This window comes from Streptomyces sp. NPDC008086 (genome assembly GCF_042957325.1).
Classification (GTDB): Bacteria; Actinomycetota; Actinomycetes; order Streptomycetales; family Streptomycetaceae; genus Streptomyces.
The window spans coordinates 63616-121286 of the sequence record NZ_JBIBIA010000012.1 but is presented as its reverse complement, the minus strand read 5'-3'; the positions used below and the strand labels follow the sequence as shown (position 1 = coordinate 121286).

The following is a 57671-nucleotide window of genomic DNA, read 5'->3' as shown; positions in this document are numbered from 1 at the left end:
TGCGGCAGTACGGCATGCTGATCGCCCTCGGTCTGATCGTGGCGCTGTTCGCCGTGTGGACCGAAGGTGACCTGCTGCTGCCGCGCAACGTCTCCAACCTGGTGCTGCAGAACAGCTACATCCTGATCCTCGCGATCGGCATGATGCTGGTCATCATCGCGGGCCACATCGACCTGTCGGTCGGCTCCTTGACGGCGTTCATCGGCTCGATGGCCGCGGTGTTCATGGTCAAGAACGATCTGCCATGGCCGGTCGCCGTCATCCTCTGCCTGGCCATGGGCGCCGTCGCGGGTGCCGCACAAGGGTTCTTCATCGCCTACGGCGGCATACCATCCTTCATCGTGACCCTCGCGGGCATGCTGATCTTCCGCGGTCTCACCGAGATCTTCCTGGAGGGCCAGACCCTCGGCCCGTTCCCGGAGGGTCTGCAGAAGGTCGCCAACGGGTTCCTGCCCGAGGTCGGCCCGAACACCAACTATCACAACCTCACACTGCTGCTCGGCTTCGGAATGATCGCGTTCGTGGTCTTCCAGGAGTTCCGCGACCGCCGCCGGCAGCAGGAGTTCAACCTCGACGTTCCGCCCTTCAACCTGTTCCTGCTGAAGCTGGTCGCGCTCGGCGCCGCCATCCTCACGCTGACGATGCTGCTGGCCAGCTACAAGGGCGCCCCGATCGTGCTGCTCATCCTGGGCGTGCTGCTCGTCGGCTTCGGCTATGTGATGCGCAACGCGATCATCGGCCGCCACATCTACGCGATCGGCGGCAACCTGCCCGCGGCCAAGCTGTCGGGTGTGAAGGACAAGAAGGTCACCTTCCTGATCTTCGTGAACATGGGCATGCTCGCGGCCCTGGCGGGCCTGGTCTTCGCCGCCCGCTTCAACGCGGCCTCTCCCAAGGCCGGCCTCAACTTCGAGCTGGAGGCCATCGCCGCCTCGTTCATCGGCGGCGCGTCGATGAGCGGCGGCGTCGGCACGGTCCTCGGCGCGATCATCGGTGGCCTGGTCCTGGGCGTGCTGAACAACGGCATGAACCTCGTCGGCATCGGCACCGACTGGCAGCAGGTCATCAAGGGCCTGGTGCTTCTGGCGGCGGTCGGCTTCGACGTGTGGAACAAGCGCAAGGTCGGTAGCTGACAGGACCGGAAAGGGGGCCTCGCCGAAGGGCGGGGCCCCCTTCCTGCGAGAAGGGCGGGGAGCCACCCGTGAAGGAACTCTTCGGCAGGCTCGCCGACGGCACGGAGGTCCACAGCTGGTCGCTGGCCAACGGCGGCACGCGAATGACGGTCCTCTCCTACGGCGGCGTCGTTCAGTCCCTGGAGGTCCCGGACCGCCACGGCCGGCTCGCCAACGTCTCCCTGGGCTTCGACAACATCGAGGACTACGTCGCGGGGAGCCCGTACTTCGGTGCCCTGATCGGCCGGTACGGCAACCGCATCGGTAAGGGCCGGTTCACCCTCGACGGCAAGGCCCACCAGGTCGACGTCAACGACGGCGCGAACAGCCTGCACGGCGGCGCCAAGGGCTTCGACAAGCACGTGTGGGACGTCGAGCCGTTCACCAAGGGCACCGACGTCGGCCTGCACCTGCACCACACCTCCGTAGACGGCGAGATGGGCTACCCGGGCACGCTCAAGGTGAAGGTGACGTACACCCTCACCAAGCACGGCGACTGGCGCATCGACTACGCGGCCACCACCGACAAGGCCACCGTCGTCAACCTCACCAGCCACGTGTACTGGAACCTCGCCGGCGAGGGCAGCGGCACGATCGAGAACCACGAGCTGAAGATCGCCGCGTCCCGCTACACCCCCGTCGACCCGGGCCTCATCCCCACCGGTCAGCCGGCCCCCGTCGCGGGCACCCCCTTCGACTTCCGCCGCACCAAGCGCATAGGCGAGGGCCTCCGCGAAGCCCACGAGCAGTTGCGGTACTGCAAGGGCATCGACCACAACTGGGTGCTCGACAAGGGCATCTCGCCGCGCCCCGAGTGGATCGCGACCCTGAAGGACCCGTCGTCCGGCCGCACCCTGCGCATGGCGACCACCGAGCCGGGTCTGCAGTTCTACTCCGGCAACTTCCTCGACGGCACGCTCGTCGGTTCGGGCGGCAACGTCTACCGGCAGGGCGACGCGCTCTGCCTGGAGACGCAGCACTTCCCGGACTCGCCGAACAAGCCCGCGTTCCCGTCGACGGTGCTGCGTCCGGGGCAGACGTACCGCTCGACGACGGTGCACTCGTTCAGCTGCTGAAGCCCGTCGAGCCGTCCCCTCTGACGGTTCTTCACAGGTGGCACACAAGTTCTCACCGATTTCTCAGTGGTTGAACAGCGCCACCCCAGCCTCCGTATGTATGGGCGGCCCGTGCTCCCCCGCGCGGGCCACCCAGACACGGAGGTTCCATGGCCGACAACGTCACCTCGCTGTTCCGCAGCACCGCGGCACACAGCCCGTCGATGGCGGCGCTGACGCGTGAGGGCGGCGAGGGAGCCGGTCCGGTCGACTTCTGTATTCCCTGCAACCCGTACTTCCCGACGCCGGAGATGTTCCAGGACATGGGGGCCCGGCTGCGGGACATCATCACGTACTACCCGAGCAGCGCGGACACGATCACGGCCGAACTGTGCAGCCTGCTCCAGCTCCCGCCGCAGTGCGTGGCCATGGGCAACGGCTCCACCGAGCTGATCACCTGGATCGACCACCTCCTGGTCCGTGAGTCCCTCGCCGTCCCCGTCCCCACGTTCGGCCGCTGGACCGACCAGCCCATGGAGACCGGCAAGCGGGTCGACATGTTCCCGCTCCAGGAGTCCAGCGGATTCGCCCTGGACCTCGCCCAGTACGCCGAGTTCATCCGGGCCAGGGGGACCCGGGTGGCGGTCATCTGCAACCCGAACAACCCCGACGGCGGCTACCTCCACAAGCACGCGCTCGTGCAGTTCATGGACGCGATGGCCGACCTCGACCTGGTCATCGTCGACGAGTCGTTCCTGGAGTTCGCGGACGCCGAGCAGGAGCCCTCGGTGGTCCAGGAGGCGATGCTGCGCCCGAACGTCATCGTCCTGCGCTCCCTCGGCAAGAACTTCGGCCTGCACGGCATCCGCTTCGGCTACCTCGTCGCCAACCCCGCGCTGGCCGGCATGGTCCGCTCGATGCTGCCGAAGTGGAACCTCAACGCGTTCGCCGAGCACGTGGTGTTCATGCTCAAGAACCACGGCGCCGAGTACGCGCAGAGCCTCCATCAGGTACGCCGGGACCGCCTGGACATGGCCAGCCAGCTGTCCGCGCTCCCCGGTCTGACGGTCTACCCGTCCCAGGGCAACTTCCTCTTCGTACGCCTTCCCGTGGGCGCGGAAGGCACCGTGGTCCGCGACCGGCTGCTCACCGAGCACCGGATCCTGGTCCGCGAGTGCGGCAACAAGATCGGTTCGTCCAGCCGCTTCCTGCGACTCGTGGTGCGCCCCCAGGTGGACGTGCGTCGCCTGGTGTCCGGCCTGGAACAGGTGCTCTACGGGACCAGGAGGGGAGCCGCCGTACCCGAGCTGGGTACAGGGACCAACTACAGCTCGGGTACGGCGGCCGTGGATCGGTTGGTGAGTTCGACCAACGGGGCGGGGGCGCCGCTGGCCGCGCAGGCCATAGGGGTCGGCGGGATGCCTGCGGCGGCTCAGCCGCAACCCGCTGCCGCGCAGATGCCGACACCGATGCCGATGCCGACGCCCATGCCGGCGCCCGCGCCTGTCGCTCCGACCCCGATGCCGGCGCCCGCGCCTGTCGCTCCGACGCCGATGCCGGCGCCCGCGGCCGCCGCTCCGACCCCGATGCCGATGCCCGCACCCGCCGCCCCCGCGCCGACGCCGTTCCCGTCGCCTGTGGCGCCTGCCGCGGCTGTGGTGCCGCCCGGGCTCACGCCGCCCGGAGTGCCGGCTCGGGGTGGGCTCACGGCCGCGCAGGTACGGGGTACTACGGGGCCGGCGCCCGGCCTGTCGCCCGCCCCGGCGACCGGGTGGCCCAACAGTCAGAGTTGGCCGAACGCGGCCGGGATGCAGACCGGGTAGCGCCTTTTCGCCGCAGGGGGCGGGTATTTGTGCGACTGATCGATCGTCGTGGCTTGTCGCGCCCGCGCGGCGAAGCCGCAAATCGACACAGCCCCGCGCCCCTGAGGTCAGCTGTCCTACGCCGGGTTCAGGCGCCACTGTTGGCAGTTGTTGCCCAGCCAGCTCCACTGGCGTACGTCCGCCCCGTCGGCCGTTCCGCAGTTGGCGACGTCGGCGACCTTGCCGGTTGCCTGGTTGGTGATGCGGACGTAACCACCGTCAGTGGCCACGAACCGGAACCGCTGGCAGGTGTTGTTCAGCCAGGACCACTGCCTCAGGTCGGCACCGTCCGCGGAGGAGCAGTTCTCGGTGTCGAGGACCTTGCCGGTGGCGACGTTCACGAGTCGGTGGGTGTCGTCGCCCTGGTCCTCGAGGCGCCATTTCTGGTTGTTGCCGCCGCCGCATGCCCACTGCTGGACGTTGGCGCCGTCGGCGGTCGAACTCGCGGCCACGTCGAGGCACTTGCCGCTGTTGCGGTTGGTGATCGTGTAGGTGGTGGAGACGGTGGACGGCTCTCCGGAGGGACCGGTCTGGGAGGCGCCGAGGCGGACGGGGGTGCCGAGGTCGGGGGTGCCGTCGGCGTTCCAGGTGAACTTCTGGGCGCGGGTCGTACGCCCGTTGTCGCAGCCCTCGCTCGCGCTGTCGTTGGCGTGGTAGACGATCCAGTTCTCGCGGCCGTCGGGCGAGGTGAAGAAGCCGTTGTGGCCGGGTCCGTAGACCCCGTTGGCGTCGTTGCGCTGGAAGACGGGCGTGGACTTCTTGGTCCAGGAGGCGGCGGCGAGCGGGTCGGAGCCGGTGAGTTCGAGTTGGCCGAGCTTGTAGTCCGGGGTCCAGCAGCCGCTCGCGGAGTAGATGAGGAAGGTCCGGCCGCCGCGCTGGAGTATCTCCGCGCCTTCGTTGACGGTGCCGCCCTGCCGTTCCCAGGCGTACGTCGGCGTGGAGATCGTCGAGTAGGAGCCGCTGACCGTGTACGGGTTGGACATCGGCGCGATGACGAGGTTCTGGGTGCCGTTGGTGATCGCGCTGCCGAGCATGTACAGCCGGCCGCCCACGTTCAGGACGCTCGGGTCCAGCATCCAGGCGGAGTTGAGCCGGCCCTTGTAGGTGTACGGCCCCATGGGGTCGGAGCCCGCGCTCTCCAGCACGTGGCTGCGCTGGGTGGGGTTGTAGTCGGCGATGTTCTGCCCGGCGACGTAGTACAGGTACCAGCGGCCGTTGAGGAAGTGCAGCTCGGGGGCCCAGATGTTGCAGCAGCGGGAGGCGGCGTCGCCCTGCCAGACCTGGACGCTGGGGGCGGTGGCCAGGCCGGCCAGGGTGGTGGACTTGCGGATGGTGATGACGTCGGTCCAACTCGTCGTCACCAGGTAGTAGTTGCCGTCGTGGTACGAGATCCAGGGGTCGGCGCCCTTGACCGACTTGACGGGGTTGGCGAACGAGGCGGCACTCGCGGAGGGCTGGCCGATCGAGAGGGCCAGCAGCAGGGCCGCCAGCAGGGTCAGTAGGCGACGGGCCATCCGGTGCTCCAGTTCAAGAGGTTGATGCCCAGCTTGGGCGTGCCGTTGTCGTTGCCGTCGTAGTAGTGGTAGACGATCAGGTCCCCGTCGGCGTCGTTCATGATCGACTGCCCGCCGGGGCCGATGACGCTGCCGTGCGACTCCAGGACCGGGGTGCCGCCGTTGCTCATCATCGAGACGCCGTTCTTGTCGGTGTACGGCCCGGTGATGCTGGTGGCGCGGCCGACCTTGACCTTGTAGGTCGAGCTGGTGCCGGCGCAGCAGGTGTCGTAGGAGGCGAAGAGGTAGTAGTAGCCGCCCCGCTTGACGATGAAGGGTGCCTCGACGGCCTTGGTCCCGGTGGGGCGGGAGGCGAGCGAGTAGCGGGTGGTGTTGGAGCTCAGCTGCTTCCCGGTGGACGGGTTGATCTGGATCATCTTGATCCCGGTCCACCAACTGCCGAAGGACAGCCACCACTTGCCGTCGTCGTTCACGAAGAGGTTCGGGTCGATGGCGTTGTAGTCGCTGGAGGAGCCGGACGTGTAGACCGTGCCCTGGTCGGTCCAGCTGCCCGGCTGGCCGGTGGTGGAGGTGGCGAGGCCGATGGCGGACGTGTTCGAGCCGAACTTCGAGACGGAGTAGTACATCAGGTACTTGCCGCCGTGGTACGAGATGTCCGGGGCCCAGGCCTCCGGCACGGAGGAGTAGTTCGACCACCAGCCCGGACGGCCGGAGAAGGCGTCGGCGCCGTTCCTGAAGGCCGTGCGGTCGGTGGAGGTCTTGTTGGCGATGCCTCCGCCGGTGGCGTAGAGCAGGTACTGCCCGGACGAGGTACGGATCATCGTCGGGTCGTGAGTGACGACGTCGCCGGTGACGCGGCCGGGGTTGGGGTACGCGGACGCCGTGGAGGGGATCAGGGCGAGCAGGGCGGCGGTGGGGAGGGCGATCAGGGCGGTTCGTTTGCGGAGGGTGCGGGGCGTGCGGGAGGCGCGGGAGGTGGGGCTCATGCGAATCCTCCTTGCGGTGGGGGTGACAGGTCGGCAGATATCTGGCTGCCACTGGCCGATATCTCGAACAGTGCTCGCAAGTTCGAACGGACCGTAGAATCGAACCTCTTGCGCGTCAATGGTCCGCGCAGCATCAGCCGTAAAGATCGACTTCGGCGCGCACGGTCTTACCGGGCGCCCCGTCCCGCTCCACCACCTCCCACCGGTCGGCCAGCGCCTCGACGAGGACGAGGCCGCGACCGTGTTCGTCGAGGGGGTGGGGAGGCGGCACGTCGCCGGGTTTCGGGGGGTGGGACTCCGTACGGGTGTCACTGACCTCGATACGGATGCTGCCTGCCGGGAGGGACACCCTCAGCTCGAAGTCCCGGCCGGGGACCCGGCCGTGGGTGACCGCGTTGGCGGCCAGCTCGGCGACGATCACGGCGACGGCGTCGGAGGCCGTACTGCCGTGCGGGATGCCCCAGGTGTGCAGCTGGTTCAGAGCGAGGTGCCGGGCGAGGCGGGCGCCGCGGGGAGTGGCACTGAGTCGCTGGGTGAGCGGTACTGGCATGCGCTCAATCTGGCGGCCCTGCCGGGCAGTTCACCAGGTCGGCGCCGCGTACGGTGCGGGAGCGTACGCGGTTACCCGCTGGACAGTACGCGTGACTGACCGTGACCATGTGCTGCGGGAGGTGACCTGCCTTGGTCGAGTGTGGTGAGCCGGAGTCGTCGGACAGTCTGCGGACGTTCGGGGCGGTTGTACAGGCCCTGCGGGAGCATGCGGGGTTGAGCAGGGAGGAGTTCGGGGACCGGGTGGGGTTGTCGAAGCACACGGTGGCTTCGCTCGAGTTGGGGCGGAGGATGCCGGATCCGACGTTCCCGGAGCGGTCGGAGCCGGTGCTGGGGAACACAGGGGCGCTGACGAAGGCGGCGCAGCATCTGGCTCGGCAGCCGGGGTTGGCGGCGTGGTTCAGGCAGTGGGCTCGACTGGAGAAGAGTGCGATCACTCTGTGCACGTACGAAAGCCGGATGATTCCAGGGCTATTGCAGACGAAGGCCTACGTGGATGCTCTGGCTGACGACCAGTTGCCTCCACTGGACGACACGCAGATCGAGGAACGGTGGGCCGCGCGGGCGGAGCGACAACAGCTGCTGCATGAACGGCCAAACACGGCGTTCAGCTTCATCCTCGAAGAGCACCTGTTTCTACGACGTACTGGCGGGGCGGAGGTGACACGCGGACTTGTCGATCACGTACTGGAGATCGCCGAACTGCGGAACGTCGAGCTCCAGGTCATGCCCCTAGTGCAGGAGTCGCATGCCGGGCTCCAGGGCCCCATGAGGCTTCTGGAGACTCCGGACAACAAGTGGTTCGCCTACTGCGAGGGGCAGGAGAGCGGGCAGTTGATCTCCGACCGGAAACTGGTCAGCGTGCTCCAAAGCCGGTATGCCAGGATGCGTTCACAGGCTCTCACCCCGAAGGACTCCAAGAGCCTGTTGCAGCGGATGCGAGGAGACCTATGAGCACCCCCAACCTGGCCTGGTTCAAGAGCAGCTACAGCAGCGCATCCGGCGACGACTGCATCGAAGTAGCCCTCGCCTGGCACAAGTCCAGCTACAGCAGCAGTGGCGACGGCGACTGCGTAGAGGTCGCCACCTGCCCCCACACCATCCACGTCCGGGACTCCAAGGCCCCGGACGAGCATCAGCTGGCGCTTTCGCCGGAAACCTGGGCGGCATTTGTCTCGCACTGCCGGAAGAACTAAAAACAATCGGGCCCCGGAATCAAATGATCCAGGGCCCGTCGCACATGTTTCGTCAGTGAGCGGCAGCGTGCGCGTGCACGCCCAGCGCGACGCCCTCCGGCGAGACCGCCGCGAAGACGTCGGCGCAGGCGACGGCGGACACGGTCTCGGAGAGACCGGCGACGCTGCCGGAGAGGGTGCCCGCGAGGCCGACGGCGGCGGCGCCGCCCGCCTGACCACCGGAGATGTTGTCCAGGACGGTGTCGGCGATCTCAGCCGTCTCAACCTGAGAGGTGAAGCTCATAGCCTGCGGTTCCCTTCGCGTGAACGTACTGCGATAACGGCGGTAGCTGCCCGATTCCCGTACCCGGAAATCCATTCCGGCGCCTCCGGCCATGCGCAGGATCAAAGCACCCTGAAGAGGAGACCGCCAGCCGCGCCGGGGCGACGCACGCCCCATTCCGGCGACCGGCTTCACCGCTATGACCGCAGGGTCACCGAATACGTCGACTTCTTCACGGGACCTGCCGCTTTACCGCGTACCTGGCTGTTGCTATCCGGTTTCCGAGGCGGACACTTCGGCGACAAGACGGCGCGCGGCGACCGGGGCCTGTGAACGACAGGCCCCCGCATGAACACCTGGTGCGCTGGTGTGGACGTTTGCCGGAGGTTCGGGCCGGTCACCCCGAACGCCGCACCGCAGGAGCCGCATCACCGTCCAGCAGCGACATCCCCAACGGCGTCACCGTATGCAGTACGGCCTTCCCCGCCTTGCAGGTACTGACCAGCCCCGCCCGCCGCAGAATGCCGACGTGATGGCTGGCCGTGGCCGGGGAGACCCCGGTGTCGTGGGCGAGTTCCGTGGTCGTCACCCCGTGCTCCGCGACCGTTTCGAGGATCCCGGCGCGGGTGCGGCCGAGGAGGGCGTTCAGGGAACGGAGCCCGGTCGCGCCGCCGCTCAGGACCGTCTCGTGGGTCATCGGGTAGACCACGACACACGGCAGGGCGGGATCCTTCAGCAGGGTCGGCTTGCGCCAGCAGAAGTAGGAGGGGAGGACCAGCAGGCCCCGGCCGTCGAGCCGGATGTCACGGTCCGTCGCGCCCAGCCCGGTCACCTCAAGGACCGGGCGGCGCCAGACGAGGCCGGGGTGGAGGGCGCCGAGCAGGGCGCCGAGGTCGCCGTCGGCCAAGTACCGACCGTGGACGGCCCGTTCGGCGTCGAAACGTGAACGGACTCGGCCCCACCAGGGCGCCAGCGCGGTCGCGAAGTACGCCCGGAACGCGCGCGCGAGATGGACGACGGCCGCCTTGTCACCGTCGGCGAGCGGCCTCGCCCAGGAGGGCAGTCGCCGTCCGGCGCGGGACAGTTCCACCAGGTCGCCCCGGAGCCGCTGCCTCGGCGTCGACAGCAGGGCACCGAGCCCGGCGTCCAGGCCGCCCGCGCCGGCGGCCGGAGTGAGGAAGTCCGCCGAGTAGCCGACGGGTGGGGCGAGACGGAGCAACGGCCTTACCGCCGTGGGTAGTTCGTGGCGCACTCTCCCCCGCCAGCCGCCGAAGACTGCGGAGCCGGTGTCCGTCTGCAGCATGTGCATGCTGAGCAGCGCCTCCCACATGGGGTCGGGAGCCTGCGCCAGCCTGATGCCCGCGAGATCGTCGTCGGTGAAGTGAATGCGTACCGCCATGTGAGCCATCCCCGTTCGGCACATCGTGCGTGCCCTCACATGGTCCGAGGATCTTCGGCTCTTGCCATCCTCAGATGTCATGGGGCTGTCCCCCTCCGGGCAGAGGGGGACAGCCCAAGTGGCCGTAGACCCGTCAGCAGGGCTCGACGGAACTCACCTGGTCACGCACCGGCGACGCCAGGTCCAGCGCCTGTCCGTCCAGGATCACCTGGATCTCGTTCTCGTAGTTGGCATCCCGGTACAGGCACCAGTCGTCGCCGGAGATGTTCTTCACCGACCACACGTGGTCGTTGAGGCCGCCCGGCAGCTGGCCCAGGTTGGACGCGCCGTCCGACAGCGAGTAGTGCGCGCCGCCGCCCTGGCCGTCGTGGTAGATGCAGAACTCGGACGGGTCGCAGGGCCAGGTGGCCGGGTCGCCGGCCGCCTGCGCGGACGTGGGGACCGCCAGCATGGCGACGCTGCCGACGAGGGCGGCCAGGCCGAGGGAGAGACGGTGCTTGCGGATGGAACGGATGGACATGAGGTCTTCCTTTCCCCGTGGTCTTGCGTACGACGTCCAGCCTGCGGTGCGGTGCCCGCCCCCGCACCCGCCTTCGATCTGGATCGAATCGAACCCGTACGGCGGACTTGCTGAAGACCGGCACCGACCGTCACCTGCAGGTGAGACGCCAGAGTGAGGTGACTCCCGCGGCGCGGGCGGCGTGGAGGGGGTCGGCGGTGTCCCTCGCTCGTGGGTGCCGCGGCCTGGTGTCGGTTCTGTCCACGACACGCAGGCCCGCCGCCTCGATGTCGGCCAGCAGTTCGCCGCGCGTCCTGAGTTCGAGATGCTCGGCCAGGTCCGACAGGACGAGCCATCCCTCACCTCCCGGTTCGAGATGGGCGGTGAGCCCGTCCAGGAAGCCGCGGAGCATGCCGCCGTCCGAGTCGTAGACGCCCTGCTCCACCGCGGAGGTGGGACGGGCCGGGATCCAGGGCGGGTTGCAGACGACGAGGTCCGCGCGCCCGGCCGGGAAGAGGCAGGGGCCCACGATGTCGATGCGCCCGGTGAGGTGCAGTCGGCGGACGTTGTCGCTCGCGCAGGCCAGGGCACGGGGGCTGATGTCAGTGGCCACGATGTGGTCGATCCCCCGGCGGGCCAGGACGGCTGCGAGCACTCCCGTCCCGGTTCCGAGGTCGAACGCGGTGCGGCGGCCCGCGTGCCGGCCTGCGGGCGTGGGCAGTGGTGCCCGTGCGACGAGGTCGACGTATTCGCCCCTGACCGGGGAGAACACGCCGTAGTGCGAGTGAAGGCGAGCGGCGAGGGCCGGTACCTCCACGCCCTTCATACGCCACTGGTGCGCTCCGGTCACACCGAGCAGTTCCGTGAGCGAGACCGCCATCGCCTGGGACGGCGGACCGTACGCCTCGCTGCACGCCTGGCGCACATCAGGGGCTCTGCGCAGGTTCAGGCGGTAGTCGTCCTCCAGCAGAACGAGAAGCCTGCCCAGCACGCGGGCCCGGTGGTTGCGGGACCGGCGATGCAGGCGGAAGGCCTCCGCCGGGCTGGCTGCCGGCCCGGCAGACTTCCGGTTCCGGTTCCGGGTCCGGTCGATCCGGCGGCCCATCGCCTGGAGGAGTTGACGTGCGTTGTGGAAGTCGCCCCGCCACAGCAAGGCGGTGCCTTCGCAGGCCAGTCGGTAGGCAGTGTCGGCCGGCATGCGGTCGTCGGCGTTGATGACCCGACGGGGCGGCTCCGTCGCGTTCTCGGAATGCCAGTGGGCGGAACGGGGGGTGTTCTTCTCGGTCCAGTGGATGGCGGACACTGGGGTACTCCTCGTGATCGAAGTGATCGAACGTGCGGGGCACGAAGAGCACTTCGACGAGGAGCAGGGCAAACGGCCCGTGCTGCGGCACGGGCACGTGTGTCAGGGCAGGTGGGGCTACCGCTCCCGCGTCGAAGCGCGCGAGGAGAAGTCGCCGAGAACCATGCCGCGGGTCATGACCAGCCTTTCAGACAGATGACGTCAACAGGGTTGCACAGCCGCGTACTTGTGGGTGCCGGTGCCGGTGCCGGTTTCAGCCGGACATACCCCCGGCGAACGGCATCGTCTGCCACTGGTCGACGGCCGGCTTGAGGTACTCCACCAGCTCGGGCAGCTGCGGCACCAACGTGAGGGAGGCGATGATCCGCAGCATCCCGACGGCGTTCACGAAGCTCAGGACGTCCTCGTTCAGCAGTCTCGTGCCGTTGCGCCGCGCGCCGCGGTTGTAGGCGGCTTCGTGGACGGGCCCGAGGGCGGCCAGGTCCCACTCGACGGGGCCCAGGGTGACCAGCTCGAAGTCGGCGTAGAGGTCCCCGTCCGTCCCGGAGAAGATGTTCGCCGGCGGGGAGTCGCCGTGGACGGGCTGGAGCTCGACCCCCGGGAAGGCTTCTTCGAACGCCGTGCGTGAGCGCACGAGAGGTTCCAGGAACCGCCACTCGCGGCGTGCGCGGTCCAACTCGGCTGCACCGATGAGGCCGGGGGACTTTTCGAGCAGTGCAAGGCTTTCCGCGATGAACCGCGGGTCGGCCGCGGACAGAAACGACAGACGGCCCGGGTACCCGCGCATCGCGGCGTGGAGGTCGGCGACGCTCTCGGAGTTCGCCACGTAGTCGGGTTCCCTGTCCCGGTCCTCGTCGACGAACTGCCAGAACGTCATCGAGAATCCGTCGGGCCGAACCGGTTCCCGTGGCACGAGAGGGCTTGGAGGGATCACGGGGGTCCCCTGGTCGGCGAGCCATCGTGTCACGTCGAGTTCCGCCCGCTGGCGGCGTCCGAGGGAATCGAGGTCTTCGTAGTGCGGCAGGACGGTAGGGATCCGGGCCACGACCGGTGCGGGCGCCAGATGGACCACGACCGAGAAGACATCATGGAGCACGGTGGCATCAGTCACGGTGAGTCCGAGATCGCGCCCTGCTCCGACGGCCGCGTCGACGGCGGCGGAGGTGCGGTGGGTGGCGGAAACCATGACCTCACCATGCAAGACGATGCGTATCGTCTCTACTCGCGTCCCTCAACCACCGTGACTCACAAGGAACTTGACGGATGCTCAGATGCTCACTTTGCCCAACTGACAGCTCATCAACAGCCTCCCTCCCTACGGTGCCGTGCCCATGACAGACACTTCGAGGGAAACCCCCACCCCGATCGGCCGCCGCACCGTGCTGATCGCCACCGGCGCGGCGGCCGCCTCCCTGGCCGTCACCGCCGCCGCACCCGAAGCCCCCACAGCCGAGGCGGCCGGCACGGCGCCCGTCGCCGCGGCCGTCTGCACCCTCACCAAGGAGATGACCGAAGGTCCCTACTACCTGGACGGACAGCTGGTCCGGGCCGACATCAGCGAGGACAAGACCGGCATCCCGCTGGAGCTCACCCTCACCGTCGTCGACGACGACACCTGCGCGCCCCTGAACAGCGCGCTGGTGGAGATCTGGCACTGCGACGCCCTCGGCGAGTACTCGGGCTTCGTCGGCAACAACGGCCACGACGAGCCCGACAACGGTACGTTCCTGCGCGGCGGCGTGCTCACCGGGTCGGACGGCGTCGCGCGCATCACGACGGTGTACCCGGGCTGGTACCGCGGCCGCTGCGTGCACATCCACGTCAAGGTGCACACCGACGTCACGCTCACCGACGACGGCTCCTTCACCGGCGGCCAGGAACTCCACACCGGCCAGCTCTTCTTCGACGAGACGATCACCACCAGAGTCGCCGCGCTCGCGACCTACGCCGCCAACACCGTCCCGCGCACCACCCTGACCCAGGACGGCATCTACGACGACGGAGGCGCCGCGTCCGGGCTTCTCACCCTGACCGCCCTGGGCAGCGGCCCCTGGGCCGGCTACGCGGGGACGCTCACCCTCGGAGTGGAGAGCTGACCCGACCCCGACGGGACAGGTGTCAGGCCGTGCCCGGACTCTGCAGCACGCTGCATGCCACCGGGCACGGCCTGACGTATCCGTAGGACTACTTCTCCGGGCACTGCTTCCATGCCAGGTAGTACACCGTGCTGATGTCACCGTCCGTCGAGTCCATGGTCATGAAGCTGACCTTGCTCGGCGAGGACGAGCCGAGGTTCACTCTCAGCTCGGTGTTGATGTTGAAGTTGCGCTGCACTCCACAGGGCGCCCAGACCAGCTGGGCCCAGTCGGTCTCGTCGGTGGCCTGCCAGTTGTCGTTGAGCGGGCCGCTGAACGGGTGGCTGCGGAACTGGGTGTTCGGCGAGCCCTGGAAGTAGTACGAGGCTCTCTGCATGGCACTGGCGCCGGGCTGGAGGGCGGCGAAGCCGCGGTAGTCGGCGCTGGCGATGGCGTAGGTGAAGCCACCGGGGACGTGCACGACCAGGTTGAGCTGGCAGTTCTTACGGAACGCCGTGGGGTCGGAGTTGCCGCCGACCTGGGCGAGGTAGTCGCTGTACGTCACCGTGAACGCGGTGTTGTCCTCGGAGACGGCGACGGCGGTGGTGCCCTGGGGGCAGCCGGAACCGTTCACCGTGGCGACCTTGATGACGATCTTGTCCGGCGGCGGGTCTTCGAACGCCGGGGTCGCCTCCGCGGGCAGCGCCGCGGTGAGCAGAGCGGCGAGTGCGCCGCCGCTCAGCAGGAATCGCAGGAGTCCACGTGCCATGGAGCTCTCCTTGGGAATGGGGGGTGGCTGTGCCCCAGGCCCGCGCCCACCTGTTGAATCTTTGAAGAATCAGTGGGGTTTCTGTGAAGGCCGGAGGCGTACGCATCGTAGGAGTTGCGCGAGCGGCCGACAGGGCCAACTCCAGCCATTCACCGCGCTGTTGAGCGACGCGCCCCCAGGTGGCCGATTCCTTTCGGTCAGGCGCCGACGGACTGGCGCTCCGCCAGCGGCTCGACCCCGGCCGACCGCGACTCCTTCAGATGGGCGCGGATCGAGTACGTCAGGGCGGCGGCCCACAGCCCGTACAGGGCGACGTACACCGCCACGGCCGTGATCCCGGAGACCGCGAGCCAGTCGCTGTTCAGCAGGGTGCGGACGTTGGTGACGAGGATGACGCCGCCCACCGCGGAGCCCAGGACGCGGGGTGGCAGGACGCGCACCAGCCAGGCGGCGATCGGCGCGGCGACCAGACCACCGGCGAGGAAGGCGGCGACCCAGACGAAGTCGATGCCCTGCGAGCCCAGCGAGAACAGGAAGCCGAGGCTCGCGGCGACCGCGACCAGGAACTCGCTGGTGTCGATCGAGCCGATGACCTTGCGCGGCTCCATCCGGCCGGAGGCCAGCAGGGCGGGAGTCCCGACCGGCCCCCAGCCCCCGCCGCCCGTCGCGTCCAGGAAGCCGGCGACCAGTCCGAGCGGGGTGAGGAAGCGGCGGCGCAGGGGCAGGCCCACGCGGTCCTTGGGCAGGCCGCGGAAGGTGAAGCGGGACATGACGTACACGCCGAGGCCGAGCAGGATCAGGGACATCAGCGGGGCGGCCACGTCGGTGGACAGCTTCGACAGGACGGTCGCGCCGAGGAAGGCACCGACCGCGCCCGGCACGCCGATCTTCCCGACGACCTTCCAGTCGACGTTCCCGAAGCGCCAGTGCGAGGCGCCCGACATCAGCGTCGTACCGATCTCGGCGAGGTGGACCGTGGCGGAGGCGGCGGCCGGGTTGGTGCCCAGGGCCAGCAGCAGCGTGGTCGAGGTGACCCCGTAGGCCATACCGAGGCTGCCGTCCACGAGTTGGGCGCCCAGGCCCGCGAGGGCGAGCAGTATCAGCGTGCGCATGCGGCCGGTCCCGTCTTTCCGAGGTTTCCTACCGGGTTGATAGGGATGGACGGGACCGGACCTTAGGGCATCAGGCTGGGGGTGAGCTGTGAGCGTCCGTGATGTGGGACGCAGGTCCAAGGGGTGGACCTGCGTCGCCTCAGGCCAGCCGGATCACGTTCCACGACAGCGGTTCCAGTACCGCGGTGAGGCGGCCGTCCTTCAGCACCGTGCCCTCGACCGGGTGCGGGGCGACCCGCTCGGGGTCGTCGAGGGTGTTGCGGGCGTCCGGGTCGGCGTCCGCGAGGGCGCTGTGCTCGACGACGCGCGTCAGGTCGAGGCCGTTCAGGGCGACATCGAGGGGCAGTTCCCCGGTGCGGCCGCGGTTCACCGCGAACACGGTGACCGTGCCGTCCTCGGCGCGCACCGCGGTGGCGTGCAGCAGGTCGGCCTCGCCGTACTTCTTCGTCTCGTACGTCGGTGAGTCGACCCGTACGTCCAGGACCTCGCCGCGGCCGTACTGCGAGGCCTGCGCGAAGGGGAAGAACGTCGTCTGCCGCCACGCCGGGCCGCCCGGCTCCGTCATGATCGGCGCGATCACGTTGACGAGCTGGGCGAGACAGGCGACGGTGACGCGGTCGGCGTGGCGCAGCAGCGCGATCAGGAGCGAGCCGAAGACGACCGCGTCCAGGACGCTGTAGTTGTCCTCCAGGAGCCGCGGGGCCTCCGCCCAGTCCCGCGCGCCGGAGTTCTCGATCTCGTGCCACTCCGAGATGTACCAGACGTTCCACTCGTCGAAGGAGAGGTTGATCTTCTTCTTCGACTTCAGCTTCGCGCCGATGTGGTCGGCGGTGGCGACCACGTTCTCGATGAAGGACTCCATGTCGACGGCGGAGGCCAGGAAGGAGTCGACGTCACCGTCCTCGGGCTGGTAGTAGGCGTGCAGGGAGATGTGGTCGACGAGGTCGTACGTCTCCTCCAGGACCGTCGCCTCCCAGGCGGCGAAGGTCGGCATGGACTGGCTGGAGGAGCCGCAGGCCACGAGTTCGACGCCCGGGTCGATCTGGCGCATCGCGCGGGCGGTCTCGGCGGCGAGGCGGCCGTACTCCTGGGCGGTCTTGTGGCCGGTCTGCCAGGGGCCGTCCATCTCGTTGCCCAGGCACCACAGCTTGATGCCGAAGGGGTCCTTGTCGCCGTGCGCGGCACGGAGGTCGGACAGGGCGGTGCCCTCCGGGTGGTTGGCGTACTCCTGGAGTTCGAGGGCCTCCGCGACGCCGCGGGTGCCGAGGTTGAGGGCCATCATGGGCTCGGCCTGGGGGCCGACCTTCTTCAGGAACGCGATGTACTCGGAGAGGCCGAAGCGGTTCGACTCCGTCGAGCGCCAAGCGAGGTCGAGACGGCGGGGGCGCTCCGCTGCGGGGCCGACGCTGTCCTCCCACTTGTAGCCCGATACGAAGTTGCCGCCGGGGTAGCGGATGGCGGTGACGCCGAGTTCCCGGACGAGATCCAGGACGTCCTGGCGGATGCCGTCCGCGTCCGCGGTGGGGTGCCCGGGTTCGAAGATGCCGGTGTAGACGCAGCGGCCGAGGTGTTCGACGAAGCTGCCGAAGATACGGGGGTTGACCTGGCCGACGGTGAAGGCGGGGTCGAGGGCGAAGCGGGCAGTGCTCATTTTTGCCTTCCGAAGAGGGTGGTTCTGTTTCGTTGGCGGCTGCGGGTGCATCGTGGCTGGTCGCGCAGTTCCCCGCGCCCCTAAAGGACTCTCGGCCAGCCGTTCTTCGTCCAGCTGAGCCTGTTGAGGCCCAGCTTTGGCGTGCCCTCGTCCTCCGCGTCGTAGTAGTGGTACGCCAGGACATCGCGGCCCCTGTCCTTGAACACCGACTCGCCTCCTGTGCCGACGAACCGGCCATGTCCTGCCAACACCAGGTCTCCGCCGCCCTCCAGCAGCGGCTTGCCCGTGCTGTCGACGTACGGGCCGGTCACCGACGTCGAGCGGCCCACCCTGATCTTGTACGTCGAGTTCACGCCCGAGCAGCACTGGTCGTACGACGCGAAGAGGTAGTAGAAGCGGCCGTGCTTCACGATGTACGGGCCCTCGACCGCGTACGGGGCGTCGGGGCGGGTGGCCAGATGGTGGACCGGTGCTCCCGTGACCGCCTTGCCGGTGCTGCGGTCGAGTTCCACCATGCGGATGCCCGTCCAGTACGAGCCGAAGGACATCCAGAGGCGGCCGTCGGCCTGGACGATCGCCGGGTCGATGGCGTTCCAGGTGTCGGTGGTCTCGGAGGTGAAGACCTTGCCGTGGTCGGTCCAGGTGCCGGGCAGGCCCGAGCGGGACGTCGCGACGCCGATCGCCGAGTGGTTGGTGCCCCAGCTGGACACCGCGTAGTACAGCCAGTACCTGCCCGCGCGGTACGAGATGTCCGGCGCCCACGGGTCACCCGTGTCGTTGTACTCGTACCACCAGCTCGGCGGCTCGGCGAAGGCGTTGCCCGAGTCGGTCCAGTTCCGCAGGTCCTTCGAGAGCCGGGCGCCGATCACCCCGCCGGTCGAGTACGCCACGTACTGGCCGGACTTCAACCTCAGGACCGTCGGGTCGTGGATGATCTGCTGGCCGGAAAGGGGCAGCGGGTCGGGGTAACTCTCCGCCGCCTGGGCGGCGTTGGGGAGGAAGGCGAGGAAGGCCGCCGCGACCACTGCCGTCACCGCTCTGCGCACTCTCACTGGCCGGCCAATCCCGTGTGGGCCACGCCCGCCACGATCTGTCGCTGGAAGAAGACGAAGACGACGATCAGGGGGAGGCCCGCCATGAGGCCGCCGGCCATGAGCTGGGCCCACTGGATGCCGTAGGAGTTCATGACGGTCGCGATGCCGTTGGGCATGGTCATCAGGTCGGGGTTGTTGGTCACCATGTAGGGCCACAGGAAGTTGTTCCAGGAGGCGATGAAGGTGAAGATGCCGACCGCCGCCAACGACGGCCGCGCGAGCGGGACGACGATCGTGAAGAAGACGCGCCAGCGGCCCGCGCCGTCGATGAAGGCCGCCTCCTCCAGTTCGCGTGGGATGCCCTGGAAGAACTTGTAGAGGATGTAGACCATCGCGGCGGGCGCGCACTGGGGCAGGATCATGCCCCAGTAGGTGTCGACCATGCCCATCTGCTGGACGGTGGTGAAGAGCGGGACGCCGAGGACCGCCGGGGAGATCATCAGGCCGCCCATGACGACGCCCATGAGGACGGTCTTGCCGCGGAACTCGGTGCGGGCGAAGCCGTATCCGGCGAGGGCGCTGACGGCCAGCACCACGGAGGTGACGCAGACCGAAACCACCAGGGAGTTGACGAACCAGTTGGTGATGTTGCCGGTCTGCCACAGCCCCTTCCACGCCTGGGCCGTCCAGTCCTCGGGCAGCCAGTGCGGCGGGATCGCGGCCGCCTCCGCCTCGGACTTGAACGAGGTGAGCAGGGCCGCGGCGATCGGAGCCACGAACACGGCGGAGACGGCGACGCCGAGGACGGTGAGGATGATCTGGCTGGGCGTCCAGGGCCTGCGGGAGTTCTTGCGGAGCTGTACGGCGGTGGTCATCGGCCGCTCTCCTCACGGTTGCGCAGCAGCCACATCCGGGCCAGGGCGACGACTGCGATGATCACGAAGAAGACGATGGACATCGCGGAGGCGTAGCCCACGCGGTAGCTGGTGAAGCCCTGTTCGAGGGTGTACTGGACGAAGGAGCGGGTGCTGAGCTCCGGTCCCGGCGAGAAGTCCATCATCACGACGGCCTGGTCGAAGAGCTGCAGCGAGGCGAGGATCTGGAGGGCGATCACCAGACCGGTGATGTTGCGCAGCATCGGCAGCGTGATGTGGATGACGCGGTGCCAGGCGTTCGCGCCGTCCAGTTTCGCGGCCTCGTAGAGGTGGTCGGGGATGCCCTGGAGGGCGGCGAGGTAGAGCAGGAAGCTGAAGCCGACCGTCCACCACAGGGTCTCGATGACGATGGCGAGCATGGCGTACGACTTGTCGGTCAGCCAGGGCGTGTCGAGCCCGAAGGTCTCGTTGATCAGGCCGATGCCCTGAGTGAACAGCCACTGGAACATGTTGGCGGCGACGGTCGAGGGCAGCAGGAACGGCACGAAGAAGCACAGCCGCCACAGCCATTTGCCGCGTTCGATGTGGTGGGCGAGCATCGCGAGGAGGAAGGCGAGGACCGTGATGCAGGGGACGACCAGCAGCGTGAAGTAGGCGCTGTGGCCGAGCGCGTCCCACATCGCCGAGTCGTTCAGGGCCTCGCGGTAGTTGTCGAGGCCGACGAAACTCGCGCCGTCGCCGGAGATGTTGGCGTCCGTGAAGCTGAGGTAGACGCCACGCAGCAGCGGCCAGATCACGAACAGCGCGAAGAGTGCCAGGAACGGCGCGACGAACCAGCCTCCGTGCTGGAAGCCCTGCCGTCGGCGGACGGTCGCGGTGGCGGTCGCGGTCCTGGCGCGTGCCGGTGCGAGGGCGGTCTGTGCTCCGGTCGTCATGTGCGCGCTGGTCGTCATGCGACCGCACCTCCCTGCGCGGCGGTTCTGCCGTCCATCGGGTTCTTCGAGGCGAGGAGCTTGGTGAGGTGGCTCTTCATGGTCCGGGCGACCTTGTCCGGCCGGGCGGAGCCCATCGTGGAGGAGACGACCACCGGGCCGAGGTCCTGGGCGAGGACGCCGGTGGAGCCCGCGAACCACACCTTCGGCTCGGTGGCCTGGTGGTCCATGGCGCTGACGTACTCGTTCTGCGGGGTGAGCTTCTTGTACGCGGCCGTGGAGAGCGTCGGTGTGTACGCGGGGATGTGGCCGCCGGCCGCCCACTGCAGGGCGTGTTTGACGACGTAGGCGGCGAGTTGGTGGGCGGCCTCGTTGGTGGCGCCGCCACGGTCCGACTGGTGCGGCAGGACGAAGGCGTGCGACTCGGCGTGCGTGGCCTGCCTGCCGAAGACGGGGGGCAGCGGGGCCGCGCCGTAGTCCAGCTTCGCGCCGGAGAAGACCGGCACGGACCAGTTGCCCTCCCAGGTGAAGGGGGCGCCGTTGACGAACTGTTCGCCGGTGGGGGCGCCGGGGATGACGTAGCCGTCGGTGACGTGCCTGCGGAGGAACTCCAGGACCTGGGTGGCCTTGTCGGTGTCGAAGAGGACCTCGGTGTTGCCGTCGTTGAACCACCGGCCGCCGAGCTGGGTGTAGAAGGCGACGAAGAACCACCACTGGAAGTTCTGGTCGTTGGTCCACAGCCCGATCGTCTGCAGGCCCTTCTTCTGGACGGCCTTGGCCCGCTTCAGGACGTCGAACCACTCGTCGGTGGAGGTGACCGGGATCATCCGGCCGTCGTCGCCGAGCAGGTCCGCCTTCTTCAGCACGTCCTTGCGGTAGAAGCAGAGCTGGACGTGGATGTCGAGCGGGAGGGCGTAGAGCTTGCCGTCGATGATGCCGCGCCGCCACAGGGCGGGGTTGTAGTCCTGCTCGCGCACGCCGTACTCGGCGAGCAGGTCGACGTCCCAGGGGTCCAGGAGGCGGCCGGGTGAGAAGCCGGTGACCCGGCCCATGTGCATGACGCCGAGGTCGGGTGCGCGGTTGCCCGCCGCGGCCATGGCGAGCTTGGTGTAGAAGGGGTTGCCCCACTGGAGGGTGGAGTCCTTCACGTCGATGTCCGGATCGGCCTTCCGGAAGGCGTCCAGCATCGCGATCATGTTGGCGCCGTCGCCGCCGCTGAAGAGGTTCCAGTACCGCACCCGCGTACGCGCGTCGGAGGCGAGCGCGTCGGCCCCGGTCCCGAGCGCCGCGAAGCCGAAGCTGCCGGCCACCGCGAGTCCTCCGGCGGCGGCCAGAAGCTGCCTGCGATTCAGGCCAGGTCGTCCCATTCCCTGCCCTAACTGTTCGATATCTCGAATTGTGAACGTAACTTCGAACGGGACCGTAGGCGGCAAGCGCTTTCTAGTCAATGGGTCGTGCACGAATTGCGCGCGGCGGGGTGGGTGGGGCGGGGGTCGGCCGCAGGCCTGCGCCGGCCACGGTCGTTCCCGCTTGAACTACGGCGTCGGATCGCATGACGCGGACACGCGGGGCCGCGTAGGCTCGAACGGCTCGCCGGGCGGCGGGGGAAACAGGGGGTGGTATGGACATCGCGGGCGCGCGCAACAGGGCGGCCCGGGTCGCTTCGGTGCTAGGGGGTGTTTTGAAACACCCCCTACGGCTGCGGCGCTCACGCTCCGCCTCCGGAATGCGCGACCTGGCCTCCGATCTGAGCGCCGCACTGCGTACCAGACCTCACCCCCCGGCCGACGTCCGCGAGTTGTGCCACGCGCTGTGCGCGGAGATGAGCGCACGGCGCGGCGGGCGGCCTGTCGAGCTGCGGTTCGAGCGGTTTCCCGACGAGATCGAAGTGACCGGGCTGTGGGTGGAGTTCCAGGACTTCGACCTGGTCATCGTCGAGGAGCGGGCCGAGGCGATGCAGCAACTGGTCATCCTCGGCCATGAGTTGTGGCATCTGCACGCCGGTCACGGCCACCATCACACGGACGGTACGGCCGCCGCCCACGCCCTCGCCGGCACGCCCGGCTGGAAGGACGTCGCCCTCACGGTCGCCGCGCGCAACGGTTCCCGGGAGCGGGACGAGTCCGAGGCCGACGACTTCGGGCACCGTCTGGCGGCCGCGTTCCGGCCGCTGCTGTCGGGGCGGGGCGCGGAGCCGCCGCTCGGGCCGGTGCAGCGGTCGATGGGGTATCGCGGAAGCGGCAGCGGGGCCGGCGGCGGGAACGGGAGGGTGGAGCGGTGACCTGGGCGACCGGGCCGGCGTCGGAGCCGGCCGCCGCGCTGGCGTCGACCTCGGCGAGGCTCTTCGGTGACGTGCAGATCTCCTTCTGGATCCCGACCGTCGCCCTCACCGCCGCCCTGGCGATCAAGCTGCCGAGCATCGTCCGGATGTGGCGGGACCCGCTGCTGCGTGCCGTCGGCGGTCTGCTGCTGTTCGCCTGCGCCGTGTTCGTCTTCGCCGCCCCGAGCACCATCGCCTGGACCAACCGCGTCACCGGCGTACCGAACATCTCGGCGCCCTGGGTGTACTCGCTGATCACCGCGCTGTGCGCCTCCTGGCTGCTGCTGATCATCGCCTGGCGCAACGGCCTGGCCAACCGTTCGGCCGCGACGCGCCGCGCGACCCGCTGGGTCGTCTCCGTCTACGCGGGCGTGGTCGTCGCCCTGTGGGTGCTCTTCGCCCTCGCCGACGCCCCCGTGGAACGGCTGCGGGACCTCGACACGTACTACGCCACGACGCCGTTCATGCGCGAGCAGATCCTGCTCTACCTGCTCGCCCACACCGTGGCCTGCACGATCACCGCCCGGCTGATCTGGAACTGGATCCGCACCGACGGTCTGGACGGCTGGCTGCGCTGGGGCCTCAGGTTCCTGGGCGTCGGCTACGCGACGAACCTGCTCTTCGACGCGTCCAAGCTCACCGCCGTCACCGCCCGCTGGACGGGCCACGACCTGGACTGGCTGAGCACCGACCTGGCGCCGGCGGCGGCCTGTGTCTCCGCGTCCCTGGTCGCGGTGGGCTTCATCCTGCCGCACACGGGCCAGTACCTGCACGAGCACTGGCGGATCCGGCTGCGCCACCGTCACCTGCGCACCCTCTCCGCGCTGATGCGGTCGGTCAGCGCCGCCCGCGAGCCCTTCACCCTGCGCGGCACCGCGGAACTGCGGCTGATCCGCCGGGAGACGTTCATCCGCGACGCGCTGCTCCAGGTGTCCCGGCACCTCGACGAGAACCTGCGCGCACGGTCGTACGACGCGGCCCTCGGCCTCGGCTTCGGGCCCGCGCGGGCGGAGGCCCTCGCCGCGGCCGTGATGCTGCTGGACGCCGTCGACACCCGGCGGCGCTCCCCTGAGGCCGACGCCGGCGTCTCCCCGTCCGGCCCCGACACCGCGTATCTGCTGCGGGAGATCCAGGCCGTGTCCCGAGCCCTGCGTCACCCCGACGACATCGAGGCGGTACGCGCCCGAGCGACCGCCCCGGCAGAGAGTGCCTCCGCATGAACGAACGCCCCGCCCCAGACGTCAGAACCGCCGTCGTCCTGGGGGGATCCCACACCGGCATGCTCGCCGCCCGCGCGCTCGCCGGTTTCGCCGACCGCGTGGTCGTCGTCGACCGGGACGCCCTGCCCGACGGCCCCGAGCCCCGCAAGGGGCTGCCGCAGGCGCGCCACGCGCACATGCTGTGGTCGGGCGGGGTCCGGGCCATGGAGGAACTGCTCCCGGGCGTCACCGAGGTGCTCCGGGCCGCCGGAGCGCAGCGGCTGCCCGTCACGACGGACGTGGTCGCCATGTCGGCACGGGGCTGGTTCCGCCGCTGGCCCGAGTCGCACCATGTGATCCTGGCCGGCCGGGACCTGCTGGACGCGACGATCCGCGCGCAGGTCCTCGCCGACGAGCGCATCGACCTGGTCGACCGGGCGGAGGCCGTCGGGCTGACCGGCACGGCCGCCGCCGTGACAGGCGTACGCGTCCGCACCCACGACGGCACCGAACGCGCCCTGCCCGCCTGCCTGGTCGTCGACGCCACCGGCCGCGGCTCCGGGACTCCGAAGTGGCTCACGGCACTGGGGCTTCCCGCACCCGAGCGCCGCGAGGTCGACTCCGGACTGGTGTACGCCAGCCGCCTCTACCTCGCCCCCGAGCACGCCCGGGACGGCTTCCCGGTCGTCAACGTGCAGCCCGACCCGCGCGACGGCGGGCCGGGCCGGGCGGGATTCCTGCTGCCGATCGAGGACGGCCGGTGGATCGTCACCCTCTCCGGCACCCGTGGCGGCGAACCCCCCGCCACGGCCGAGGACTTCGCCGGCTTCGCCCGCGAGAAGCTGCGCCATCCGCTGATCGGCGACCTCATCGAGAACGCCGAGCCGCTGTCCCCCGTCTCCTGCACCCGCACGACCGTCAACCGCCGCCACTTCTACGAGCGGATGCCGGCCTGGCCGGAGAACCTCGTCGTCCTCGGCGACGCCCTCGCGGCGTTCAACCCGGTCTACGGCCACGGCCTCTCGGTCGCCGCCCAGAGCGCCCTGATCCTGCGTGACATGACGCGCCGTCACCCGCCGACGTCCCCCGGCCTGGCCCGGCGCGTCCAGCGGGCGGTCACCCGCCCGGTCGCCGCCGCCTGGGACATGGCCATCGGCCAGGACGTCTTCTACCCCGGCGCGACCGAGAACGGCCCCACGCTCAGGGAACGCCTCGTCGCGGCCTACGTGGCCCGCCTCATGCACACCGCCACCGGCAACGGCCGCATCGCCCGCCGGGTGACGGACGTGACGTCCCTGGAACGCGGCGCCGAGGTCCTCCTGACCCCGTCCGTCCTCCTCGCCGCCGCGATCGGCCCGCTCAAGCCGACGCTGAGCGGGCCGCCGCTGACGGCGGAGGAGCGGAAGGCGGGCGGGCTGGTCTGAGAAGGACCAGCCGTCCGGCTGCGGCAGCCCGGGACCGGCTGTCCCGCCCCGACCGGGGCCGCGACGAAGCCAGATCGGCGCGCGACAGGGAGAGCCGGGGTGTGGGGCGGCCGTCAGGGGCTGGCGCCCGGGGGCTTTCGAGTGTCTGGCGTGCCCCCCCGGGCGTCGGGCGGGGTCAGCCCTCGAAGGCCGGTTGCGGCAGGCCCTTGCCGGCGCCCGGGACCACGAAGACCGACCCCGCCAGCGCGGGCGGCGACGCGAGGCCCACGCGGGCCGTCGTGATGTACAGGTCGGTCAGGTCGGGGCCGGCGAAGGCGCAGGCCGTGACCCGGGGCACCGGAAGCGGGACGACGCGGTCCAGTTCGCCGGCCGGCGTGTAGCGGCGTACGGACGCGCCCTCCCACAGGGCCACCCAGACACAGCCCTCGGCGTCGACGGTGAGTCCGTCGGGGAACCCGGCGCCGTCCTCGATCCCGACGAGCGGGCGACGGTTCACGGCGCGGCCGTCGTCGGTGAAGTCGAAGACGTCGACGCGGCGGGTGGGCGAGTCGACGTAGTACATCAGCCGCCCGTCCGGGCTCCAGCCCGTGCCGTTGCTCACGGCCACGTCGTCGAGGATCACCTCGGCCGCGCCGTCACCGGTGATCCGGGACAGCGTGCCGCCGCCCGGGGCCTCGTCGTAGCGCATGGTGCCGGCCCACAGGGAACCGTCCGGGGCGACGGCGGCGTCGTTGGCGCGGCGGCCGGGGACGGGCTCGTGGTGCAGCCAGCGGAAGGTGTCGTCCGGGTCGAGCAGCCCGACCCCGTCCCGCAGGTTCAGGACCAGGCCGCCACCGGCGCGAGGCTTTACGGCGCCGACGTGCTGCGGGGTCGTACGGACCGAGCGACGGCCCGAGACGGGGTCGTAGGTGTGGATCCGGGACCTGAGGATGTCGATCCAGATCAGCCGGCCGCTCACCGGGTCCCAGGTCGGCCCCTCACCGAGCTCCGCCTCCGCCCGTACCGCCACCTCGTACGCGGCCTTCGTCATGCCACGCTCCGGTGTCCGAGCCGCTCCGACAGTTCGGCGGCCCCCTTGGCGGCGAGCTGCTCCAGTTCGGCGCGCCGGTCCTCGCTCCAGCGGATCATCGGGACGGAGATGGAGAGCGCGGCGACGACCTGCCCGGTACGGTCCCGCACGGGCGCGGCGACGCAGGACACGTCCGGGTTGGACTCCTGGCGCTCGACGGCGAGCCCCCGCTGCCGGATCCCGGCGAGGGCCTCGCGCAGGGCGGCCGGGTCGGTGATGCTGTTCGGTGTCATGGCGATGAGCTCGGCGTCGTCCGCGATACGGGAGGAGAGCTCCGGCTCGGGAAGGGAGGCCAGCAGCATCTTGCCGACGGACGTGCAGTGGGCGGGCAGCCGCCGCCCGGCGGCGGACACCATGCGCACCGCGTGCGTCGAGTCCACCTTGGCGATGTAGATGACGTCGGTGCCCTCGAGGATGGCCACGTGCACCGTCTCGTCGCAGGTCTCCGCGACGGACCGGGCGACCTGCTGCCCCTCGGCCGCGAGGTCGAGCTGCTCGGCGTACCGGCTCCCGAGCTGGTACGGCCGCACACCCAGCCGGTACCGTCCCGGCTGACCCGGGACCTGGACGATGTACGACCGGGCTGCGAGCGTGGTGACCAGCTCGTGCACGGTGGTGCGCGGCAGCTGGAGCTTGCGCACGATGTCGGGGGCGGACAGAGTCCCGTCCCCGTCGAGGAAGAGCTCGAGAATGTCGAGAGCCCGGGTCACGGCTGGTACGAGGCGTCCCACGTCCGGCACCCTCCCTTGGATGTCAGGCTGCGTTCGAAATTTCAACAGCCGATCGGAATAACGAACACAGGCTACTCAAAGTGCGTTTCCCCCGGCAATGGCCTTGCGCGGACCAGCTCGAAAAGCCTTGCGGCGTCTGCGGGCTTCGTGGATGTCGAGGACGCGCTGGTACTGCCGGTGGGCCTCGTGGACCGAACCCGTTGCCAGGTGAGCGTGGGCCAAGCGGGTGCGGATGTCCATTTCCAGCCAGTCGTAGGCGGGCTCTGTGACACGGGACAGTGAATCGTGCAGGTCCAGCGCCAGTCGGTGCAGGGCCAGGGCTGCTCGCGGATCTCCCTCGCTCTGTTCCACCGTGCCCAGCCGGGTCAGGCTGCGCGCGCAGAAGAAGACGTCCCCGCACTGTTCGCCGAGGTGGACCGCCTGCCGCAGGAGGTGCCTCGCCTCGCCGTGCCGGCCGAGGCGGAGGTGGGCGTCGGCGGCGAGGCTCAGTACCCGGCCGAGCACATGCTGTCGGCCGCCCGCCTCGGCATGGGTGCACGCGGCGGCGAAGCAGGCCAACGCCTCCTCGTCCCGTCCCGCGATCTGGTGCGCGCGCCCCTGGACGAGGCGAGCCATGGCGGCGGCCCAGTCGTCGCCATGGCGCCGGGAGAGGGACACTCCCTCGGTGACATGGGAGATCGCCTCGTCGGCCTCGCCCACACTGAGGGCGACGGATCCCAGCCCGGTGAGAGCCCGGGCCTCATCGATCGGGCGGCCGTGCCGCCGACTCAGCCGCAGCCCCTCGGTGAACAGGGTGCGCGCCTCGTGGTAGCGGTGCTGGTAGACGCTGGTGTAGGCCAGGCAGCCCCGCAGCCCGGTGGTCATGTGCTCGTCGTCGGCCTCGTCGACGCGCGCGAGCGCGGTCTCCAGGGCCGTCTGGGACTCGTGGTAGCGGCCCTGCCGTACGAAGTAGTCGCACAGCGCGTGGGCGATCCAGCAGGCGTGGTCGATCTCTCCGAAGTCCACGGCATACGCGACGACGTCCGGCAGCTCACCGCCCGCCGCGTCCAGCCACGTCTCCGCGTCCCGCCAGCCGCCGAACCTCCCCGCCGTCGGCCGGGGCCCCGTCGGGAACGCCACCGGCCCCCAGTCACTGGCCATCCTCGCCGCGTCCAGGAACAGCCGCAGCGCTGCCCTCCGCGCGGCCACCGCCTCCTCCGGCTCGGCCTCCGCCACCCGTCGAGCGTGCACCCGCACCAGGTCGTGCAGCCGATACCGGCCCGGCCGTGGCTCCTGCAGCAGACTCGTGTCCACCAGGCTCTCCAGGAGCCGCTCGGTGTCACGCGCCGGACGCCCCAGCATCGCCGCCGGCGTCAGCACGTCGAACTCGACCGTCGGCGCGAGCCCCAGCACCCGGAACGCCCGCTGCTGCTCGGAGGTCAGCTGGTCGTACGACAGCCGGAAGGCGGCCTCCACGCTGCGGTCCCCGGCACGCAGTTCGCCGAGCCTCCCCTCGTCGTCCGCCAGCCGGCCGACCAGGTACTCCACCGTCCATGCCCGCCGGTTCTGCAGCCGGGACCCGGCGATGCGCAGGGCCAGCGGCAGCCCGTCGCACAACCCCGCCAGCCGTCGCGCGGCCTCCGGCTCCCGGCTCGCGCGCTCCTCGCCGATCAGGTGCGTGAGCAGCGTGACGGCGTCCCCGCTGGCCAGCGGCTCCAGGGTGACCCGTACGTCCGCGTCCAGCTCGGCCAGCCGACGTCGGCCCGCCACCAGGACCCTGCTGCCCGCCCCCGCGGGCAGCAGCGGCCGTATCTGATCGGCGTCCAGGGCGTCGTCCAGCACGAGCAGCAGCCGTAGCGAACTGGTCGCCGCCCGCCAGGCGGCGGTGAGTTCGTCGAGGTCGCTCGGCAACTCGCCCTTGGCCGCGCCGAGCGACCGCAGCAACCGTTGCAATGCCCGGGCCGGGGACTGGCGTTGGTGGGTGCTGTGAGCGCGCAGGTCGATGAAGAGGCAGCCATCGGCGTGGTCGGCGCTGAGCATACGGGCCGCGCGAACGACGAGCGCGCTCTTGCCGACCCCGGCCGGGCCGTCCACCGTCATGATCGACACTGAGCCGGAGCCGGGCGCGGCGGGCGCGGTCAGCAGCGCCAGCTCGACCTCCCGTCCTGTCAACTTACCTATATCGCCCGGGAGTTCATTGACGGCGCCGACTCGAAGCCGAGCCGGGGACGCCCCGAGGAGGGAGCCGTCGTCCTGCTTCAGCACCGCCTCGTGCACCCGGCGCAGCTCTTCGCCCGGGGTGACGCCGAGTTCGTCCCGCAGCCGGATCCGCATGTCCTCGTAGGCGTTCAGTGCCTCCGCCTGGCGTTCGCATCCGTACAGGGCCCGGATCCGCAGGGCCAGCAGCGACTCGTCGTACAGGTCGGGCCCGGACACGTCGGCCAGGTCGTCCAGCGCCTCCCGGAACCGGCCCAGCAGAACGAGGCATTCCAGCCATGCGCGTCTGATCGCTCGCCGCCGCTCGGTGAGGCGGTCCCGCTCAGCGCGGGCGAAGGGTCCCTCCAGACCCGCGAGGGGTTCACCCCGGAACAGTCCGAGCACGTCACCCAACCGCTTGACCGCCAGGTCGAGTTGGCCGGTGTCCTTGATACGCAGGGCCGCCTCGCCGCGCTCGGCCAGGTCGGCCGTGTCGAGGCGGACGCCGTCGAGGACGAAGTGGTACCAGCCCTTGCCACTGCGGATCACCGACTCGGTGTGCGGGGTGCCTTCCGGATCGAGCACCCTGCGCAAGGAGTTGACGTGCGTGGGCAGCACCTTGGAGGCGGGCGGCTCATCTCCCCAGACCCCGTCGAGCAACTGCTCGTGGCTGACCACGGCCCCCTGCCTCAGCAGCAGCGCGGCCAGCACGGCCTGCCGCTTCACCGGTCCCAGATCCAGGCGGGCCTCGCCCCGCCAGGCCTGTAACGGCCCGAGCACCTCGATCCGCAGCCGAGAAGTCCTGCCCACTCGAGCCTCCGCTCCGCGCTTCATCGGAAATTCATCAGCATTGCAGCACCTGTGGCCAGGCTGACGAGCGTGACATCGCACAATCCGCACAAGTGAAGGTGACCGAAGTGACCGATGTTGTTCCGCCGGGAGGCGGAGCGTCTGACGTGTACGCGATAACCCTTGATCCGACGGCCCGGGTCTCCCCGTCCTGGCGGGTCGGCACGACCATCGACGGTCGTTACCGGGTGGAGCAGGTGCACCATCAGGGCGGCATGGGCCTGGTGTATCGGGTGCGGCATCTGTTGTGGGACACCGACCTGGCGGTGAAGCGGCCCCGGCCGGAGTGGTTCAGGAATACCGCTCACCAACAGCGGTTCACCGCCGAGGCGGAGACCTGGGTGTCGCTGGGACTGCATCCGCACGTCTGCACCTGCCACTACGTGCGCGCGCTCGACGGTGTCCCCTGCGTGTTCGCCGAGTACGTGCCGGGAGGCAGCCTCGCGAACTGGATCGCGGACGGCAGGCTGTACGAGGGCGGACCCTCGACGGCACTGGAGCGCGTCCTGGACCTGGCGATCCAGACGGCCTGGGGTCTGGCACACGCGCACGGCCGGAACCTCGTGCACCAGGACGTCAAGCCGGACAACGTGCTCGTGACTCAGGACGGTACGGCCAAGGTCACGGACTTCGGGTTGGCCCGCGCCCGTGCCGCCGCGACCGCTGGTGCCGCCGCACCAGATCCGTCACTTCCGCCCGGCGTCACGGTTCTGGTCCCCAACGGCGGGATGACCCCGGCGTACGCCTCGCCGGAGCAGGCGGACGGTCGGCCGCTCGGCCGGCGCAGCGACATCTTCAGCTTCGCGGTGTCGGTCTTCGAGATGTTCACCGGCGGCGTGAGCTGGCGCGTGGGGCGCGGAGTGGGGATGGCCCTCGACGCGTACCTCAAAGCCGGCGGGACGGGCGAGCCGCATCTGCCGATCCTCCCCGCCGAGCTCGCCGGCCTCCTCGCCCACTGCCTCGCCAGGGAGCCGGCCGACCGGCCCCGCTCGATGGCCGAGGTCGCGGCCCGCCTCAAGGACATCCACGGCGAGGTGACCGGCCGGGCCTACCCGCACCCGGAACCGGTCGAAGCCGACCTGCGCGCCGACGAGTTGAACAACCGCGGCGTCTCCCTGCTCGACCTGGACCGCACGCCCGAGGCGGAGAAGGCGTTCACGCAGGCCCTCGCGGCGGACCCGCGGCATCTGGGAGCGACGTACAACAGCGGACTGCTGCGGTGGCGGCGCGGCGACCTCACCGACGAGGACGTGATCAGCCGGATCGAGGCGGTGCGTTCCGACGCCGAGGACCCAGGGCAGGTACAGCAGTTGCTGGCCCAGGTGGCGGTGGAGCGCGGAGATCTGGCGTCGGCCCGCGAACTCCTGGAGGAGGTGGCCCAGGACCGGTCCAGGGAGCCGGAGGTCCGGTCCGCGCTGCGAGCCATCCGCTCGGGGCGGGTCACCAGCACCCGGGAGGTACCGCGGCACGAGGCACACCAGAACATGAACCACTACCTGGTTCCTGTCCGGCTCACGCCCGACGGCCGCCTGGCTCTGACCGGTGGCTATGGCCGGATCGGACTGTGGGACCTGTCCGACGGCCGGTGCCTGCTGGCTCTCGACGGCCACGAAGGGGACGGTCCCCACGCGCATACGAACACCCTCGACCTCACGCCGGACGGCCGTTTCGCCGTCTCCGCGAGCGACAGGGGTGAGGACGAACACGTACGGTTCTGGGACCTGACCACCGGACGCTGTCTGCGCACGCTCGCCGCGTCGGCCCAGGAGATCCGCCTGACCCCTGACGGACGCCTCGCCCTGTGGGGATGGTCCCGTGACTCCATCCAGGTCTGGGACACCCGCAGCGGGCGGCTCCGGGAGCCGCTCGCCGGGCACACGTCCGGCGTGGAGCGCGTGGAGGTGAGCGCGGACGGTCGGCGGGTGCTGTCCAGCGGCTGGGACCAGCAGGGGCAGTCGGTCAGGCTGTGGCACCTCGCCGACGGCCGGTGCGAACAGGTCCTGGCAGGTCACAAGGCACCGGTGTTCGCCCTGGCCTTCCATCCTGACGGGCGCACGGCGGTCATCGCCTATCGGGACGACACGATCGGACTGTGGGATCTGCGGGACGGCCGGTGCCGCCGTGTACTGAGAGGCAGGCGGGCCAACCTCATGTCGTTCAGCGCCGACGGCCGCTTCCTGCTCGCCGGCGACGACACCAAGGGCACGGTGAGCTACTGGGACCTGGAGAGCGGCCAGTGTCTGCGCACCTACCAGGACCTGCGGATCAACGCCCTCCTGCTGGACGCCACCAGGCCGGGGATCGGACACGCCGTCTGTGCCGAGAACCGCGAGGGCGTACGGACCTGGCCGCTGGATCTGCCGGAGGGCCACCCCGCCCCGCCGCAGCTGAGCCGTCCCCTCCCGCTCGCGGAACTGCGTGAGTTGGAGAACCGGGCGAGCGCGAAGGTCGCCGAGGCCGAGCAGGCCATGGCCGCGGGCCGCTACGCCACGGCGCACGACCTGCTCCACCAGGCCCGCGAGGTCGCCGGCCACGAACGCGCTCCGCGCGTGATGTCCGCCTGGTGGGAGCTGGGCCGGCACGCGGTGCGGGCAGGGCTGCGCACGGCCTGGCCCGCCCGGACCCTGGACGCGTCGGACGAGCACGTGTACGCGGTCGACCTGACCGCCGACGCACGGCTGGCGGTGTCCGCCGGCGCCGACTGGACCGTACGGCTCTGGGACCTGCGCAACGGCACCTGTCTGCGCGAACTGGCGGGCCACCAGAGCCCGGTCAGGTCGGTCTGCCTGAGCGAGGACGGGCGCCGGGTCCTGTCCGGCGGCCAGGACGGCACCGTACGGCTGTGGGATGTCGGTACCGGAACGTGCCGGCGCCTCCTGCGGACGAACAGGTTCCGGCCCGCGCCGCCGGTACCCGTGCGGTTCACCACGGACGGTCGAGGGGCCGTCGTCGGCGGCGGTGACGGCGCGATCAGGCTCTGGGATGTGGAGACCGGCGACCTCACCGGGACGCTGACCGGCCACGAGGGGCCGGTCAACTGCCTCTGGGCCGGCGCGGACGGCCGCCTTCTCGCGTCGGGCGGGTCCGACGGGACCGTACGGCTGTGGGATCTGGAGCAGAGCCGGTGCGTCCATGTCCTCGAGGGGCACAAGAGCGGCGTGACGGCGCTGTGCGTCGCCGCCGACGGCACGTTCGTCCTGTCCGCCGCGAGCGGATACGACCGGACCGTCCGCGTGTGGGACGTCGCCACCGGGGCCGAGGTGCGGTCCTTCGACGAGGGTTCGGCCTCCGGCGGGCTTCGGGTCACCGCGGACGGCCGCTACGCGATGTCCGCCGGCGCGAGCGTGGCGGTCTGGGAGGTCTCCAGCGGCCGCTGTGTGCGCACGCTCGACGGGCTCGACAAGGCGCCGGCCTGCCTGGCGACGACACCCGACGGGCGGGCGGTGCTCTCGGCGGACGGCGACGGCGACCTCCGGTCCTGGGCGCTCGACTGGGAGTGGCACACCCGTGAACCGGCCGACTGGGACGACGGCGCGCTGCCGCACCTGGAGGTGTTCCGGCGCCGGTTCGGTGCCCGGTGGACACCGCACGACTTCGACGGCCTGCTGCGGCGGCTCCAGGACGCGGGCTACGGCTGGCTGCGGCCCGAGGGAGTGCGGGCACGGCTCACACCATGACCGACCACGAGCAACACGGACACGGGCAACCACTGGCAGCAAGGACACGGAGGAATGTTCATGGGGGAGTTCCTGAAGGATTTCCGGGTGGACGTCGGGCGGCCCGATGTGTGGGCCACGAGCAAGGACCCGGACGCGCCGATACCGACCGGACTCGGAGTCCGGGCGCGGGCCGAGGAGTTGGCGCTCCGCGTCGCCGTGGCTCTCATCCGCGTCGGACCGCCCGAGTGGGAGTACCTGAAAGCCGAGTTCGCACTCACGGTCGGGGCCGAGTTCGCGAAGGTCTCCGTGTTCGACCACACCTGGACGACGATCGAGCCGCCGCGCTCCGTTCTCGGGCTTGTGCGCAAGCAGCGCGAGATCTCGGCCGAGCTCGGCGCGGGCCCCTGGTGGCGGCTGACGCTGAACCTCGACGACACCGGTGAGCTCTCCGTCGGCTACGACTACGGCAGCGTCCCCTTCCCCGACGATCAGTTGTTCGAGCCCGAGGAGTACCGGATGGATCTCGACGCGTATCCGCGAAGCGACCTGCCGGTGTGGCTGGCGGCGCACGTCTCCCACGACGCCCGGCAGGAGCGCACCCCGCAACAGGCGGCCACCCAGGTCCGCGCCGACCGCAGGAACAAGGTGTGGCCGACCCTCAGCGAGAACGACTTCCCGTACTTCCCGCAGATGTGGGCGCGCTGGGCGGTGATCTCGGCGGCGTTCGTCGCCGCCCGATCCGACTGGGGGCCGAGGGTCCTGCCCGGCATGGGCTGGTTCGAGAGCTCCCGCCGCGGCGGCTCCACGCTGTACCGGCTGCCCGGTGGGCGCGCGGTGCTGTCGGGGGGAGTGTGGGACGACCCCAGGCTGGACGCCGCCTACAACGACGGCGACGACCTGCCGGACCTCTACGCGGGCGCGCCCGACTGGGTCGCCAACCAGGTGCTCAACCCGCGAGCCGCCACCGGCCTGCTCTCGTTCTGCTACTGGTGGGACGCCGGGCGCTGGTACCGGGGCGACTCACCGTCGGCGGAAGCGGTGAGCACCTCTGTGCCGGGTCTGTGGACGGCCGACACCGCCGCGGGCATCGTCGCGGGGCTGGCCACCGGCTCACGAACGTCGGACACGGAACGGCGGGCATCGGCGGCGGAGCTGGTGTCAGCCGCCGAGGAGGGACATGTGACCCGCGAGACGCTGGTGAGTGTCTTCGGCGACGACGGCCGCCACGACATCGACGGCGCCCTCTACCAGCTCTCGCTCGCCGGCCAGGTGGTCACGGTGCCGACGCAGATGCACGAGGAGGACGCCATCGCCCGGGTGCGGGAGTACATCCTGGCCGTCGCCGGGAACAACCCGGGCTACGCGGTCTCGGACCTGGTGGCCGACAGGTTCAGCATCGGATGGATGGTCTATGTGCCTGTGCCGAGCGGCCAGATGGCCATCGGTCGGGCGATCTTCTACATCGCCGACGACGGCTTCCTGGTGCACTCGTCCTCCTCGGTCGCGCCTTCGACGTTCGTCGCCGACTTCGAGAAGCAGTTCCAGGCACGCCAGCAGGCGCAGTACTGACGCGCCGCCCACCGACATCCCCGCGCAGGAGCCGTCATCCCATGTCCCTATCGCCCACTGTCACCCTCACCCTCGTCAGCGGCCACCTCGACCGCGGCGCCTACGTCTTCGAGGAGCGCGGCACCTCCGTGGTCGGCCGCTCCGGGGACTGTTCACCACGGCTGCCCAGTGACGAACACCACCGCAACGTCTCCCGCCACCACTGCCTGCTGGACGTCAACCCGCCCGCCATCCGCATCCGCGACCTCGGCAGCCTCAACGGCACCTACCTCAACGGCCGCAAGATCGGCCAGCGGGCGAAGGACGAGACCCCCGAGGAAGCCGCCGGCCAGACCTACCCCGAACACGACCTCACCGATGGTGACCGGATCAGGATCGGCGACACGGTCTTCCGCGTGGACATCCACGCCGAGGACACCGTCAGCCGGGCCCGGTGCACCAGGTGCGGCCGTGACGTCGGCGACGAAGCGGGCTTCCTGCCGGGGGACTACCTCTGCGCCGCCTGCCAGGCCAGACCGGGCGCGATCCTCAGGATGCTTCTCGATCTGGCGCACCCCGGGCACGGCGAACTCGGCGTCATCGCCGGATACGCCCTGCTCCAGGAACTCGGCCGTGGCGGCATGGGTGTCGTCCATCTGGCCCGCCACGAGCCGTCCGGAAGGGAGGTGGCCCTGAAGGTGATGCTGCCGAGGGTGGCGACGCGTCCCGAGGCGCGGGAGCGCTTCCTGCGCGAAGCAGCGCTCACCAGGGCGCTGCGGCATCCGAACATCGCCGCGCTGGAGGGCGCCGGATACTGCGAGGGTGTCTTCTTCTTCACCACCGAGTACTGCACCGCCGGCGGCCTGGACACCCTCTTGCGGCGCAGCGGGGGGCGGCTGCCCGTGGACGAGGCCGTCGGCTTCGCCGTTCAGGCGCTGCGGGGGCTGGAGGCCGCGCACGGCCAGGGCGTGGTCCACCGTGACCTCAGCCCGTCCAACATCCTGCTGCACAAGGCCCCGGACGGCTCCCTGACTGCGAAGATCAGCGACTTCGGTCTCGCCAAGGCCTTCGACCGGGCCGGCCTCAGCGGTCTGACCCGTACCGGGGACGCCATGGGCAAGCCAAGGTTCATGCCGGCCCGGCAGGTGACCAACTTCAAGGACGCCAAGCCCGCAGTGGATGTGTGGGCCCTCGCCGCCTGCCTGTACAACATGCTGACCGGGGTCTACCCCCGGGACTTCCCGCCCGGCGAGGATCCCTGGCGGATCGTCCTGGAATCCCCCGCGATACCGGTGCGCGAGCGTGACCCGGAGGTGCCGTGGGCCCTCGCCGACGTGATCGACCAAGCACTACGGGAGGAACCGGCGTTCGGCTTCCACACCGCGGCCGACCTGCGGCAGGCACTCCTTGAGGCGACCCACGGCTGACGTGCGGGAGCCCCGACGGGAGCGGCCGGAGCGCGGCCGGGTACGCCCTCGCGAGTACAGGGGGTTACTCCCCCGGTCAGACGTGCCCACCGCCCACCCCCGGCATCGTGTTGTCCATGTCTTCCACGAGCTCTCCCTCATCCGCCACGAAACTGAGCCGCCCCCTCCGCCGGGCCGCTCTCGTCGTGCATGTCATCGCCTCCGCCGGGTGGCTGGGGCTCACGGTCGGGCTGCTGGCGCTCGCGGTCGCCGCGGTCACCACCGGGTCCGCGGTGACGGTGGAGGCGTCCGTGCGGGCGATGAAGCTGTTCGCGGACTGGCTGTTGCTGCCGGTCGCGTTTCTCACGCTGGTCAGCGGGCTGGTGCTGGCCCTGGGGACGCAGTGGGGGCTGGCGCGGTACCGGTGGGTGTACGTGAAGTTCTGGCTGACCCTCGCCACGACCGCGGCCACGGCGTTCGCCCTGCGGCCAGGCCTGGGGGCCAACGTGGCCGCCGTCGCCGCGGGCGGGCCGCTGCCGGATGCCACCGGGCTCATGATGGGGCCGATCGTGTCGCTGTCCGCGTATGTGTTCATGACGGTGATCTCGGTTCTCAAGCCCTGGGGCCCGACCCGTCGCGGGCGCCGTCTGCGCGCCGGGGCCGCCCCCCGCTCCCGGGCCGCCCGCCCCGAGCCCAGCCGGCCCGCCCGGCAGGACGCCTGACGGCAGGAGGCGAGGCAACCCTCCACGCCCCGGCGGCGACCAAGCAGGTGAAGTCCCGTCCCCCACCAAGGGAGTTCACCATGCGCACCCGTCTCGCACGGCTCGGTGCCGTGATCGCCGCGATCGTCGCGCTGGTCGCGGCGCCCGCCGTCACCGCGGCCCCCGCACAGGCCGCCGACCAGTGGAATCCGCCCGCGAACCTCGTCCAGCCCCTGGGCGAGGTCTGGAACCACGTCGAGTCGACCTACCCCGACCTCTACGGCTTCCGGAACTACGGCTGGGACCAGGTCATGGCCAACCGGGGCAGCGTCAACTACTGCGTCCGCTGGGAGTCCGACGCCCCGGTGAGCGCCGCCCTGCGCGACCAGGTCCACGCCGCGCTGAAGAAGCAGTTCGGCAAGTGGATGGCCGCCATGGTGGAGAGCAACGGCGCCGGGCACAACGCCTGGCCCTACACCAGCGTCCCTGTGAACATCGTCGGCTGGGCCGTCAAGAACCGGTCCACCCTCCAGTGGAGCGACAACTCCGTCGACATCTACGCCGGCCAGCTGGACAGCGGGGGCGCCCCGCAGTGTGCGCCCGACTGCGGCCGGTTCTTCCACCAGGACGGTAACTACTCCAAGTGCCCGGGCGGCGCCGCCCGCCACTACGACCAGTCGCTGTGGCTGACCAAGGGCTTCCAGGGCGGGGCCGGCGGTGACTGGGGGCAGCGGGTCGGGCAGGAGTACTTCACCTCCGCGCTCGGCCAGGAGAACATCCACATCTATCTGCACGAGGTCGGCCACACCTTCGGCCTCGACGACTTCTACGACTGGTCCCCGACCGGCCAGTGCTGCTTCGTGATGAAGGCCGGATCGGCCGCGCAGATCACCGAGTTCGACAAGTGGATGTTCCGGGACTTCTGGCGTCATCTGAAGAGCCGTTACGGGCTGTGAGCCGGACAGAGGCACAGCACCGGGGACAACGCGGCTAGCGGGGGCTCTCTCCCAGCGCCCCTCTCAACCGCTGCGCCCGTAACACCAGTTCCAGCTCGAACCGCCGGTCCGGGTCGTCCATCTCGTCGCCCCACAGTTCCCGGATCTGCCGGAGCCGATAGCGGACCGTCTGGGGGTGGACCCCCAGGCGGGCCGCCACCTCGGGTGCCCCGCCCCTGGTCTCCAGCCAGGCCAGTAACGTCTCCGCGAGCCGCCGCCCGTGGGTGGGTCCGCAGTGCCGCAGCGGGGCCAGGCAGCGCACCGCGAGGTCGTCGATCAGTTCCTCCGGCTGGAGCAGCACCAGCGCCTCGGTGTGCTCGGTGCAGTACAGGACGTCTCCGGCGGGGAGCAGACGCCGTTCCATGAGGCGTACGGCCGCCTCGGCCCAGCGCATGGACTTCGCGGCGTCGGCCAGGGGGACGGGCGGGCCGATCGCGCCGGACCAGCCGGCCAGGGCCCGGTGGAGGAGTTCGGGGCGGCCGCCGGCGTCGGGTTCGGGGACGACCATACGCGGTTGCTCGTACTCCATGTCGAGCAGCACGCCCTGTCCTACGGCCGGTGCCATCGCCTCCCGCGCCGGGCGCAGGAGGACCCCCACGGCGACCTTCTCGGGCAGCGGCCAGCCGATGCGGGCCGCCCGCTCGGACAGGGCGTCCGCCGGGTCGCCCCGGTGGTGTTCGGCCAACAGCAGTTCCATCAGGCGGCGTTGGAGGCGTAAGCGTTCGCCGGCCTGGCGGGCGGCCGCCTCGGCGTAGCCGCGCACGGACTGGTCGACGAGGCCGTCCAGGTATTCGTAGCCCGCGTCCACCAGCTCGTACATCGCGGGCGGCGGTATGTCGACGCGCTGCCCGATCTCGGCGAAACGGCGCCAGGCCAGCCGTACGCCCATCCGGTAGATGGCCTGGAGGGAGTCCAGGGAGCGGCCGCCCCGGCCCTCGCCGCGGCCGAACTCCTGGAAGACGCCGGGCGGGACGGTCGGGCGGCCCTCCGAGGTCTCCAGGTGCTGGACGAACACCTCGATCGCGCGGCGGATGCCGACCAGGGCCATCGGTTCGCCCGACTCGTCGAGGACCAGCGGCAGATGCGGGTACTCGCGGCGGATCTCGCGCAGGATCTCCTCGGCGAGGGCCGGGGCGTCCGCCATCGCCAGCTCCGCGAACCGGCGGACCTGGAAGCGGGGTACGTCCCGCCAGGCCGAGCGGGTGGCGGCGGGAAAGGTCACCTCGGGGGTGACGGGGGTCGCGGCCACGGTCAACTCCCCTGGCCCGCTTGCTCGTAGGTGATCAATGGTGTGTTCGGCTGGTCGGGCGTCGCTTCCAGCAGCGCGACGACGCCGAGCGCGGCGCCCACCGCGAGTACGGCGGCGAGCGCGACGGTCAGCGCGGCGGCGAGCAGTCTGGACATCGCAGGGTCAGCCTCTCTGCATCCGGAGGTCGTCCCCACCCCGGTGGTGTCAGCCTGTTCCCGGCCCCTGCCTGTCGCCCTCAGTCTCGACAAGCCGGGTCAGGGCGTCAAGACATTGACACTCCGTCAAGGGGCGCCTACGGTTCCCGGCCCAAGAACGGCCAGGCAACGACCGTGCGTCAATCCCCAGGAGTGCCGGATGCGCCGTACAGCCTCACCTCTCTCCTTGATCCTGCTGGGCCTCGGCACGTTTCTGCTGGTACTGGCGCCGATGCTCGCCTGGTACGTGACCCCGCGTGCCGCCGTGAACCCCATCGACATCGACACCACCGCCGTGTACGAGGGCACCGGCAGCGTCTTCGACACGGACAGGATCGAGACCGTGCCGGACCAGAAAATCACCGTGACCCAGCGGGTGCGCGGCAATGTGGCGGAAAGCGAGCGCAGCGGCAACGCCGTCTGGGACGTGATCACCACCGTCGACACGGACAAGTCGCTGCCGGCCGCCGACCCGCACGACGCGCTGGACTTCACCCCGCACCGCTGGGTGATGGACCGGAGGACGACCCGGCCGGTGCACTGCTGCGAGGAGTCGCCGTACATCGAGGGCGAGGCCTATCTGAAGTTCCCGTTCGACGTGCAGAAGCGCTCCTACCAGTGGTGGGACAACACCGGCGGCACCACGATCACCATGCGCTACGACGGCACGGAGAAGGTCCAGGGGTACACGGGCTACCGGTTCACCGGCACGGTCGCGCCCCGCAAGGTCGGCACCCGGCTCGTCCCCGGCAGCCTCGTCGACGAGCCGGGCCGTCCGCAGGTGCTGGCCGAGGAGTGGTACTCCAACCACGGCTTCGAACTCGTGGTGGATCAGGCCACGGGCCGGGTCGTGTACGCGCAGACCGGTCCGCGCCGGACCCTGCGGGCGCCCGGCGGTGACAAGGACGCGGCGGTGCTGCTGGACAGCGAGAAGATCGCGTTCACGACGGCCACGCAGAAGGAGGCCGTGCGGCAGGCGAAGCGGGACAGCGGTCAGCTGCGCATGGTGGGTGAGACGCTGCCGATCGGGGCCGCTGGGGCGGGATTCGTGCTTGCGGCGGTGGGTGGCGTTTTGGTGGCACGCGGGCGGAAGCGGCCCGAATCCGCCGGTACGGTCGAGATGCCCCAGCCCACGCTCACGATGTGACGTGACGTCAGCTCTAATAAAGCCGGAAATTGTCACGTCGGTGAGTAGCCGTGGCGAACCGCTGGGCGAAAACTGTCCACCCCCACCCGGACACAGCCTGTCCACACCCCACGCACAACGACCGTAAGCAGTCCAGCACCTTCCGATCCCCCCACGGGAACACAAACCCTCCCCACCCCCACGCTGAGTTCCGCACCCTGAGACGAGTTGGAGCGCTCATGCCCCAGCACGTGCCCTCCCCTCCCCCACTCTCGAATTCGCTCGAGCGGGGGGACCCCCATCGCGCCACCCTCCCCTGGGCGTCGCAGCAGCGTTCTTCGGCGCTCCCCCCACATCCGCGCCGAATCGTTTTTCTCGCCCATCGAGACCTGGGCAACCGGTCCGCCGGCGGCTCCGAGCTGCTGGTCGACCGACTCGCCGACGGCCTCACGAGACTCGGCCACCAGGTCACCCTGCTGTGCGGGGGCCCGGCCGCCTACCGCGACTACCGGGTCGTGTCGGCCGGTGGCTCGTACGGCCACTACCTGCGCGCCAGATCCGCCTTCGCCCGTCAGGTCGGCGACTGCGACCTGCTGGTCGAGGTCTGCAACGGGATGCCGTACTTCGCGCCACTGTGGCATCGCGGGCCGACGTTGTGCCTGGTGAACCATGTGCACACCGATCTGTGGCCGATGCGGTTCGGTGGGGTCCTGGCCCCGGCCGCCCGTCTCGGGCGAAGACTGGAGCACTGGGCGCTGACGGGGGCGCGGCAGCGGGGTCTGATGGTCGCCGTCTCTCCGTCCACCGCGCAGGCCCTGCGCGGGATCGGGGTCGAGCGGGAACGGATCCGGGTCGTGCACAACGGGGTCGAGGAGCCGGGGCCGCTCGGTGACCGGTCTTCCGAGCCGTTGTTCGTGGCTGTCGGGCGGCTCGTCGAGTACAAGCGGATCGATCTGCTGCTGCGGCTCTGGGAACGGGTGCGGCCCGTGACCGGGGGGCGGCTCGTGATCGTCGGGGACGGGCCGGAGCGCGGACGATTGGAGCGGCTCGCCGGGCCCGGCGTCGAGTTCGCCGGGCATGTCTCCGAGGCGGAGAAGCATCGGCTGCTGTGTGCGGCGTGGTTGTTGCTTCATCCCTCGGCCGTGGAGGGGTGGGGGCTGGTCGTCACCGAGGCCGCGGCACGGGAGACGCCGACGGTTGCCTTTGATGTGCCTGGGCTTCGGGACTCTGTCGTGGACGGGGAGACCGGGGTGCTCGCCGCGGGTGAGTCCTCGTTCGCGGCTGCCTGGTGCACGTTGGCGTTGTCGGGGCATCGGCGGGAGCTGATGGGTACGGCGGCTCGGGATCGGGCGGCGCGGTATCGGTGGGATCGGACTGTGCGGCAGTTTCTCGCGGTTGCCTCGGAGGCCGTACGCCGTGACGCCTAAACGCCGTAGTGGTTCGGCCGGTTCGCGAGTGCCGGCTGTTCGTGGCTGGTCGCGCAGTTCCCCGCGCCCCTATCGGGGCGTGCCCGGACGCGACGCCTTCAAGGACCCCTCGTTTCGGCGTTCACTCGCCCTCTTTCGCGCGTTCATGCGGGAGCAGGACGATCCCGAAGGCTGCTACTCGCTGCTCGCTCGGGACTCCGTCGATCAGGTCGAGGCCTACTACGGGGACGTCGGTGGGCGGACCGTGGTGGATGTCGGCGGGGGGAGCGGGTACTTCACCGAGGAGTTCCGGCGGCGAGGGGCGCAGGCCTACCTCTTCGAGCCCGACCTGCGCGAACTCGGGACGAAGCCGCCTGAGGGGGCCGTGGTCGCCGACGGATATCTGTTGCCCCTCCAGAACGGGGTCGCGGATGTCACGTTCTCCTCGAACGTGCTGGAGCACGTGGCCGATCCGCAGACGTTTCTGAGTGAGCTGGCGCGCGTCACCCGGCCCGGTGGGCTGATCTACGTGTCGTTCACCAACTGGCTGTCCCCTTGGGGCGGGCACGAGTGGGCGCCGTGGCACTACCTCGGCGCAGAGCGGGCGCGGGCCCGCTATCGGCGGCGTACCGGGCGGGACGCCAAGCACACCCTCGGCGAGAACCTGTTCGCCGTGCACATCGGCGCCACCCTGCGGCAGGTGCGTGCGCGGGACGACGTGGAGGTCGTCTCGGCGCGCTCCCGCTACTGGCCGTTTCTCGCGGAGGGCGTCGTGAAGGCGCCGGGACTGCGCGAGTTCGCCACCTGGAACCTCCTCCTCATCCTCAGGCGGTGTCCACCATGACGACGACCACGGTCCAGGCTCCTCCCCCGGCAGCCGTGCCCACCTCCGCGCCCGCCTCCGGTCCGCCGGAGGGGCCGCGGTCGCGGCGCTGGCTGCTGGGGTTCTGGGCCGTGGTGTTCGTGCTGTTGCTGGCGGTGCGGCCGGGGCGGCAGACCTTCGACACCAAGCTGGGCGTGACCGTCGATCCGGGGCGGTTCCTCGCCGATCTCGGGCAGTTGTGGTCCGACCAGGGCAGCTTCGGCGGAATCCAGAACCAGTACTCGGGCTATCTGTGGCCGATGCTGCCGTTCTACTGGCTGGCCGATGTCGTACGGCTGCCGGTGTGGCTGGCGGAGCGGCTGTGGCTGTCGCTGATCGTGTCGGTCGCCTTCTGGGGTGCGCTGCGGCTGGCCGAACGGCTGCGGGTGGGGAGCGGGGGATCGCGGCTCCTCGGGGCCGTCGTCTATGCCTTGTGGCCCGTCTTCACGATCGTCGTCGGGTCCACGTCCGCCGCCGCGCTGCCGGGTGCGTTTCTGCCGTGGGTGCTGCTGCCGCTGACCGATGAGCGGTACGCGGCACGGGTCGCCGCCCTGCGCTCGGCCCTGATCATCCCGTTCATGGGCGGGGTCAACGCCGCCTCCACGCTGGCCTCGCTGCTGCCCGTCGGGCTGTATCTGCTGTCCAGGCCGCCGGGGCCCCGGCAGCGGAAGCTGATCGGGTGGTGGGTGCCGGGGGTCGTGCTGGCGACCGCCTGGTGGGTGATCCCGCTGTTGCTGCTCGGGACGTACGGGGAGAACTTCCTTCCCTACGTGGAGAGTTCGCAGACCACGACCGAGACGATGTCGGCGACGGAGGCGTTGCGCGGCGGTGGGAACTGGGTCGCCTATCTGCACTTCGGTGAGGCGTGGCTGCCGGCCGGGTGGACCGTCGCGGCGTCCGTCGTCGTGATCGTGTGCTCGGCGCTCGCGGCCGGGCTGGGGCTCGCGGGGCTGGCGCGGCGGGACATGCCGGAGCGGCGGTGGCTGGTGCTGACCGTGGTGACGGTCGCGCTGATCCTGCTCGCCGGGTACGGCGGGGCGTTCGGGGCGCCGTTCCACGGGGTCGTGCAGGACTGGCTGAACGGCGGGCTCGTGCCCTTCCGGAACATCTACAAGTTCCAGCCCGGGCTGGCACTGGCGCTGGTGCTGGGCCTCGCCCATCTGGTGGGCGTGGCGGCCCAGGCGCGCGGGGCGCGGCCGGTGCGGGGGCGGCGGTTCGCGCCGCTGGTCGCGGCCGTGCTGGTGCTGCCGGGGCTGATGTGGCCGTATCTCAACGGGTCGATCCTCAACCCCGGTTCCTTCAAGGAGATCCCCAAGTACTGGCAGGCCACGGCCGACTGGATGGAGAAGTACTCCCCCGACGCCCGCGCCCTCGTCGTGCCGGCCACCGCGCACGGCATCTACACCTGGGGCTCCACCATCGACCAGCCGCTGGACGTCCTCGCCGACTCCCGGTGGGCCCAGCGCGACTACGTCCCGTTCGGCACGCCCGGCAACCGGCGCGCGATGGACGCCGTCGAGCAGGCGCTGACCAGCGGGGGTCAGGTGCCGGGGCTGGCCGACTTCCTGAGCCGGGCCGGCGTCTACTACGTCGTCGTCCGCAACGATCTCGACCCCGACCAGATCGGTCAGGTGCCGACCACGACGGTGAAGCGGACCCTGGAGCAGTCCGGGTACGAGCGGGTGACGGGCCTCGGGCCGGTCATGACCGGCGGGACGATCGCGCCGGGCACCCCGCTGCAGGTGGAGGGGCTGTATCCACGGCAGCGGGCGGTGGAGATCTACAAGCCGGTGAGCGCGGACGTGCCGCGTCCGCACCAGGCCGGGCTGCAGCCGGTCGCCGACACGGCCGTGGTGTCCGGCGGGCCGGAGGCGCTGCTGCCGCTGGCGTCCGAACTGCGGGGCCGGGCGAGCGTGTTGACCGGCGACAACCATCCCGGGCTCGGGTCACCGCGGGTCCAGGTGGTCGGCGACGGGCTGCGGCGTGCGGACACCCGGTTCGGGCTGATCAACGCCAACACGTCGTACACGTACACACGCGACGAGCGCAACGCGCCCGACGCCGCCCAGGACGCGGGCGAGAAGCCGCACCAGATCCTGCCGACGACCGGCGTCGACCACCAGACCGTGGCCGAGCTGCGCGGCGCGCGGTCGGTGACGGCGTCGTCGTACGGCAGCTGGCTCTTCCACCTTCCGCAGTTCGACCCGGTGAACGCCTTCGACGGCAACCCGGACACGGCGTGGACCGAGGGGTCCGAGGGGTCGCCGGAGGGTGAGTGGCTGCGGATCGGGTTCGCGGGCGGGTCGTACGACATGCCGAAGTCGTTCAAGGTGACGCCGCTGCCGCAGGAGGGCGTGCGGGAGGCGGCGACGCGGGTGCGGGTGGAGACGGAGAAGGGGGCGGTGAGCTCCTTCCTCCGGGCGGACGGTTCCACGCAGACGGTCAAGGCGCCTGCGGGCGCGACGAGTTGGATGAAACTGACGATCACGGACTCCGTGGCCCGGCGGGCCGGCCTGACCGGGGCGGGCTTCTCCGAGATCGACCTGCCGGACGTCCAGGTGACCCGGCTGCTGCGGCTCCCCGCCGACGCCGAGGACTCCGGTGCCGCCGCCGAGATCGTCTCCCTGTCCCGTGCGGCCGACCCGACCGGGCTGTCGCCGACGGGCACGGAGGCCGGGCTGCACCGGCGCTTCACGACGTCCACGGCCGGGACGTACGAGGTACGGGCGAGCGCGGTGCCGGTGGCGGGCGAGAAGCTGGACGAACTGCTGTACAAGGTGGCGCCGGAGCAGCGGAACCGGATCGTCGCCACCGCCGACTCCACGGCACGGCTCGGGGCGGGCCTGTCGCCGCGCAACCTCACCGACGGCGACCTGACCACGGCGTGGATCGCGGGCGACCGGCCCACGCTCCACCTGCGCTGGCCCGGGAAGCAGGCGGTGGGAGAGATCGTGCTGGCACCGGCGGGCGGCCTGTCCACACGTCCCACCGAGGTGCACATCAGCTCGCCGGACGGTGCGGTGATCGCCGGGGTCGACGAGAACGGCTGGGTCCGCTTCCCGGCCATCACGACCGACCGCCTCGACATCACGATCACGCGGACGGCACCGCTGACCCTCTACAACCCGATGGTGGGCGAGGACCTGCGGCTCCCGGTGGGCCTGACCGAGGCCTACGTCCCGGCCCTCGACCAGTACCGGACCCCGCAGCCGAGGGGCACCCGGCCGTTCTCCCTGCCGTGCGGTCAGGGGCCGGTCGTCGCGGTGGACGGGGAGTTGTACGGCACGAGCGTGCGCGGAACGGTACGGGACCTGATGGAACGGCGGCAGGTCGAGGTGACGCTCTGCCAGCGCGGCCGCGACAACGCCGAGGTGCGCCTGCCGGCCGGTGACCACCGGGTCGAGTCCGGGGACGCCGGTCCGCTGACGCTGACCGACGTGACCCTGACGCGCGGCACGGTCGCCGAGGCCTCGACGGCCGCGCGCGACCTGGAGATACGGGACTGGCTCGGCGACCGGCGCGCGGTGACGGTCGGCTCGGGCGCGGCGAGCTACCTCACGATGTACGAGAACTTCAACGACGGCTGGCACGCCACCCTGAACGGCAGGGAACTGACGCCGGTCCGTCTGGACGGCTGGCAGCAGGGCTGGCGGATCCCCGCCGGGACGGCCGGCACGGTCGAGCTGTCGTACGAGCCCGCGGTGCTGTACGAGGGCGGGCTGATCGGCAGCGCGGTCGCCCTCGCGGTACTGGTAGGCCTGGTGCTGTGGCGCCGCCGCGCTCCCAATCCGGATGAGCCGCAGATGGCCCCGCCGCTGCCGGGGCTGTGGCTGGGGACGGTGGCCGTGACGGTGGTGGGCGTGTTCATCGCCGGGTGGTTCGCACTGCTGGTACCGGCGTTGGCGGTGGTGGCCTGGCGCAGGCACGCGCTGCTCGTACCGATCGCCTTCGCCGCCCTCGCCGGGGCGGGGGTCGCCGCGGCGCTCGGCGCGGGGGAGCCGGTGGGGGCACAGGAGGGCACGTTCGGGCCCGCGGCCCAGCTGCTGGCGTTGATCGGGTTGTTCGCGGGGGTCGTGGCGGTGCGGGAGCCGCTGGGGTCCGCTGGGGTGGCGGGCGGTTCGGGCGTATCCGCAGGCGGACCCGGCACCTCCGCGACCAGCCTTCCGGGCGGCGCCGTACCGCAGTCACCCACGAGGCCGTTGCCGCGGCGTCGACGCGGGCGGAGTCCGCTGGGGACCGAGCCACCTGGTTCGGCGAACCCTGCCTCCGGAACCGGGCCTGGGGCCGGACTTGGAACTGGGCCTGGGCCCGGACTTGGACCTGGTCCTGGGGCCGGACTTGGAACTGAGCCTGGGCCCAGATCCGCACCCCGGCCCGAACCCGGGCCGACCGGAGCCGCACCCCGGCCCGAATCCGGGCCGACCGTCTCCGCTCGCGGGCCCGGTGGGCCGGACCCGGATCCGCCGACCGCGCGCATCGGCGGGTTCGGCAAGCCGAGGTTCCGGGCGAGCCGCCCCGACGACACGCCGGAGCCCGACGGCACGAGGGCACCCGCGGACCCGCCGGGGACCGGGGACACGGACACGCGGAAGGGCGACGCCACATGACCGCACTGCAGCAGCCCGCACGCGCCGACGGTCCGCTGCGGCCTCCGGTACGCGTCCCCTTCCCCGTCGTGGACGAGGTCGCCCGGCACTGTCTCCAGGAGGAGGAGCCGGAGACGGTGCACATCGAGGTGCATCTGCCGGGCCGGCTGGACGCGGAGCGACTGCGCGGCGCCTTCGCCGAGGCGTTGCGGCGGCATCCGCGCATCCTGATGCGTGAGGCGCCGGGGAGGTGGTACCGGCGCCGGTACGAGTGGGAGCTGACGGCGGAGCCGGACGTGGAGGTGGTGGGCTTCGCGGCGCCGGGGCGGGACGCGTTGCGGGACGCCCGGACCAGGGCGCTGACGCAGGCGCCGCCCCTGTCGCTGTCGCCGCCGATCCGGCTGGAGGTGGTGGACGGAGCGGGGGCGGGGCCGGTCGAGGGGAGCGAGGCCTCCGACGCCGTGGGAGTGCGGCTGCGCGCAGCCGACGGCGGCCCCGAGCCACGTACCGCACCGGGCACCGTTCTCTTCCTCACCATCAACCACACCGCCCTCGACGGCCCCGCCTGCCTGCGCGTCCTGGCCACGGCCGCCGAGCTGTACGGCGGCAGGGACAACTCCCCCGCCGCACCCCCCGTACGCGCGGCGTCCGAGGCGCCGCCGCCGCCCGAGGACACCCCGTCCAACTGGTCCCACCCGGCGCGGGTGGCAGCCGGCAGCCCCGAGCCCTCGCCCGGCAACGGCATGCTCGTCACCGAGCTCCCCCTCCCCCACCGGCCCAAGGGCTCCCCCTACACGGTCAACGACCAGCTCATGGTCACCACCGCCCTGACCATCGCCCACTGGAACCGGGAGCACGGCGCCCGCCCCCGCCCCCTGCGCATCACCATGCCCGTCGACGACCGTCCCCGGGACGCCTCCATGCCCATCGGCAACGGCACCCGTCTGGTCGAAGTCCCCTTCTCACCAGAGGAGTTGGCGGCGCACGACCCGGCCGACATGCCCGCCCTGCTGCACCGCACGGCCACCCGCACCCGCGCCCTCAAGTCCCTGCCCCGGCCCCAACTGGGCCACGGCGCCTCCCTCCTCACCGCCCCCTGGGCCCCGGTCGCCGTCCGCGCCGCCCTCACCCGCGGGCTGCGCCGGGCCGCCGCGCCCTGGACCTCCACGACGCTCCTCAGCAACATCGGCCGTATCCCCTACCCGCTGGACTTCGGCGAGGACGCCGGCCGTGCGCACGCCGTGTGGTTCTCGGCGCCGGCCCGGATGCCCCGCGGCCTGACCGTCACCACCGCCTCCACCGCGGGCCGTCTGCACCTCGCCCTGCGCTGGTCGCGCGCGCTGCTCAGCCACGGGGACGGCGCCCATCTGCGGGACCTCTTCGAGCACTATCTGCACACCACGGAGGTGACCCCGTGACAACCTCCTCCGTGAAGCCGCGCGAGCTGCGCGACTTCTACGAGAACCCCGCCGTCCCCGTGGCCTCCGGCACCCCCCGCAGCCGCCGCCAGGCCCGCATGCTCGCCGAAGCCCTGGGACCGGCAACCGACAACCCCCGCACCGTCCTCGACATCGGCTGCGGCGACGGCACCGCCGCGGCCACGGCGGCCCCCTTCCTGACCGGCCACCGGATCGTCGGCGTCGACTGGTCCCAGGACGCGCTGCGCCGGGCCCGCGCCCGGATCCCGTACGCGGTGCGCGGTGAACTGACCGACGGCGGGCTGCCGCTGCGGACCGGGGCCGCCGACGCGGTGCTGTTCAGCGAGGTGATCGAGCATCTCGTCGACCCGGACGCCGCCCTGGACGAGATCCGCCGGGTGCTGCGCCCCGGCGGCCATCTGATGCTGTCCACCCCGAATCTGGCCGCCTGGTACAACCGCGCTCTGCTGCTGGCCGGGGTGCAGCCGGTGTTCTCCGAGGTCAGTCTGCGGGGCATCCACGGGCGGCCGGGACGGGAGGTCGTGGGGCATCTGCGGCTGTACACCGCCCGTGCGCTGCGGGAGTTCGTGGCCGCGTCCGGCTTCGACGTCGTACGGCTGCGCGGCGCGCCCTTCCATGGCGTGCCGCGCTCCCTGCGCCCCCTGGACCGGCTGGCCTGTGCCAGGCCGTCGCTCGCGTCGATCCTGCTGCTGCACGCCAGGAGGAAGTAGACCATGTGGTGGGGAGTGGCGGCGGCACTGCTGGCGAACACCTTGTACAGCCTCGGTTTCGTCCTGGAGAAACGGGCGCTGACCGCCCTCCCGCAGGTCAGCATCCGGCGACCCGCGCGGCTGCTGCGGCTGGTGCTCGGCAGCCCGCTGTGGATCGGCGGCTCGCTCGCCCTGGCCGCCGGGTTCGGCGCCCAGCTCGTCGTCTACCGCACCCTGCCGATCGCCGCCGCCCAGGGCATCTTCGTCTCGGGGCTCGTCCTCCTCGTGCTCCTGTCCGCGCGGCTGCTGGGCGAGGAGACCAGCGGCCGGGAGCGGTACACGCTCGGCGCGATCCTCGCCGCGCTGCTGATGGTGGTGCTGTCGCTGCGGGAGGGCACCGAGACCGTCAGTCAGGCCGCGCCCTACCCCCTCATCCTCCTCGTCTGCGTGCCGTCGCTCGCGGCGGGCGTATGGCTGTACAACTCGGCCGAACGCAGGACCCGCCACCGGCACCGGCTGCCGACGACGGGCGTCGAGTACGGCGTGGCCGTGGGCCTGCTCTACGGGGTCAGCTCGCTGGCGATCAAGGGGGTGTCGAGCCACCTGACGACCAGCGGGATCGGCGGCGCACTGCTCGACCTGCTCCGCTCCCCGTACCCGTACCTCCTCCTCTTCACCGGCGCGTTCGGTCTGGTCATGTCGCAGGCGGCGCTGCAACGCTGCCGGGCCTCGCTGATCGTGCCGGTGTGCACGACGGTGACCTGCGTGTACACGGCCGTGCTCGGCACGCTGTCGTTCGGCGAGGCGCTGCCCCAGGACCCGCTGCGGCTGGCGCTGCGGGTGGCGGGCACGGCGCTCGCCCTGGCCGTACTGATGTCGATGCCGCGACACGACCGGCGGCCCGCCGCCCCGGCTCCCCACCACCCCACACCGGCCAAGGAGTTGACCCCACCATGAAACCCGAGGACCCGCTCCTGCGGATACTGGCCTGCCCCCTTGACAAGGGCCCGCTGCACCTGGTCCAGCCGGACGACGCGCTGTACAACCCACGACTGCAGCGCCGCTACCCGATCGTCGACGGCATCCCCCAGCTGCTGCCGGCCTCCGGCGAGCAGGTCTCCGACGACGAGCACGAGGAACTCCTCAAACGGATGGCCCCATGACCCTGGCCGCGCACATCGCCCCGCTGCTGCCCACCCGTCTGGTCGCCGCCCTCGCCCGGGCCGTGTACCCGCGTTTCGAACCCGAGCTGGCCCGGCTGGCGGAGCTGTGCCCGGCCGGGTGCGGGACGGCCGTGGACGTCGGCGGGTGGTACGGCCCGTGGACGCGCCGCCTGTCGCGCCGGGCCCGCCGTGTGGTGACCGTGGAACCGGTCCCGCATCTCGCGCGGCTGCTGGCGGCGACGGCCCCGCCCAACGTGCGGGTCGTCCAGGCCGCCGCGGCCGAACGCCCCGGCGCGGCCCGGCTCTGGCTGCCGGCGCACGACGCCGGCGATCGCGGGGTGTCCTCCCTGGTCCGGCGGAACATCCACGCCCAGGCGCTCCCGGTCAGCCTGGTCACCCTCGACGAACTCGGCCTCAAGGACGTCGGGTTCGTGAAGGTCGACGTGGACGGCAGCGAGCTCGCGGTGCTGCGCGGCGCGACCGGGATCCTGGCGCGCGACCGGCCCGCGCTCTTCGTCGAGCTGGAGTCCCGTATCCAGCCGATCGGCCCGGTGGTGACGTATCTGTCGCTGCTCGGCTACGACGGCTGGGTCCTGCCCGGCCGCGACTGGGTGCCCCTGAGCCGCTTCCCGCTGGAGGCCCACCAGGCGGAGACCTCGTACGTCGTCACCCAGGGCCTGCTGCGCCGGGTGCTGCCGTTCCGGGGCCCGCGCTACGTCAACTCCGTCCTCTTTCTGCCCGACGGCCGCCGCCCGGTCGGCGACGATGGAACGCATGCCCTCCGGAAAGCACCCCGCTAGCCCGTTCACCCCGCTCGACTTCCAGCTGGTGCTGCTGCGCCGCATGGCCGACCACAACCCGGACCTGGTGGAGGAGGCCCGACGCGCACTGGGCGTCTCCCTCGCCGACATGCGCGAGGCGAACAAGCGCTGGCAGGCCATGGTCCGCTCGCCCCGGGCCCGTGCGGCCGCCTCCCGGTACCGCTCGGTGCTGGGCGCGCCCGAGTCCGTCGTCACCCGCAAGGTGGGCGACCTGGACTGCGAGGCCTGGCTGTGGCCGGTCCCGCTCTGGCCCGACCTGCGTTTCGAGGTGCTGCTCGCCCCGAACGGCGCCGTGTGGAACGAGTGGCTCGTCCGCGCCCCCGGCGCCGCGGGCCCGCCCCTGCGCACCCTGTCCGACCTCACCCCGTGGTCCTGCACGGTCGACGAGGCGGCCCGCGCCTTCGCCCCCGCCCGGCCGCTGGAGGGGACGGCGCCGACGCGATGGGGGCTGGCGTTCACGGCGCCGGACGGGGAGGGGGTGCGGCGGGAGGTGGTGGCCGAGTTCACGTGGGGGTTGGTGCAGCGGGTGGCGGTTCGGTAGGGGCGGTCCGGTGACCGGCGGCCGTCAGAACGGAGGCAGGGCGCCGGAGACGAGGTCGCGGACCTCCGCGCGCAGCCGTGCCGCCTCCTGTGCGCGGCCGATCGCGTCCAGGCGGACGGACAGGGTGTTGACGCTGCGGGCGAGAACTCGCCGGTACTTCTCCGGTTCGGCGGCGAACAGTTCGCGGTGGAGCGCGACCGCCTGGCGGGCCGCGTCGATCGCGCGCGGTCTGCCCTCGCCCAGCAGGTCCAGGGCCCAGGACCACATCTCCAGGGCGTCCGCCAGGTCGGCGCGGTGCAGGCCCTTCTGCTCGGCCTCCAGCTCGCGGTAGTGGCTCACCGCCTCGGCCGCCGCCGACACCGCCTCCGCGGGCCGGCCGAGGGTGCCGAGCCACAGGGCGAGGTTGCGCTGGGTGCGGGCGAGCGGCCGGCGGAGGTCGACGGCGCCGGCGGCGACCAGTTCCCGGTACAGCGAGACGGCCTCGCGGGCGGGGACCATCGCGCGGTCGATGAGGCCCAGGTCGGCGAGGCTGACGGCGAGGCAGTTGAGGCTCTCGGCGTACTTCGGGCGATGGACCTCGGGGTGCTGCGCGGCCAGTTCCCGGCGGATGCCCACGCACTCGGTGATCGTGGTGTGCGCGGTGGCCGTGTGTCGTAGCGAGCGCTCCCAGTACCAGCGCACATGCAGGCTGCGGGCCAGGTCGGCGCGGGCCTGCGGGTCGGACTCGGCCTGCGCCCGCCGGATGACCTCCGCCTGCACGGCGACCGTCAGGGCGTGTTCGGGCAGGCCGGCCTCGCCGTAGCGGTTGGCGAGGCTGCTGAGGCAGACGGCCAGTGCCGGGCGGTGGGCCTCCGGGTCGTCGGCGGTGAGCCGGCTGAACAGGTCGGCCGCCTCGACGGCCGCCTCCAGCGCGGGCTGGTGCAGGCCGGTGCCGCGCAGCACGAGGGACCACAGGTGCAGGCTCTCGGCCAGCCGGGGCCGCTGCTCCGGCCGGGTCGCGGCGAGCCGGCGGCGCAGGGCCACCGCCTCCTCGGCGAACGGCCGTGCCTCCGTCCAACGGTAGGCGTCGCAGAGCAGCCCGGCCAGGCCGTAGAGCGCGGCTCCCAGGGCCGGCCGGGCACTGTCGGGCCGCTGTCCGGCGAGCGGCCGGAGCAGGTCGATCGCCTCCTGGTACGCGGCGACGGCGTCGGTACGGTGATGCGCCGCCGTGAATCGTTCCGCCAGGTCGGTCAGGGCGACGGCGGCCTCCACGCCCCGGTCGGGGCCCAGCAGCAGCATGTTGGACACGGCGCGCTCCCGGTCCTCGGGCACGCCGGCGCCGTCCCTGATCACCTCGCCGAGGAACGCGGCGGCCTCCTGCGCGTAGGCCTCCCCGAAGTCGGCGGGGTTCAGGTCGTCCGGGAAGTCGCGCAGGGCGTAGCGGGGGTTGGGGAGCAGGTCGCGCGGCACGCCGGTGGCGAAGTTCCGTGGTGTCGACGGGTACTCGCCCGGCCAGTCCAGGGCGACGGCCCGCATGAGCTCACCACCGGTGATGAACCGGTCCCGGGGCGACCAGCCCCAGCCCTGCGGGCCGGTGTCCGGGCCGCTGCGCAGCAGCCGGACCAGCCAGGAGCCGAACAGCCTGTCCCAGCCGGCGTCGTGGGGCACGAGGACGGAGATCTGGCCCGTCCAGCTCGCCGTACTCAGCTCCATGGCCAGCGGCGGATAGCCCCACTTGTCGCCGCTGCCCGGGGTCCGGACGGTGTCGAGCAGGACGAGGACCTGGTCGGCACCCGACGCCGTGGCCAGGCGGAAGAGGTCCTCGCCGGTCAGCAGGGTCTGCGGGCGCTCGGGGTCGCTGTCGCGGAAGGCGAGGTGCGGACCGCCGGGGCCGCGCAGGGCGTATCCGCGGACGTACACCACCAGCGGGCCGTCGTGCCCGCGCTCCGACAGCCGGGCGAGCCGTTCGGTGACGGCCGCGCGGGACGGGTCGGCCAGGTACTCCTTGGCGTAGGTGTCGCCGAACGCGGCGCCGACCTCGCGGCACAGGTCGGGCGAGTGGTCGAGCGGGGGCAGCGCCTCGTGGTCGTAGCGGGCCACCGAGATCCCGAGGAACCGTCCGGCGGGGCTCGCGCCGCGCCCCGGCGCCACCCGTTCCGGGAGCCGGTACACCTGGCCGCGGGCACTGCGCAGCAGGACCGGTCCGGCGCCGACGTGGACGCGGATCTGCCAGGCCACCGGCACCGACAGGTCCTCCTCGCGGTCGCGCGGGCCGCCGGCCAGCAAGGTCAGCACGCGCGGGGCGGTGTCGGGCACGGGGAGGGCGTAGCTGTCCGGCGTCGGCTCGGTGGCGGAGCCGGGGTGGACCGGCCGGCCGTCGATCTCCAGCTCGTCGCCGTCCCGGCGGACGGTGATCAGGATGTCGTCGAGGACGCGGGTGAGGTCGCCGAGGCGGCGGGCGGGCAGCGGGGCGCGTTCCACGCCGTACGGGAAGCGGCGGGCGGGGAAGCGGGGGCGGGCGGCCTGGGCGAGCTGCCAGCCGGTGGAGGAGTCCCGGACCGCCTGCGGCAGCCGGTCCCAGGCCGTCGCGAGCCATTGCCCGATGCCGTCACGATTCTGCTGGGTGATCGACTTCAGGACCGGGGCCAGGGCGGCGTCGATCTCGCCGCTGCGCCCGGCCACGGCGAGCCAGGTGACCTGTTCCTCCAGCAGGAGCGCCGGTGACAGGTCGGCGTGCACATGCTGGATGATGCGCCACAGGGCGTGCACCGGGGCGTCCGGGTGCTGCCGCTGCCGTACCCAGCGGGCCAGCCGGCGTTGCAGACGGTGGCGTTCCGCGGTGTCGAAGACCAGGCCCGTGGGCCCCTGGGACCGGACGAGTCCGCTGAACCACAGGTCGGACTCGGTCTCCACGCCGAGCCGCGGGAACAGCTCCAGCCGTACCGCCCGGATCAGTTCGGGCTCCACGCGCACCGCCACGCTGAGCGCGGTCGCCAGCTTCTCGACCGCGTCGACGGCCTGTCGGTCGCGTGGCGCGGTCACCGCCGGCGTCCCACCAGCGCGGCGACCGTGCTCACCGTCGTGGTTCGGTCCCAGGTGAGGGCGGCCAGCAGCGGGGTCAGCTCCGCGGGCACCCGGGTGACCGGGTAGGGCACCAGCGCCAGCACCGTACAGCCGGCCCGGACGATCTCGTCGCACACCTGGGACCACTCGGCGACGGAGGCGCGCCGCGGATGCAGGACGGGCCCGCCGACGCCGAGGTCGGAGACGACCAGCACGCGGGTGCCCGGACTGGGGGGCCGGTACGGCTGCCAGGTCCACGGGGAGCCCGGGCCGGTGCCCCGGTTCGGGGCGTCGGCGAAGTAGCGGATCTGGGTGAGTTCGGCGCCGACCAGGCCGATGATCCGGCGGGCGAGTTCCTGCTGGTCGCGGCGGTACGGCTGCATGCCGTCGCCGCGGTCCACCAGGACCTGGACGCCGAAGCGGAGCGTGGGGCGGGGGGCTCGTGGCAGCCGGGTGAGCGGGATGCCGCGGGCGAAGGCCTCGACCAGGGCGTCGATGTCCGGTTCGCCGTCGTCGCGGACCAGGGTGGTCAGGGCGGCGTTGAGGATCGCGGTGGAGGACCGCTCGGTGAGCAACGGCTCCAGCGGTGGCCGGGCGGTGAGGTGACGGTCGGTCACCTCTTCGAGGAAGGGGACGCCCGTCCAGTCGGTGGGGTCGGGGGCGTCGAAGTCGACCGGTTCCAGCACGGGCGGGCCGGCCGGGCGGGCCCGGCCCTCGGAGCGGCCCGGGTCGGCACCGGGCGGCAGCGGCTCGTGCGGGGCGGAGCTGTCCTCGGGGCGCCGGGTGGGCGCGGACAGGGGCGGTTCCTCGGCGGGCGGGACGTGCGCGGGCCTGCCGTCGGCGAGGTCGGGCGGGGGGCCCGGCGGGGGTGGCTCGTCGCGGAAGCCGAGCAGCCGGGCGGCGCGGTGCTGCCGGGCGGGGTCGTCGCCGACCGCGTGCAGGGCCAGGGCCAGATCGGCGACCCAGATCTCCGGGACCTGTGCGGTCACGCCACGTTGTCCTGCTTCAGCAGCGCCATCCGGCGCAGCGTCCGCCAGCGTTCGTCGCTGTCCGCGACCCGGATGCCCAGTTGCCGGCAGGCGTGGAAGGCGTCCAGGAACTCGGCGGTGCTGGGCTTGCGTTGCGCTCTTCGCTCGGCGTTGTCGCGCAGGCCCTGCACCACCTCGGCCAGTTCCCGGGCGAGCAGCAGGTCGGCGTCCGTGAAGGGGCCGTCGTAGGCGTCCACGTGGGCGCGGGCGACCTCGACCAGCTCCTCGGGTTCGGGGTGTTCGAGCTTGACGACCAGGCAGCGCCGCAGGAACGCCTCGGGCAGCTCGCGCTGCTCGTTGGTGGTGATCACCACGAGTGCCCTGGCGTCGTCCTCGGGGTCGATGTCCCGGCCGGTCTGGGAGAGGGTGAAGCGGCGCGAACCCAGTGGGACGAGCAGCCCGTTGGGGAGCTCGGGGTCCGCCTTGTCGATCTCGTCGATCAGTACGACGGACTGGGCGCACAGCTCGGCGGTGTCCGTCCGGACCGGTCGCCGTCCGTGCATCCGGGGCCGGCGGTGCGCGCGGGCCCGCACCGCGTGCGCCCTCGCGGAACGGGGCGCGAACGCCTTCCACAGCACACCGGGCTCCACATACGCGTCGATCGGCTTCAGCCGCTGCGCCTGCGCGTCGGCCAGCCGCAGCACATGGTCGAACGACCACAGCAGATCCGGTGCCTGCGTCCGCGAGGTCACCACGTGCTCGTGATACGCCCACCCGTTCTGCCACGCCACATGCGCGGCGAACGACGACTTGCCGGACCCCGGGTCACCGCGCAGCAACAACGGCCGCCCGGTCGCCCGCGCGACGTCGACGGCCAGATCGAGGTCCCCTCGGACGACGTAGGCGCGGCCGTCGGGACGGTCGGGGGCGTTGCGCACGGTGGGCCGCGGCGGATTCGACTCGACGGTCACGACGCCTGCCCTTTCCGGCACCCGACGTGCCGAGCGTCGACCGACACCCCATCGGCACACACCGCTTCGCGTTCCACGCGAGGGCGCGGCACAGAGACACCCCGACCACTCGGCCACAGCCGAAGCGACTCACTCGTCACGACGCCTGCCCCCCTCCGACCGCCGACGTGCCAAGCATCGCGTCGGCCAAGCCTCCGTCGGCACACACCGCTTCGCGTTCCACGCGAGGGCGCGGCACAGAGACACCCCGACCACTCGGCCACAGCCGAAGCGACTCACTCGTCACGACGCCT

The 57671-nt window shown here is 71.3% G+C and carries 48 protein-coding genes (1 of these 48 running past the window's edge); 25 read left to right on the top strand and 23 right to left on the bottom strand.

Annotation, left to right across the window (positions count from 1 at the left end; translation table 11 throughout):
* The 3 genes from mmsB to ACFZBP_RS36045 all read left to right on the top strand — a co-directional run.
* Positions 1-1133, top strand: the 3' portion of a protein-coding gene (mmsB, locus tag ACFZBP_RS36055; RefSeq protein ID WP_383450331.1) for a multiple monosaccharide ABC transporter permease. 112 nt of this gene lie to the left of the window's left edge; the window shows 1133 of its 1245 coding nt (coding positions 113-1245); its start codon lies beyond the left edge, outside the window; the stop codon is at positions 1131-1133.
* Positions 1130-2248 carry a galactose-1-epimerase gene (locus tag ACFZBP_RS36050; RefSeq protein ID WP_391419780.1) on the top strand — a complete coding sequence of 373 codons (1119 nt, stop codon included), beginning with the start codon at positions 1130-1132 and terminating at the stop codon, positions 2246-2248. Before mmsB ends, ACFZBP_RS36050 begins: the two co-directional genes overlap by 4 nt.
* A gap of 149 nt (positions 2249-2397) precedes the next feature.
* Positions 2398-4050, top strand: coding sequence for an aminotransferase class I/II-fold pyridoxal phosphate-dependent enzyme (locus tag ACFZBP_RS36045; RefSeq protein ID WP_391419651.1), 1653 nt, complete (start codon positions 2398-2400; stop codon positions 4048-4050).
* 116 nt (positions 4051-4166) lie between these two features.
* Here ACFZBP_RS36045 and ACFZBP_RS36040 read toward each other — a convergent pair whose 3' ends face one another.
* The 3 genes from ACFZBP_RS36040 to ACFZBP_RS36030 all read right to left on the bottom strand — a co-directional run bounded on the left by ACFZBP_RS36040 (position 4167) and on the right by ACFZBP_RS36030 (position 7139).
* Positions 4167-5603 carry a family 43 glycosylhydrolase gene (locus ACFZBP_RS36040; protein WP_391419648.1) on the bottom strand — a complete coding sequence of 479 codons (1437 nt, stop codon included), beginning with the start codon at positions 5601-5603 and terminating at the stop codon, positions 4167-4169.
* Entirely contained in the window at positions 5585-6589 is a 1005-nt protein-coding gene (locus ACFZBP_RS36035; protein ID WP_391419646.1) for a family 43 glycosylhydrolase, read from the bottom strand. The genes ACFZBP_RS36040 and ACFZBP_RS36035 overlap by 19 nt, the downstream gene beginning before the upstream one ends.
* 133 nt (positions 6590-6722) lie before the next feature.
* Positions 6723-7139, bottom strand: coding sequence for an ATP-binding protein (locus ACFZBP_RS36030; protein WP_391419644.1), 417 nt, complete (start codon positions 7137-7139; stop codon positions 6723-6725).
* 131 nt (positions 7140-7270) lie between these two features.
* On the opposite strand from ACFZBP_RS36030, the gene ACFZBP_RS36025 reads away from it, so the two are divergent.
* Both ACFZBP_RS36025 and ACFZBP_RS36020 read left to right on the top strand, forming a co-directional pair.
* Entirely contained in the window at positions 7271-8092 is an 822-nt protein-coding gene (locus ACFZBP_RS36025; RefSeq protein ID WP_391419642.1) for a Scr1 family TA system antitoxin-like transcriptional regulator, read from the top strand.
* Positions 8089-8334, top strand: a complete 246-nt coding sequence (locus ACFZBP_RS36020; protein ID WP_391419640.1) for a DUF397 domain-containing protein — start codon at positions 8089-8091, stop codon at positions 8332-8334. The genes ACFZBP_RS36025 and ACFZBP_RS36020 overlap by 4 nt, the downstream gene beginning before the upstream one ends.
* A 52-nt stretch (positions 8335-8386) precedes the next feature.
* On the opposite strand, the gene ACFZBP_RS36015 is transcribed toward ACFZBP_RS36020, so the two are convergent.
* The 4 genes from ACFZBP_RS36015 to ACFZBP_RS36000 form a co-directional block, all read right to left on the bottom strand.
* Positions 8387-8617: a hypothetical protein gene (locus tag ACFZBP_RS36015; protein ID WP_383450312.1), complete on the bottom strand. Its 231-nt coding sequence runs from the start codon at positions 8615-8617 to the stop codon at positions 8387-8389.
* Positions 8618-8993: 376 nt separating this feature from the next.
* Entirely contained in the window at positions 8994-9995 is a 1002-nt protein-coding gene (locus tag ACFZBP_RS36010; RefSeq protein WP_391419637.1) for a helix-turn-helix domain-containing protein, read from the bottom strand.
* 133 nt (positions 9996-10128) lie between these two features.
* Positions 10129-10515 carry a peptidase inhibitor family I36 protein gene (locus ACFZBP_RS36005; protein WP_391419635.1) on the bottom strand — a complete coding sequence of 129 codons (387 nt, stop codon included), beginning with the start codon at positions 10513-10515 and terminating at the stop codon, positions 10129-10131.
* Positions 10516-10645: 130 nt separating this feature from the next.
* On the bottom strand, positions 10646-11797 hold the full coding sequence (locus ACFZBP_RS36000; RefSeq protein ID WP_391419632.1) for a methyltransferase: 1152 nt from the start codon (positions 11795-11797) through the stop codon (positions 10646-10648).
* 13 nt (positions 11798-11810) lie between these two features.
* On the opposite strand from ACFZBP_RS36000, the gene ACFZBP_RS35995 reads away from it, so the two are divergent.
* Positions 11811-11996, top strand: a complete 186-nt coding sequence (locus ACFZBP_RS35995) for a hypothetical protein (RefSeq protein WP_391419630.1) — start codon at positions 11811-11813, stop codon at positions 11994-11996.
* A gap of 54 nt (positions 11997-12050) precedes the next feature.
* Here the strand turns inward: ACFZBP_RS35995 and ACFZBP_RS35990 are convergent, their stop codons facing one another.
* A complete protein-coding gene (locus ACFZBP_RS35990; protein WP_391419628.1) occupies positions 12051-12983 on the bottom strand; it encodes a phosphotransferase in 933 nt (310 codons plus the stop codon).
* A 145-nt stretch (positions 12984-13128) separates the two neighbouring features.
* Here ACFZBP_RS35990 and ACFZBP_RS35985 point away from each other — a divergent pair, with 145 nt between their 5' ends.
* Positions 13129-13893 (top strand): intradiol ring-cleavage dioxygenase, encoded by a 765-nt coding sequence (locus tag ACFZBP_RS35985; RefSeq protein WP_391419626.1) that lies wholly within the window; start codon positions 13129-13131, stop codon positions 13891-13893.
* Positions 13894-13981: 88 nt separating this feature from the next.
* Here the strand turns inward: ACFZBP_RS35985 and ACFZBP_RS35980 are convergent, their stop codons facing one another.
* From ACFZBP_RS35980 to ACFZBP_RS35950, 7 genes are all read right to left on the bottom strand, one after another.
* A complete protein-coding gene (locus ACFZBP_RS35980) occupies positions 13982-14641 on the bottom strand; it encodes a DUF4360 domain-containing protein (protein ID WP_391419624.1) in 660 nt (219 codons plus the stop codon).
* Between the two features lie 197 nt (positions 14642-14838).
* Entirely contained in the window at positions 14839-15753 is a 915-nt protein-coding gene (locus tag ACFZBP_RS35975) for a sulfite exporter TauE/SafE family protein (RefSeq protein WP_383450292.1), read from the bottom strand.
* 139 nt (positions 15754-15892) lie between these two features.
* Positions 15893-17404 (bottom strand): alpha-L-arabinofuranosidase C-terminal domain-containing protein, encoded by a 1512-nt coding sequence (locus tag ACFZBP_RS35970; RefSeq protein WP_391419621.1) that lies wholly within the window; start codon positions 17402-17404, stop codon positions 15893-15895.
* Between the two features lie 80 nt (positions 17405-17484).
* Positions 17485-18456, bottom strand: a complete 972-nt coding sequence (locus tag ACFZBP_RS35965) for an arabinan endo-1,5-alpha-L-arabinosidase (RefSeq protein ID WP_383450289.1) — start codon at positions 18454-18456, stop codon at positions 17485-17487.
* A complete protein-coding gene (locus tag ACFZBP_RS35960) occupies positions 18453-19313 on the bottom strand; it encodes an ABC transporter permease subunit (protein WP_391419618.1) in 861 nt (286 codons plus the stop codon). The genes ACFZBP_RS35965 and ACFZBP_RS35960 overlap by 4 nt, the downstream gene beginning before the upstream one ends.
* Positions 19310-20248 (bottom strand): ABC transporter permease subunit, encoded by a 939-nt coding sequence (locus ACFZBP_RS35955; protein WP_391419778.1) that lies wholly within the window; start codon positions 20246-20248, stop codon positions 19310-19312. Before ACFZBP_RS35955 ends, ACFZBP_RS35960 begins: the two co-directional genes overlap by 4 nt.
* Positions 20249-20262: 14 nt before the next feature.
* Positions 20263-21612 (bottom strand): extracellular solute-binding protein, encoded by a 1350-nt coding sequence (locus ACFZBP_RS35950; RefSeq protein ID WP_391419616.1) that lies wholly within the window; start codon positions 21610-21612, stop codon positions 20263-20265.
* Positions 21613-21866: 254 nt separating this feature from the next.
* Between ACFZBP_RS35950 and ACFZBP_RS35945 the strand changes: the two genes are divergently transcribed.
* The 3 genes from ACFZBP_RS35945 to ACFZBP_RS35935 all read left to right on the top strand — a co-directional run bounded on the left by ACFZBP_RS35945 (position 21867) and on the right by ACFZBP_RS35935 (position 25188).
* On the top strand, positions 21867-22526 hold the full coding sequence (locus ACFZBP_RS35945; RefSeq protein ID WP_391419614.1) for a toxin-antitoxin system, toxin component family protein: 660 nt from the start codon (positions 21867-21869) through the stop codon (positions 22524-22526).
* A gap of 71 nt (positions 22527-22597) precedes the next feature.
* Complete coding sequence (locus ACFZBP_RS35940) at positions 22598-23785, top strand: MAB_1171c family putative transporter (protein ID WP_391419776.1); 1188 nt, start codon at positions 22598-22600, stop codon at positions 23783-23785.
* Complete coding sequence (locus tag ACFZBP_RS35935) at positions 23782-25188, top strand: FAD-dependent oxidoreductase (protein WP_391419612.1); 1407 nt, start codon at positions 23782-23784, stop codon at positions 25186-25188. The genes ACFZBP_RS35940 and ACFZBP_RS35935 overlap by 4 nt, the downstream gene beginning before the upstream one ends.
* A 175-nt stretch (positions 25189-25363) precedes the next feature.
* On the opposite strand, the gene ACFZBP_RS35930 is transcribed toward ACFZBP_RS35935, so the two are convergent.
* The 3 genes from ACFZBP_RS35930 to ACFZBP_RS35920 form a co-directional block, all read right to left on the bottom strand.
* Complete coding sequence (locus ACFZBP_RS35930; RefSeq protein WP_391419610.1) at positions 25364-26218, bottom strand: SMP-30/gluconolactonase/LRE family protein; 855 nt, start codon at positions 26216-26218, stop codon at positions 25364-25366.
* Positions 26215-26988, bottom strand: a complete 774-nt coding sequence (locus ACFZBP_RS35925) for an IclR family transcriptional regulator (protein ID WP_383450279.1) — start codon at positions 26986-26988, stop codon at positions 26215-26217. The genes ACFZBP_RS35930 and ACFZBP_RS35925 overlap by 4 nt, the downstream gene beginning before the upstream one ends.
* A gap of 75 nt (positions 26989-27063) precedes the next feature.
* Complete coding sequence (locus ACFZBP_RS35920; protein WP_391419606.1) at positions 27064-29973, bottom strand: BTAD domain-containing putative transcriptional regulator; 2910 nt, start codon at positions 29971-29973, stop codon at positions 27064-27066.
* A gap of 146 nt (positions 29974-30119) precedes the next feature.
* Here ACFZBP_RS35920 and ACFZBP_RS35915 point away from each other — a divergent pair, with 146 nt between their 5' ends.
* From ACFZBP_RS35915 to ACFZBP_RS35895, 5 genes are all read left to right on the top strand, one after another.
* On the top strand, positions 30120-33689 hold the full coding sequence (locus ACFZBP_RS35915; protein WP_391419604.1) for a protein kinase: 3570 nt from the start codon (positions 30120-30122) through the stop codon (positions 33687-33689).
* Between the two features lie 60 nt (positions 33690-33749).
* Positions 33750-35240 carry a hypothetical protein gene (locus tag ACFZBP_RS35910; RefSeq protein ID WP_391419602.1) on the top strand — a complete coding sequence of 497 codons (1491 nt, stop codon included), beginning with the start codon at positions 33750-33752 and terminating at the stop codon, positions 35238-35240.
* A gap of 41 nt (positions 35241-35281) precedes the next feature.
* On the top strand, positions 35282-36646 hold the full coding sequence (locus tag ACFZBP_RS35905) for a protein kinase (RefSeq protein ID WP_391419600.1): 1365 nt from the start codon (positions 35282-35284) through the stop codon (positions 36644-36646).
* A 116-nt stretch (positions 36647-36762) separates the two neighbouring features.
* Positions 36763-37347 carry a DUF2269 domain-containing protein gene (locus ACFZBP_RS35900; protein ID WP_391419598.1) on the top strand — a complete coding sequence of 195 codons (585 nt, stop codon included), beginning with the start codon at positions 36763-36765 and terminating at the stop codon, positions 37345-37347.
* An 80-nt stretch (positions 37348-37427) separates the two neighbouring features.
* Positions 37428-38282, top strand: a complete 855-nt coding sequence (locus ACFZBP_RS35895) for a hypothetical protein (protein WP_391419595.1) — start codon at positions 37428-37430, stop codon at positions 38280-38282.
* Between the two features lie 34 nt (positions 38283-38316).
* Here the strand turns inward: ACFZBP_RS35895 and ACFZBP_RS35890 are convergent, their stop codons facing one another.
* Complete coding sequence (locus tag ACFZBP_RS35890) at positions 38317-39570, bottom strand: helix-turn-helix domain-containing protein (RefSeq protein ID WP_391419593.1); 1254 nt, start codon at positions 39568-39570, stop codon at positions 38317-38319.
* Between the two features lie 2 nt (positions 39571-39572).
* Entirely contained in the window at positions 39573-39725 is a 153-nt protein-coding gene (locus ACFZBP_RS35885) for a hypothetical protein (RefSeq protein WP_167348315.1), read from the bottom strand.
* 199 nt (positions 39726-39924) lie between these two features.
* Between ACFZBP_RS35885 and ACFZBP_RS35880 the strand changes: the two genes are divergently transcribed.
* From ACFZBP_RS35880 to ACFZBP_RS35835, 10 genes are all read left to right on the top strand, one after another.
* On the top strand, positions 39925-40911 hold the full coding sequence (locus ACFZBP_RS35880; protein ID WP_391419590.1) for a porin PorA family protein: 987 nt from the start codon (positions 39925-39927) through the stop codon (positions 40909-40911).
* A gap of 218 nt (positions 40912-41129) precedes the next feature.
* Entirely contained in the window at positions 41130-42317 is a 1188-nt protein-coding gene (locus ACFZBP_RS35875) for a glycosyltransferase (RefSeq protein ID WP_391419588.1), read from the top strand.
* A gap of 145 nt (positions 42318-42462) precedes the next feature.
* Positions 42463-43140, top strand: coding sequence for a methyltransferase domain-containing protein (locus ACFZBP_RS35870; protein ID WP_391419774.1), 678 nt, complete (start codon positions 42463-42465; stop codon positions 43138-43140).
* Entirely contained in the window at positions 43137-47765 is a 4629-nt protein-coding gene (locus ACFZBP_RS35865; RefSeq protein ID WP_391419586.1) for an alpha-(1->3)-arabinofuranosyltransferase family protein, read from the top strand. The genes ACFZBP_RS35870 and ACFZBP_RS35865 overlap by 4 nt, the downstream gene beginning before the upstream one ends.
* A complete protein-coding gene (locus tag ACFZBP_RS35860) occupies positions 47762-49162 on the top strand; it encodes a condensation protein (RefSeq protein WP_391419584.1) in 1401 nt (466 codons plus the stop codon). The genes ACFZBP_RS35865 and ACFZBP_RS35860 overlap by 4 nt, the downstream gene beginning before the upstream one ends.
* Complete coding sequence (locus ACFZBP_RS35855) at positions 49159-49893, top strand: methyltransferase domain-containing protein (protein WP_391419582.1); 735 nt, start codon at positions 49159-49161, stop codon at positions 49891-49893. The genes ACFZBP_RS35860 and ACFZBP_RS35855 overlap by 4 nt, the downstream gene beginning before the upstream one ends.
* A gap of 15 nt (positions 49894-49908) precedes the next feature.
* Positions 49909-50829: a hypothetical protein gene (locus ACFZBP_RS35850; protein WP_383450836.1), complete on the top strand. Its 921-nt coding sequence runs from the start codon at positions 49909-49911 to the stop codon at positions 50827-50829.
* Positions 50826-51035 carry a Trm112 family protein gene (locus ACFZBP_RS35845; RefSeq protein WP_383450258.1) on the top strand — a complete coding sequence of 70 codons (210 nt, stop codon included), beginning with the start codon at positions 50826-50828 and terminating at the stop codon, positions 51033-51035. The genes ACFZBP_RS35850 and ACFZBP_RS35845 overlap by 4 nt, the downstream gene beginning before the upstream one ends.
* Complete coding sequence (locus tag ACFZBP_RS35840) at positions 51032-51835, top strand: FkbM family methyltransferase (RefSeq protein WP_391419579.1); 804 nt, start codon at positions 51032-51034, stop codon at positions 51833-51835. The genes ACFZBP_RS35845 and ACFZBP_RS35840 overlap by 4 nt, the downstream gene beginning before the upstream one ends.
* Positions 51801-52397 carry a hypothetical protein gene (locus tag ACFZBP_RS35835; RefSeq protein WP_391419576.1) on the top strand — a complete coding sequence of 199 codons (597 nt, stop codon included), beginning with the start codon at positions 51801-51803 and terminating at the stop codon, positions 52395-52397. Before ACFZBP_RS35840 ends, ACFZBP_RS35835 begins: the two co-directional genes overlap by 35 nt.
* Positions 52398-52421: 24 nt before the next feature.
* On the opposite strand, the gene ACFZBP_RS35830 is transcribed toward ACFZBP_RS35835, so the two are convergent.
* Genes ACFZBP_RS35830 through ACFZBP_RS35820 form a run of 3 tightly spaced genes read right to left on the bottom strand, consistent with a single transcriptional unit; the run spans position 52422 to position 57378 of the window.
* Complete coding sequence (locus ACFZBP_RS35830) at positions 52422-55418, bottom strand: tetratricopeptide repeat protein (protein ID WP_391419574.1); 2997 nt, start codon at positions 55416-55418, stop codon at positions 52422-52424.
* Complete coding sequence (locus tag ACFZBP_RS35825) at positions 55415-56428, bottom strand: hypothetical protein (RefSeq protein ID WP_383450251.1); 1014 nt, start codon at positions 56426-56428, stop codon at positions 55415-55417. The genes ACFZBP_RS35830 and ACFZBP_RS35825 overlap by 4 nt, the downstream gene beginning before the upstream one ends.
* Positions 56425-57378 (bottom strand): AAA family ATPase, encoded by a 954-nt coding sequence (locus ACFZBP_RS35820; RefSeq protein WP_383450250.1) that lies wholly within the window; start codon positions 57376-57378, stop codon positions 56425-56427. The genes ACFZBP_RS35825 and ACFZBP_RS35820 overlap by 4 nt, the downstream gene beginning before the upstream one ends.
* Positions 57379-57671 lie beyond the last annotated feature (293 nt).

What these genes read in the sequence shown, in the direction of transcription:
- ACFZBP_RS36030 (WP_391419644.1), bottom strand. Translation starts at nt 7,139, where the DNA reads ATGCCAGTACCGCTCACCCAGCGACTCAGTGCCACTCCCCGCGGCGCC.
- ACFZBP_RS35870 (WP_391419774.1), top strand. Translation starts at nt 42,463, where the DNA reads ATGCGGGAGCAGGACGATCCCGAAGGCTGCTACTCGCTGCTCGCTCGG.
- ACFZBP_RS36010 (WP_391419637.1), bottom strand. Translation starts at nt 9,995, where the DNA reads ATGGCGGTACGCATTCACTTCACCGACGACGATCTCGCGGGCATCAGG.
- ACFZBP_RS35980 (WP_391419624.1), bottom strand. Translation starts at nt 14,641, where the DNA reads ATGGCACGTGGACTCCTGCGATTCCTGCTGAGCGGCGGCGCACTCGCC.
- ACFZBP_RS36040 (WP_391419648.1), bottom strand. Translation starts at nt 5,603, where the DNA reads ATGGCCCGTCGCCTACTGACCCTGCTGGCGGCCCTGCTGCTGGCCCTC.
- ACFZBP_RS36045 (WP_391419651.1), top strand. Translation starts at nt 2,398, where the DNA reads ATGGCCGACAACGTCACCTCGCTGTTCCGCAGCACCGCGGCACACAGC.
- ACFZBP_RS35885 (WP_167348315.1), bottom strand. Translation starts at nt 39,725, where the DNA reads ATGTCCAGACTGCTCGCCGCCGCGCTGACCGTCGCGCTCGCCGCCGTA.
- ACFZBP_RS35835 (WP_391419576.1), top strand. Translation starts at nt 51,801, where the DNA reads ATGGAACGCATGCCCTCCGGAAAGCACCCCGCTAGCCCGTTCACCCCG.
- ACFZBP_RS35900 (WP_391419598.1), top strand. Translation starts at nt 36,763, where the DNA reads ATGTCTTCCACGAGCTCTCCCTCATCCGCCACGAAACTGAGCCGCCCC.
- ACFZBP_RS35975 (WP_383450292.1), bottom strand. Translation starts at nt 15,753, where the DNA reads ATGCGCACGCTGATACTGCTCGCCCTCGCGGGCCTGGGCGCCCAACTC.
- ACFZBP_RS35945 (WP_391419614.1), top strand. Translation starts at nt 21,867, where the DNA reads ATGGACATCGCGGGCGCGCGCAACAGGGCGGCCCGGGTCGCTTCGGTG.
- ACFZBP_RS35895 (WP_391419595.1), top strand. Translation starts at nt 37,428, where the DNA reads ATGCGCACCCGTCTCGCACGGCTCGGTGCCGTGATCGCCGCGATCGTC.
- ACFZBP_RS35935 (WP_391419612.1), top strand. Translation starts at nt 23,782, where the DNA reads ATGAACGAACGCCCCGCCCCAGACGTCAGAACCGCCGTCGTCCTGGGG.
- ACFZBP_RS36015 (WP_383450312.1), bottom strand. Translation starts at nt 8,617, where the DNA reads ATGAGCTTCACCTCTCAGGTTGAGACGGCTGAGATCGCCGACACCGTC.
- ACFZBP_RS35970 (WP_391419621.1), bottom strand. Translation starts at nt 17,404, where the DNA reads ATGAGCACTGCCCGCTTCGCCCTCGACCCCGCCTTCACCGTCGGCCAG.
- ACFZBP_RS36005 (WP_391419635.1), bottom strand. Translation starts at nt 10,515, where the DNA reads ATGTCCATCCGTTCCATCCGCAAGCACCGTCTCTCCCTCGGCCTGGCC.
- ACFZBP_RS35910 (WP_391419602.1), top strand. Translation starts at nt 33,750, where the DNA reads ATGGGGGAGTTCCTGAAGGATTTCCGGGTGGACGTCGGGCGGCCCGAT.
- ACFZBP_RS35960 (WP_391419618.1), bottom strand. Translation starts at nt 19,313, where the DNA reads ATGACCACCGCCGTACAGCTCCGCAAGAACTCCCGCAGGCCCTGGACG.
- ACFZBP_RS35865 (WP_391419586.1), top strand. Translation starts at nt 43,137, where the DNA reads ATGACGACGACCACGGTCCAGGCTCCTCCCCCGGCAGCCGTGCCCACC.
- ACFZBP_RS35930 (WP_391419610.1), bottom strand. Translation starts at nt 26,218, where the DNA reads ATGACGAAGGCCGCGTACGAGGTGGCGGTACGGGCGGAGGCGGAGCTC.
- ACFZBP_RS35840 (WP_391419579.1), top strand. Translation starts at nt 51,032, where the DNA reads ATGACCCTGGCCGCGCACATCGCCCCGCTGCTGCCCACCCGTCTGGTC.
- ACFZBP_RS36020 (WP_391419640.1), top strand. Translation starts at nt 8,089, where the DNA reads ATGAGCACCCCCAACCTGGCCTGGTTCAAGAGCAGCTACAGCAGCGCA.
- ACFZBP_RS35955 (WP_391419778.1), bottom strand. Translation starts at nt 20,248, where the DNA reads ATGACGACCGGAGCACAGACCGCCCTCGCACCGGCACGCGCCAGGACC.
- ACFZBP_RS35860 (WP_391419584.1), top strand. Translation starts at nt 47,762, where the DNA reads ATGACCGCACTGCAGCAGCCCGCACGCGCCGACGGTCCGCTGCGGCCT.
- ACFZBP_RS35985 (WP_391419626.1), top strand. Translation starts at nt 13,129, where the DNA reads ATGACAGACACTTCGAGGGAAACCCCCACCCCGATCGGCCGCCGCACC.
- ACFZBP_RS35905 (WP_391419600.1), top strand. Translation starts at nt 35,282, where the DNA reads ATGTCCCTATCGCCCACTGTCACCCTCACCCTCGTCAGCGGCCACCTC.
- ACFZBP_RS35880 (WP_391419590.1), top strand. Translation starts at nt 39,925, where the DNA reads ATGCGCCGTACAGCCTCACCTCTCTCCTTGATCCTGCTGGGCCTCGGC.
- ACFZBP_RS35845 (WP_383450258.1), top strand. Translation starts at nt 50,826, where the DNA reads ATGAAACCCGAGGACCCGCTCCTGCGGATACTGGCCTGCCCCCTTGAC.
- ACFZBP_RS35875 (WP_391419588.1), top strand. Translation starts at nt 41,130, where the DNA reads ATGCCCCAGCACGTGCCCTCCCCTCCCCCACTCTCGAATTCGCTCGAG.
- ACFZBP_RS36035 (WP_391419646.1), bottom strand. Translation starts at nt 6,589, where the DNA reads ATGAGCCCCACCTCCCGCGCCTCCCGCACGCCCCGCACCCTCCGCAAA.
- ACFZBP_RS35990 (WP_391419628.1), bottom strand. Translation starts at nt 12,983, where the DNA reads ATGGTTTCCGCCACCCACCGCACCTCCGCCGCCGTCGACGCGGCCGTC.
- ACFZBP_RS35950 (WP_391419616.1), bottom strand. Translation starts at nt 21,612, where the DNA reads ATGGGACGACCTGGCCTGAATCGCAGGCAGCTTCTGGCCGCCGCCGGA.